Origin of the sequence: Nocardia sp. NPDC051570 (assembly GCF_044454005.1) — a bacterium.
Classification (GTDB): Bacteria; Actinomycetota; Actinomycetes; order Mycobacteriales; family Mycobacteriaceae; genus Nocardia.
This window is the reverse complement of sequence record NZ_JBITDI010000014.1, coordinates 110970-168640: the sequence shown is the minus strand read 5'-3', so window position 1 is coordinate 168640 and position 57671 is coordinate 110970. Positions and strand designations below refer to the sequence as shown.

52 protein-coding genes (1 of these 52 only partly in view) are annotated in these 57671 nt (G+C 69.0%); 40 read left to right on the top strand and 12 right to left on the bottom strand.

The window, feature by feature from the left end:
• The 10 genes from ACIA76_RS31055 to ACIA76_RS31010 form a co-directional block, all read left to right on the top strand.
• Positions 1-307, top strand: partial view of a C40 family peptidase gene (locus ACIA76_RS31055; RefSeq protein ID WP_397156912.1) — the 3' portion only. 299 nt of this gene lie to the left of the window's left edge; 307 of the gene's 606 nt are visible here — the last part of the coding sequence; the start codon falls outside the window, past its left edge; it ends in the stop codon at positions 305-307.
• A 191-nt stretch (positions 308-498) separates the two neighbouring features.
• Entirely contained in the window at positions 499-1518 is a 1020-nt protein-coding gene (locus ACIA76_RS31050) for an NlpC/P60 family protein (protein WP_397157012.1), read from the top strand.
• Between the two features lie 16 nt (positions 1519-1534).
• Positions 1535-2542 carry a peptidase MA family metallohydrolase gene (locus ACIA76_RS31045; RefSeq protein WP_397156910.1) on the top strand — a complete coding sequence of 336 codons (1008 nt, stop codon included), beginning with the start codon at positions 1535-1537 and terminating at the stop codon, positions 2540-2542.
• Positions 2543-2794: 252 nt separating this feature from the next.
• Positions 2795-3958 carry a glycosyltransferase family 4 protein gene (locus tag ACIA76_RS31040; RefSeq protein ID WP_397156908.1) on the top strand — a complete coding sequence of 388 codons (1164 nt, stop codon included), beginning with the start codon at positions 2795-2797 and terminating at the stop codon, positions 3956-3958.
• Positions 3959-4225: 267 nt separating this feature from the next.
• A complete protein-coding gene (locus tag ACIA76_RS31035) occupies positions 4226-4615 on the top strand; it encodes a polyketide cyclase / dehydrase and lipid transport (protein WP_397156906.1) in 390 nt (129 codons plus the stop codon).
• A 47-nt stretch (positions 4616-4662) separates the two neighbouring features.
• Positions 4663-5100, top strand: coding sequence for an SRPBCC family protein (locus ACIA76_RS31030; RefSeq protein ID WP_397156904.1), 438 nt, complete (start codon positions 4663-4665; stop codon positions 5098-5100).
• 32 nt (positions 5101-5132) lie between these two features.
• A complete protein-coding gene (locus ACIA76_RS31025) occupies positions 5133-6359 on the top strand; it encodes an ArsA family ATPase (RefSeq protein WP_397156903.1) in 1227 nt (408 codons plus the stop codon).
• Positions 6356-7102 (top strand): hypothetical protein, encoded by a 747-nt coding sequence (locus tag ACIA76_RS31020; protein ID WP_397156901.1) that lies wholly within the window; start codon positions 6356-6358, stop codon positions 7100-7102. The genes ACIA76_RS31025 and ACIA76_RS31020 overlap by 4 nt, the downstream gene beginning before the upstream one ends.
• Positions 7099-8190, top strand: a complete 1092-nt coding sequence (locus ACIA76_RS31015) for an ROK family protein (protein WP_397156899.1) — start codon at positions 7099-7101, stop codon at positions 8188-8190. Before ACIA76_RS31020 ends, ACIA76_RS31015 begins: the two co-directional genes overlap by 4 nt.
• 136 nt (positions 8191-8326) lie before the next feature.
• Positions 8327-9052 (top strand): lysophospholipid acyltransferase family protein, encoded by a 726-nt coding sequence (locus ACIA76_RS31010; protein ID WP_397156897.1) that lies wholly within the window; start codon positions 8327-8329, stop codon positions 9050-9052.
• Positions 9053-9111: 59 nt separating this feature from the next.
• Here the strand turns inward: ACIA76_RS31010 and ACIA76_RS31005 are convergent, their stop codons facing one another.
• A complete protein-coding gene (locus tag ACIA76_RS31005) occupies positions 9112-9645 on the bottom strand; it encodes a polyadenylate-specific 3'-exoribonuclease AS (protein WP_397157010.1) in 534 nt (177 codons plus the stop codon).
• Positions 9646-9810: 165 nt separating this feature from the next.
• On the opposite strand from ACIA76_RS31005, the gene ACIA76_RS31000 reads away from it, so the two are divergent.
• The 3 genes from ACIA76_RS31000 to ACIA76_RS30990 all read left to right on the top strand — a co-directional run bounded on the left by ACIA76_RS31000 (position 9811) and on the right by ACIA76_RS30990 (position 11947).
• Positions 9811-11196 carry a class II 3-deoxy-7-phosphoheptulonate synthase gene (locus ACIA76_RS31000; RefSeq protein ID WP_397156895.1) on the top strand — a complete coding sequence of 462 codons (1386 nt, stop codon included), beginning with the start codon at positions 9811-9813 and terminating at the stop codon, positions 11194-11196.
• Complete coding sequence (locus tag ACIA76_RS30995; RefSeq protein WP_397156893.1) at positions 11193-11507, top strand: hypothetical protein; 315 nt, start codon at positions 11193-11195, stop codon at positions 11505-11507. The genes ACIA76_RS31000 and ACIA76_RS30995 overlap by 4 nt, the downstream gene beginning before the upstream one ends.
• 122 nt (positions 11508-11629) lie before the next feature.
• Positions 11630-11947 (top strand): hypothetical protein, encoded by a 318-nt coding sequence (locus tag ACIA76_RS30990; protein WP_397156891.1) that lies wholly within the window; start codon positions 11630-11632, stop codon positions 11945-11947.
• On the opposite strand, the gene pknB is transcribed toward ACIA76_RS30990, so the two are convergent.
• Complete coding sequence (gene pknB, locus ACIA76_RS30985) at positions 11944-13893, bottom strand: Stk1 family PASTA domain-containing Ser/Thr kinase (protein ID WP_397157008.1); 1950 nt, start codon at positions 13891-13893, stop codon at positions 11944-11946. The genes ACIA76_RS30990 and pknB overlap by 4 nt on opposite strands.
• A gap of 161 nt (positions 13894-14054) precedes the next feature.
• On the opposite strand from pknB, the gene ACIA76_RS30980 reads away from it, so the two are divergent.
• Complete coding sequence (locus ACIA76_RS30980; RefSeq protein ID WP_397156889.1) at positions 14055-14423, top strand: Rv2175c family DNA-binding protein; 369 nt, start codon at positions 14055-14057, stop codon at positions 14421-14423.
• A 70-nt stretch (positions 14424-14493) separates the two neighbouring features.
• On the opposite strand, the gene ACIA76_RS30975 is transcribed toward ACIA76_RS30980, so the two are convergent.
• The 4 genes from ACIA76_RS30975 to ACIA76_RS30960 all read right to left on the bottom strand — a co-directional run bounded on the left by ACIA76_RS30975 (position 14494) and on the right by ACIA76_RS30960 (position 19804).
• Positions 14494-15426 (bottom strand): phytoene/squalene synthase family protein, encoded by a 933-nt coding sequence (locus ACIA76_RS30975; RefSeq protein ID WP_397156887.1) that lies wholly within the window; start codon positions 15424-15426, stop codon positions 14494-14496.
• Positions 15423-17024 carry an alpha-(1->6)-mannopyranosyltransferase A gene (locus tag ACIA76_RS30970; protein ID WP_397156885.1) on the bottom strand — a complete coding sequence of 534 codons (1602 nt, stop codon included), beginning with the start codon at positions 17022-17024 and terminating at the stop codon, positions 15423-15425. Before ACIA76_RS30970 ends, ACIA76_RS30975 begins: the two co-directional genes overlap by 4 nt.
• A 65-nt stretch (positions 17025-17089) precedes the next feature.
• On the bottom strand, positions 17090-18658 hold the full coding sequence (gene crtI / locus ACIA76_RS30965; protein WP_397156883.1) for a phytoene desaturase family protein: 1569 nt from the start codon (positions 18656-18658) through the stop codon (positions 17090-17092).
• A gap of 6 nt (positions 18659-18664) precedes the next feature.
• Complete coding sequence (locus tag ACIA76_RS30960) at positions 18665-19804, bottom strand: polyprenyl synthetase family protein (protein ID WP_397156881.1); 1140 nt, start codon at positions 19802-19804, stop codon at positions 18665-18667.
• A gap of 89 nt (positions 19805-19893) precedes the next feature.
• On the opposite strand from ACIA76_RS30960, the gene ACIA76_RS30955 reads away from it, so the two are divergent.
• Positions 19894-20871, top strand: a complete 978-nt coding sequence (locus ACIA76_RS30955; RefSeq protein WP_397156879.1) for a methylenetetrahydrofolate reductase — start codon at positions 19894-19896, stop codon at positions 20869-20871.
• 40 nt (positions 20872-20911) lie between these two features.
• Here ACIA76_RS30955 and ACIA76_RS30950 read toward each other — a convergent pair whose 3' ends face one another.
• From ACIA76_RS30950 to ACIA76_RS30930, 5 genes are all read right to left on the bottom strand, one after another.
• Positions 20912-22093 carry a glycosyltransferase gene (locus tag ACIA76_RS30950; protein WP_397156877.1) on the bottom strand — a complete coding sequence of 394 codons (1182 nt, stop codon included), beginning with the start codon at positions 22091-22093 and terminating at the stop codon, positions 20912-20914.
• Positions 22094-22206: 113 nt separating this feature from the next.
• Positions 22207-22932, bottom strand: coding sequence for an LppM family (lipo)protein (locus ACIA76_RS30945; RefSeq protein ID WP_397156875.1), 726 nt, complete (start codon positions 22930-22932; stop codon positions 22207-22209).
• A gap of 3 nt (positions 22933-22935) precedes the next feature.
• Positions 22936-23724 (bottom strand): carotenoid biosynthesis protein, encoded by a 789-nt coding sequence (locus ACIA76_RS30940; protein WP_397156873.1) that lies wholly within the window; start codon positions 23722-23724, stop codon positions 22936-22938.
• The gene (locus ACIA76_RS30935) at positions 23721-25292 is read right to left on the bottom strand and encodes a phytoene desaturase family protein (protein WP_397156871.1); all 1572 of its coding nucleotides are present in this window, start codon (positions 25290-25292) and stop codon (positions 23721-23723) included. The genes ACIA76_RS30940 and ACIA76_RS30935 overlap by 4 nt, the downstream gene beginning before the upstream one ends.
• The gene (locus ACIA76_RS30930; protein ID WP_397156869.1) at positions 25289-25915 is read right to left on the bottom strand and encodes a GNAT family N-acetyltransferase; all 627 of its coding nucleotides are present in this window, start codon (positions 25913-25915) and stop codon (positions 25289-25291) included. Before ACIA76_RS30930 ends, ACIA76_RS30935 begins: the two co-directional genes overlap by 4 nt.
• Before the next feature lie 117 nt (positions 25916-26032).
• Here ACIA76_RS30930 and ACIA76_RS30925 point away from each other — a divergent pair, with 117 nt between their 5' ends.
• The 23 genes from ACIA76_RS30925 (at position 26033) to ileS (ending at position 52728) form a co-directional block, all read left to right on the top strand.
• The gene (locus tag ACIA76_RS30925) at positions 26033-26464 is read left to right on the top strand and encodes an SAV_6107 family HEPN domain-containing protein (protein ID WP_397156867.1); all 432 of its coding nucleotides are present in this window, start codon (positions 26033-26035) and stop codon (positions 26462-26464) included.
• Between the two features lie 125 nt (positions 26465-26589).
• The gene (locus tag ACIA76_RS30920) at positions 26590-27012 is read left to right on the top strand and encodes a DUF3040 domain-containing protein (protein WP_397156865.1); all 423 of its coding nucleotides are present in this window, start codon (positions 26590-26592) and stop codon (positions 27010-27012) included.
• A gap of 416 nt (positions 27013-27428) precedes the next feature.
• On the top strand, positions 27429-27860 hold the full coding sequence (gene mraZ / locus ACIA76_RS30915) for a division/cell wall cluster transcriptional repressor MraZ (RefSeq protein WP_397156863.1): 432 nt from the start codon (positions 27429-27431) through the stop codon (positions 27858-27860).
• A 151-nt stretch (positions 27861-28011) separates the two neighbouring features.
• Positions 28012-28983 carry a 16S rRNA (cytosine(1402)-N(4))-methyltransferase RsmH gene (rsmH, locus tag ACIA76_RS30910; RefSeq protein WP_397156861.1) on the top strand — a complete coding sequence of 324 codons (972 nt, stop codon included), beginning with the start codon at positions 28012-28014 and terminating at the stop codon, positions 28981-28983.
• Positions 28984-29023: 40 nt separating this feature from the next.
• Positions 29024-29980 carry a hypothetical protein gene (locus tag ACIA76_RS30905; protein ID WP_397156859.1) on the top strand — a complete coding sequence of 319 codons (957 nt, stop codon included), beginning with the start codon at positions 29024-29026 and terminating at the stop codon, positions 29978-29980.
• Between the two features lie 127 nt (positions 29981-30107).
• Positions 30108-32000, top strand: coding sequence for a peptidoglycan D,D-transpeptidase FtsI family protein (locus ACIA76_RS30900; protein ID WP_397156857.1), 1893 nt, complete (start codon positions 30108-30110; stop codon positions 31998-32000).
• 155 nt (positions 32001-32155) lie between these two features.
• Entirely contained in the window at positions 32156-33745 is a 1590-nt protein-coding gene (locus ACIA76_RS30895; protein WP_397156855.1) for a UDP-N-acetylmuramoyl-L-alanyl-D-glutamate--2,6-diaminopimelate ligase, read from the top strand.
• Positions 33742-35358, top strand: a complete 1617-nt coding sequence (gene murF / locus ACIA76_RS30890; protein ID WP_397156853.1) for a UDP-N-acetylmuramoyl-tripeptide--D-alanyl-D-alanine ligase — start codon at positions 33742-33744, stop codon at positions 35356-35358. Before ACIA76_RS30895 ends, murF begins: the two co-directional genes overlap by 4 nt.
• Complete coding sequence (gene mraY / locus ACIA76_RS30885) at positions 35355-36431, top strand: phospho-N-acetylmuramoyl-pentapeptide-transferase (RefSeq protein ID WP_397156851.1); 1077 nt, start codon at positions 35355-35357, stop codon at positions 36429-36431. The genes murF and mraY overlap by 4 nt, the downstream gene beginning before the upstream one ends.
• A 50-nt stretch (positions 36432-36481) precedes the next feature.
• Positions 36482-37930 carry a UDP-N-acetylmuramoyl-L-alanine--D-glutamate ligase gene (murD, locus tag ACIA76_RS30880; protein ID WP_397156849.1) on the top strand — a complete coding sequence of 483 codons (1449 nt, stop codon included), beginning with the start codon at positions 36482-36484 and terminating at the stop codon, positions 37928-37930.
• Complete coding sequence (ftsW, locus tag ACIA76_RS30875; protein ID WP_397156847.1) at positions 37927-39414, top strand: putative lipid II flippase FtsW; 1488 nt, start codon at positions 37927-37929, stop codon at positions 39412-39414. The genes murD and ftsW overlap by 4 nt, the downstream gene beginning before the upstream one ends.
• Positions 39411-40583 carry an undecaprenyldiphospho-muramoylpentapeptide beta-N-acetylglucosaminyltransferase gene (gene murG, locus ACIA76_RS30870; RefSeq protein WP_397156845.1) on the top strand — a complete coding sequence of 391 codons (1173 nt, stop codon included), beginning with the start codon at positions 39411-39413 and terminating at the stop codon, positions 40581-40583. Before ftsW ends, murG begins: the two co-directional genes overlap by 4 nt.
• Positions 40580-42088 carry a UDP-N-acetylmuramate--L-alanine ligase gene (murC, locus tag ACIA76_RS30865; RefSeq protein WP_397156843.1) on the top strand — a complete coding sequence of 503 codons (1509 nt, stop codon included), beginning with the start codon at positions 40580-40582 and terminating at the stop codon, positions 42086-42088. The genes murG and murC overlap by 4 nt, the downstream gene beginning before the upstream one ends.
• A 28-nt stretch (positions 42089-42116) precedes the next feature.
• A complete protein-coding gene (locus ACIA76_RS30860; protein WP_397156841.1) occupies positions 42117-42938 on the top strand; it encodes a cell division protein FtsQ/DivIB in 822 nt (273 codons plus the stop codon).
• A 341-nt stretch (positions 42939-43279) separates the two neighbouring features.
• Complete coding sequence (ftsZ, locus tag ACIA76_RS30855; protein ID WP_397156839.1) at positions 43280-44503, top strand: cell division protein FtsZ; 1224 nt, start codon at positions 43280-43282, stop codon at positions 44501-44503.
• Positions 44504-44880: 377 nt separating this feature from the next.
• A complete protein-coding gene (gene pgeF / locus ACIA76_RS30850; RefSeq protein ID WP_397156837.1) occupies positions 44881-45615 on the top strand; it encodes a peptidoglycan editing factor PgeF in 735 nt (244 codons plus the stop codon).
• A 94-nt stretch (positions 45616-45709) separates the two neighbouring features.
• A complete protein-coding gene (locus ACIA76_RS30845; RefSeq protein ID WP_397156835.1) occupies positions 45710-46459 on the top strand; it encodes a YggS family pyridoxal phosphate-dependent enzyme in 750 nt (249 codons plus the stop codon).
• Between the two features lie 108 nt (positions 46460-46567).
• Positions 46568-46732 (top strand): hypothetical protein, encoded by a 165-nt coding sequence (locus tag ACIA76_RS30840; protein ID WP_397156833.1) that lies wholly within the window; start codon positions 46568-46570, stop codon positions 46730-46732.
• Positions 46729-47508, top strand: coding sequence for a cell division protein SepF (locus ACIA76_RS30835; RefSeq protein WP_397156832.1), 780 nt, complete (start codon positions 46729-46731; stop codon positions 47506-47508). Before ACIA76_RS30840 ends, ACIA76_RS30835 begins: the two co-directional genes overlap by 4 nt.
• A gap of 127 nt (positions 47509-47635) precedes the next feature.
• Complete coding sequence (locus ACIA76_RS30830) at positions 47636-47938, top strand: YggT family protein (RefSeq protein ID WP_062505179.1); 303 nt, start codon at positions 47636-47638, stop codon at positions 47936-47938.
• Between the two features lie 72 nt (positions 47939-48010).
• On the top strand, positions 48011-48847 hold the full coding sequence (locus tag ACIA76_RS30825; protein WP_397156830.1) for a DivIVA domain-containing protein: 837 nt from the start codon (positions 48011-48013) through the stop codon (positions 48845-48847).
• Between the two features lie 110 nt (positions 48848-48957).
• On the top strand, positions 48958-49317 hold the full coding sequence (locus ACIA76_RS30820; protein ID WP_397156828.1) for a hypothetical protein: 360 nt from the start codon (positions 48958-48960) through the stop codon (positions 49315-49317).
• Between the two features lie 258 nt (positions 49318-49575).
• Positions 49576-52728, top strand: coding sequence for an isoleucine--tRNA ligase (gene ileS / locus ACIA76_RS30815; protein ID WP_397156826.1), 3153 nt, complete (start codon positions 49576-49578; stop codon positions 52726-52728).
• Between the two features lie 142 nt (positions 52729-52870).
• Here ileS and ACIA76_RS30810 read toward each other — a convergent pair whose 3' ends face one another.
• A complete protein-coding gene (locus ACIA76_RS30810; protein WP_397156820.1) occupies positions 52871-54526 on the bottom strand; it encodes a PucR family transcriptional regulator in 1656 nt (551 codons plus the stop codon).
• Positions 54527-54614: 88 nt separating this feature from the next.
• Between ACIA76_RS30810 and pruA the strand changes: the two genes are divergently transcribed.
• Together pruA and ACIA76_RS30800 are read left to right on the top strand one after the other, a co-directional pair.
• Positions 54615-56288: an L-glutamate gamma-semialdehyde dehydrogenase gene (pruA, locus tag ACIA76_RS30805; RefSeq protein ID WP_397156818.1), complete on the top strand. Its 1674-nt coding sequence runs from the start codon at positions 54615-54617 to the stop codon at positions 56286-56288.
• A gap of 2 nt (positions 56289-56290) precedes the next feature.
• Positions 56291-57265, top strand: coding sequence for a proline dehydrogenase family protein (locus ACIA76_RS30800; RefSeq protein WP_397156817.1), 975 nt, complete (start codon positions 56291-56293; stop codon positions 57263-57265).
• Positions 57266-57671 lie beyond the last annotated feature (406 nt).

Genomic DNA, 57671 nt, shown 5'->3' with positions numbered 1-57671 from the left:
CAAGCTCGGCGCGCCCTACGTGTACGGCGCCGCCGGCCCGAACGCCTTCGACTGCTCGGGCCTGGTGCAGTGGTCCTACGAGCAGGCCGGCCTGGAACTGCCGCGCACCAGCTACGCGCAGCTCGACGCGGGCGCCCCGGTCTCGCTGGACGATCTGCGGCCGGGCGATGTGATCTCGTTCTACGGCGGCAGCCACTCGGGTCTGTACGTGGGCGACGGCAACGTCATCCACGCCGCCACCTCCGGTCAGCCGGTCGCCATCGCGGCCATGTCCTCGATGCCCATCGCGGGAGCCCGTCGCTACTGAAACTTTCGGTCATATGGGACGGCGGCCGTGATCATTTTGTGGCCTGCTGGACACGCACGGCCGCCATTCCGTAACCTGATCGAGACCTTCGGCAGGACCAGCTCGGATACCGCGGAAACGGGGCACGGCAGGCAGTGACAGCGCAGCGTCGCAACAACAGAACCAGACGCCTGGTCGGCGGATCGTTGGCCATGGGCGTCCTGATGTTCGGGATGCCCATCCACGGGGCCATCGCCGATCCGGCCGCCGCGCCCAGCAGCGCGAGCGACGCGGTGGGGAAACTCATCGATCTGTCCCATCAGTCCGAGCAGCTCAACGAGCAGGCCCTCGCCGCGCAGCAGGATCTCGACGGCAAACAGGCCGTCTCCCGCGACGCCGATGCGAAACTGGCCGGCGCGACCCAGGTGGTGGACGCGGCGCTGGCCGAGGTCCGCAAGTATCAGCCCGCGGTCGACCGCACCGCGATCGCGGCCTATCAGGGCGCGCGCACCAATCGGTTGTTCTCCGTGCTGGTCAGCGATTCGCCCCAGCAGTTGCTCGATCAGATGTCGACCCTGGACGTGCTGTCCACGCAGACGCAGGATCAACTCGCGCAGTTCAAGAAGGCGAGCGACGCCGCCACCTCCGCGCAGACCACCGCCCGCACCGCCGCCGACGCCGCGCGCGATGCCTCGCAGAAGGCCGATCAGGTGCGCGCGGATCTGGAACGCAAACGCGCCGATCTGCAGGGCGCGATCGCGCAGGTGATCCAGGCGTGGGGCTCGCTGTCCGCGGGCGATAAGTCCTCGCTGGCCGGGGCGCTGTTTCCGGCCGGATTCGACCGTGACACCCTGTTGCGCGGATTGGTGCCCGGCAGCGGGACCAGTGCGCTGGCGGCCGGGCTCACCCGGGTCGGCGACCCCTATGTGTGGGGTGCCACCGGTCCGGATCAGTTCGACTGTTCCGGCTTGGTGCAGTGGGCATTTCACCACGTCGGCATCGATCTGCCGCGCACCAGTCAGGCACAGGCCACGGTCGGTACTCCCGTCGACAAGAACAACTTGCAACCCGGAGATGTGGTCTTCTTCTATTCGGACGCTTCGCATGTGGGAATCTATGCGGGCAACGGCTTGATCCTGCACGCCTCGACCTTCGGTGTTCCGGTCCAGGTGGCGCCGATGGGCTCGACCCCGTTCCACTCGGCGCGTCGCTATTGGATCGGTATGCCGTAACACGACCGAGGTGAGGATGAACGCGCTCGAGCGGGTCCGTACTTGGTTGACGGCACGGCGGCGGTTCGAATTCGTCGCTACCGTCGCCACGGTGATCGCCTTGACGGCCATCACCGGTGCATTGGTGCTCCTACCGAAATCGGCGCTGCCGAAGATGCGGCCCGAGCCGGCGGCGGCGCAGTTCGCCGCGCCCGCGCTGCCGGCCGATCCACAGCTGGCGGAGGTGCGCCGGGTCATGGAGTCCTATGGTCCCGTTGTCGCACAGCAGGTTTCGGGTGAGGACGGGCAGCTGTCGGTGGTGTTCGGCCATCCGTATCAGCGCGGCGATGTGGATACCCTCGCGCATGAGATCGGCCCGGCCGTCGACTCGGTGACCGCGCTGTGGGGGCCGGACTGGTCGCGCGCGGCGGTGGTCGTGGTCGCGTCCTCGTCCGCCGAATTCGCGGCGCTGACGCATGCGACCGGACCGGTGTCCAGCGAGGTGGCCGCGGCCTCGGTCTCGGATCCGTTCCTGCCCGGCCACCGGCCCACGGGTCAGCGGGTGGTGTTCGCCGCCGATGCGGGACGCCGTCTGGGCACCGACGGATTGCGGGATACGTTGCGCCACGAGCTGACTCATGTGGCGGCCCGCGCGCAGACCATCGACGGTTCTCCGCAGTGGATGCTCGAGGGCTTCGCCGAATACTCCGCCCATCGCGGCGAACAGAGCAGCGTCGCCCAGCTCGCCCCGACCCTCACCGCCCGCGCCCGCTCCGGTGTCCTGCCCACCGACCTCCCCGCCGACGCCGACTTCGCCCCCACCGCCCGCAACAACGCCGCCCTCGCCTACGAACAGGCCTGGTCCGCGAATGCCTTCACCGCCACCCAATTCGGCGAACCCAAACTCGTGGACCTCTACCACCGCCTGGCCACCGGCCCCCAGACCCAGCCCACCCTCGACAACGCCCTCCACGACACCCTCGGCATCGGCCACACCACCTTCGTCACCCAGTGGCGCGACTGGATCAAGACCCATACCGCCTGACCCTTGCCCGGACTTCGTCCGGGCAAGGGACTGAGGGGCTTGGTCCAGCAAGGGACCGAGGGGCTTGGTCCAGCAAGGGACCGAGGGGCTTGGCCCAGCAAGGGACCGAGGGGTCCGGCCCAAGCAAAGACGGGGAGAGCTCTCGTCCCTTGTCTCGGCGCGCGGCGCCGGGGCAAGGGTTGGGGTGCACGGGGTTTCGGGGCGGGCTGGGGTGGGAATCGGGGGGCGGTGGGGCGGCAATAGACTTCCCGCATGGCTCGCACCCTGCTGGTTACCAACGACTTTCCGCCGCGGCCCGGGGGGATTCAGTCGTATTTGCATGCGCTGGCGATGCAGTTGCCGGCGGATGAGTTGGTGGTGTATGCGCCGCGGTGGCGGGGGGACAGCCATGTGAAATTCGATGCCGAGCAGCCGTTTCAGGTGGTGCGGCATCCGACGACGCTGATGGTGCCGACGCCGCTGGTGTTGCGGCGGGCGGCGAAGCTCGTGCGCGACGAGCGGTGCGACACCGTATGGTTCGGGGCCGCGGCGCCGCTGGCGCTGCTGTCGCCGCTGCTGCGGCGCGCGGGCGCGGAGCGGATCGTGGCCAGTACGCACGGGCATGAGGTCGGCTGGTCGATGCTGCCCGCGGCCCGGCAGGCGCTGCGGGTGATCGGCGATCACACCGATGCGATCACCTATGTCAGCAAGTACACCCGGCGACGGTTCTCCGCGGCGTTCGGCCCGCGGGCCGGGCTCGAGTATCTGCCGCCCGGCGTCGACACCGAGGTGTTCCGCCCGGATCCGGCGGCGCGGGCAGAACTGCGCGCCCGCTACGGGCTGGGGGACCGGCCGACCGTGCTGTGCCTGTCGCGGCTGGTTCCGCGCAAGGGGCAGGACATGTTGATCATGGCCATGAGCGAGATCAAGAAACGCGTCGACGGCGCGGTCCTGGTCATCGCCGGAAGCGGGCCGTACGAGGACAAGCTGCGCGGGTTGGCCGCGGCACTGGATCTGGCCGACGACGTGATCTTCACCGGCCGCGTGCCCGCCGCCGAACTGGCCGCCCACCACACCATCGCCGATGTCTTCGCGATGCCGTGCCGCACCCGCGGCGCGGGCCTGGACGTCGAGGGCCTGGGCATCGTCTTCCTGGAGGCGTCGGCGACCGGAGTTCCGGTGGTGGCGGGCAATTCCGGTGGCGCACCGGAGACCGTGCGGGAGGGCCGCACCGGCACCGTCGTCGACGGCCGTTCGCAACAGCAGATCACCGACGCCATCGTCACCCTGCTCTCGGATCCCGAGACCGCCGCGGGCCTGGGCGCCGCGGGCCGCGACTGGGTGAGCGAACACTGGCGCTGGGACGTGCTCGGCGCCCGGCTGGGCGAACTGCTCGACGGGACTGTGCGATCGGGCAGCGAGGGGTTCTCGAGATAGGCTCGGCGGCATGAGCGGTCAGGGCCCGGAGGCGGCAGCGAAGCGTAACCACGCAGGGCCCAGAGCTCATGCCGAGATTGGACACAGCATGAGCGGTCAGGGCCCGGAGGCGGCAGCGAAGCGTAACCACGCAGGGCCCAGAGCTCATGCCGAGAATAGGCACAGCATGAGCGGTCAGGGCCCGGAGGCGGCAGCGAAGCGTAACCACGCAGGGCCCAGAGCTCATGCCGGAAATGGGCAGGACATGAGCGGGAACGAGGGCCGGGCATGAGTTCGATTCAGGTCGCCGACCAGACGTTCGTCGCCGCCTCGGGGATCGAGGTCGCGGCGGTGCTGGCCGATCGCGACCGCTGGCGGCGCTGGTGGCCGGAGCTGACGCTCGAGGTCCGAGAAGACCGGGCCGACAAGGGAATTCGCTGGACCATCGGTGGCCCGCTGACCGGGACCATGGAGGTCTGGCTGGAATCCTGCCTGGACGGAGTGATCCTGCACTACTTCCTGCACGCCGAACCGTGGAATGCCGCCCGGATGTCGCCGCGCGCGTTGCTGGCCGCCAATCGGGAGCGGCGGGTGGCGGGCCGGAAGATGTCGTTCGAGGTGAAGGCGCTGCTCGAGGCCGGGCGTCCGGCGGGCGTCACCCCAGTGCCCGTGCCCTGATTGTCGGAAACCGTTGTCCCGCAGCCGGAAAGGAAACGCTGCCAGCCATGGCCGACCGGACCCAGAGGTCGATCATCATCGACGCCGCATCGGATCGGGTGATGGCCGTCATCGCCGACCTCGGGTCGTACCCGGAGTGGGTGGCGGCGGCGCGGTCGGTGGAGGTGCTCGACAAGTTCCCCGACGGCCGGGCCCGGACCGCGCGATTCATCCTCGACGCCGGCGTGGTCAAGGACACCTACGTGCTGTCCTACACCTGGCGGCCCGACGGTAAGGCGGTGACCTGGCAGTTGGTCACCGGTGATCTGCAGAAGGCGCAGGACGGCACCTACGAGCTGATCGACCAGCCCGACGGCACCACCCAGGTGATCTATGAACTGACCGTCGACCTGACGATCCCGATGATCGGCATGTTCAAACGCAAGGCCGAGAAGGTGATCACCGACACGGCGCTCAAGGAACTCAAGAAACGGGTCGAAGGCTGACACGTCTGGAGCTGTTCATCGGCAAGGGCGGGGTGGGTAAGACGACCCTGGCCTGTGCCACGGCCATGTCCTACGCGCACTCCGGACAGCGGGTCCTGATCGCCTCGATGGACCAGGCCCACTCCCTCGGCGACGCACTCGGATTCCGCTTCCCACACGATCCGGGCACGGTCGCCGGAATCACCTCGATCCTGCCCGGATTGGATGTCATCGAGATCGATTCCCTTGCGCTGCTGGAGGATCGCTTCCGTGACGCCGTGCGGGTGCTGGCGGGTGCGGGCCACGAGCACGGCATCGATCTGGCCGCGCTGGATCCGGCCGAGCTGACCGGCCTGCCCGGCGTGCAGGAACTGTTGATGCTCATCGAGATCGCCGACTTCGCCGACGAGGACGATTGGGACGTCATCGTCGTGGACTGCCCGCCCTCGGCCGATATGTTGCGCATCATCACCGCGCCCGACACCCTGCTCGGCTATCTGGATCGCCTCTGGCCCGCGCATGCCCGGGCGCTCAGCGTCGCCGGACCCGATCTGCGCCGGATCGTGCTGGCCACGACGGTCGAGCGCATCGCCGCGGCCGTGCGGTCGGTGCGCGATCTGCTGGCCGATCATGCGCGCACGGGCGCACACCTGATCACCGGGCCCGAACGGGTCGCCGTCGCCGAATCCGCGCGAATGCGCTCGGCCGCGGCGTTGCTCGGGCTGCGACTCGACGATGTCGTGGTGAACAAGGTGCTTCCCGAAGTCCCCGAAACCGGCGCCGAACATCCCGCGGCGCGCTGGTATCTCGATCGCCGCGCCGAACAACTCGACATGATCGCCGACCTGCGCCGCCGACTGTCCGGCGTGCCGGTGATCGTCGCCCCGCACAGCGGTCCGGAGCCGATCGGCCCGACCGCGCTGCAGGCGTTGGCGCGGCTGGTGGATTCGCGCGCTAACCGGGTAGTTCCCGGGGCAGACCCTATGCTTGGCGACGAAGCGAATACCGGGCCCGCCCGGGCCGGCGCGCCGAGCGTACAGCTGGAATCGGGCGCGGGCCTGCACTCGGTGTTCACCCTGCGAATGCGGCTGCCCGTGGTCGACCCGGCGACGCTGCGACTGGGACGAGTGGAGGACGATTTGATCGTGGGAGCGGACGGGGTCCGGCGCCGCCTGCCACTGGCGCCGGTATTGCGGCGATGCACGGTCGACGGCGCCGAACTCGACGGTGAACAACTGGTCGTGCGTTTCCGCCCGGACCCCGAGGTGTGGCCGCGATGACCGCCGCCGACCAGGACCGGCACGAGGATCATCTGGGCGAATTCGCCGAGGAACTGCGGTTGCTGGCCGAGGCTGTACTGGAACGGGTCGAGCCGGTGCTGCGCCGCGCCGCGGCCGAGGGCCGCGCCGACTGGGATGGCTGCAGCTGGTGTCCGATCTGCGCGGCGGCCGCGCTGGTGCGCGGGGAGCATCACGACGTGGTGGCCGCGATCGCCGAGAACGGCACCGCGATCGTGACCGTGCTGCGCGAGGCGCTGGCTGGGGTTCCGGTCGATCCGGTGATGCCCACCGACTTCGATCCCGATGCGCCACAGCGGAATTCGCCGTCGACGGGCGGCGGCGCCGATAGCGGGGGCGATGCGGATGATTCGCCCGCGGGGGACCCTGGCACGATGGGCGGAGTGTCCGACCCCTCCGACAACTCCGCGGCTGCGGACCGCCGCACCGGCGAGCCGAACCGCGCCGGCGGTAAGTCCGCGCTCGCCGCGGCCCTGCTCGGCGCCGTCACCAGCCGCACCGTGACCGCCTCGGTCCGCCGATCCCGGCCACAAGCGGGCCGGGACCCGTCGGGATTCGATGCGCCCGGGCCGCGTGCGGGATTCGATGCGCCCGGGCCGCGTGCGGAATCCGGTGCGTCCGGGTCGCGTGCGGGAACCGGTGCGTCCGGCCCGCGCACGGGAGCCGGTCCGCGCACCGGCGGTCGTCCGGGGTATGTCTCGATTCCGGTGCAGATCAACCGATGACGACGCGGATCGGGCGGGAGGCGCCCCTGACCGTCGGAATCGATGTGGGCGGCACCAACATTCGCGCGTCGGTGGTCGACGGCGCGGGTGAGGTGCTCGATTCGGTGCAGGCGGCCACCCCGCATTCCGAGCAGGCGCTCGAGGACGGCCTCGAACGCGCCGTGCGCGAACTGTGCGGCCGCCACGAGATCGGCGCGGTCGGACTGGCCGTGGCCGGATTCGTCGACGAGACCCGCTCCTCGGTGCGATTCGCTCCGCATCTGCCGTGGGAGGACACCCCGGTCGCGGATCGCCTCAGCGAGCGGCTGGGCCTGCCGGTGATCCTGGAACACGATGCCAACGCCGCGATGTGGGCGGAGTACCGCTTCGGCGCGGCGGCCGGGGCGCATAACGGCGTCCTGGTCGCGATCGGCACCGGCATCGGCGCGGCGCTCCTGGTCGGCGGCGAGCTGTATCGCGGAAGTTACGGCGTGGCACCGGAATTGGGGCATCTGCAGGTGGTCCCGCACGGGCGTGCCTGCCCCTGTGGGAAGCGTGGCTGCTGGGAACGCTATTGCAGCGGAACGGCTCTGGTCGACACCGCGATCGAGATGCTGGCCACCGATCCGGCGCGCTCGACGGTGCTGGCGCGCGAGGTGTTTCGCGATGCGGGTTCGCTGACCGGTCGGCGGGTGGCCGGGGCCGCACAGGACGGCGATCCGGTCGCGCTGCGGGTGCTGGCCGATTTCGCCCGATGGCTCGGACTGGGATTGGCGTTCGTGAGCGATATCTTCGATCCGGATCTGATCGTGATCGCCGGCGGGGTGAGCTCGTCGGCCGCGCTGTTCCTCGATGATGCGCGCGACCATTACGCGGCCGCGATCACCGGGGCGCGGCATCGACCGCTGGCCCGCATCCGCACCACACAACTGGGTGAGGCGGCCGGCATGATCGGCGCGGCGGAGCTGGCGCGAGCGGCGTTGGCGCCGGAGCGATCCGGTGATCGGCGCACCGCCAAGACCCCGGCGAGCCGCCGGACGAAGTCCGCCGCGGGCCGTGCGGCGAAGGCCGCGGCGACCCCGGACGGTAAGGCGGGCGCGCACCGGTGACGGTGTGGCGCGCGACGCCTGTGAAATCCTCATGCGGGCTTGGTCACAACTCGTTACCGGCGGTAGAGTCGGCAGCGGACGGTGGTGCCTGCGCAACGAGGCCGGTCCCGGGAATGCTCACAGGGGAAAGGACGCGATGTTCTACTGGCTGCTGAAGTTCGTGCTGGTCGGGCCATTCATCCATCTGTACAACCGACCCAAGGTCGAAGGGGTGGAGAATATCCCGGCCGGAGGCGCAGCCATCCTCGCCGGTAACCACCTCTCGTTCACCGACTGGTTGTTCACCCCCCTGGCCAGTCCGCGCCGGATCACGTATCTGGCCAAGGCCGAATACTTCACCACCCCGGGCCTCAAGGGCCGCCTGCAGAAGTTCTTCTTCGGCGGCACCGGTCAGTACCCGATCGATCGCAGCGGCGCCTCGGCCGCCGAGGACGCACTCGACACCGCGCGCAAACTCCTGAAGGAGGGCCGCCTCGTCGAGCTGTATCCGGAGGGCACCCGCTCGCCCGACGGGCGGCTGTACAAGGGCAAGACCGGTGTGGCGCGCCTCGCGCTGGAGACCGGCGTCCCGGTGATCCCGGTGGCGCTGATCGGTACCTACGAGGTCTGCCCGCCCGGACCGTTCCGCTGGCGCCGCCAGCGGGTGACCGTGAAATTCGGTAAGCCCATCGACTTCTCGCGCTACGAGGGCATGGGCGGCAACCGTTTCGTCGAGCGCGCCGTCACCGACGAGATCATGTACGAGCTCATGCGGATGTCGGGCCAGGAGTACGTCGACGTCTACGCCGCGAGCCTCAAGAAGGCCATCCCGGCCGGCGCCCGCCCCGAGGCCGAACGCATCCCGGAGACCATCGCCAGCTGAGCCCCTCAGCTCACAATGGTTCCGGGCGTCCTTCAGCTCACAATGGTTCCGGGCGCCCTTCAGCTCACAATGGGCCCCGGCCCGCTTTTGGCCGGGGCCTGCCGCCGCCGGAACGCCTCGATCGCCTCGAACTTCGCCAGATTGTGCCTCGCATCGGCCAGCGCGTCGTGCGCATCGGCCGGAACCGGCGGCAGCTGCGGACGCCCGAACATCTCCCAATGCTGGCGCAGCTCATTGGTATACCGCGGCATCGTCGAGGGCAGATCGACCATCGAACCCCACAGCTGGCACAGCGCCACATGATCGTAGGCGCCTACCCACGCCCACAGCTCCGGTTCCACGGTCGGGCGCGGCAGGAAGAAGCGGTAGAGCTCCTCGCGGATCTGCTCGCGACCGCGCCACAGCGGTGAGGCGGGGGAGGGCAGCTTGGGCAGCACATTGCGCCGCACCCACGGGCCCGCCTTATCCGGATCGAATCCCGTTGAGACCGCGTAGTATTCGCGCCCATCCTCACAGACCACGCCGATCGAGACCAGATCGATGACCACCCCGTCCTCGATGAATTCGCAATCATAAAAGTATCGGAGCGCGATCGGTCTTCTCCTCGTCTGCGGTCGCGCCGATGACCGCGCACCGGCACGACGGATGATGGTTCCGGCGGTCGACCCGAGAGTACGGACGTACCGGACCCGCCTCGTTCACCGGCCCCCATACCTCCGGGTTACCCACCGTGCGCTATGGGTCACTATCCTGAACGGGTGAACTGGACCGTCGACGTACCGATCGACCGCTTGCCGGAACTGCCTCCGTTGCCCGCCGAGCTGCGTCGGCGCCTGGACGATGCCCTGTCCCGTCCGGCCCTGCAGCAGCCCTCCTGGGATCCCGAGCTGGCCGGCAAGATGCGTACCGTACTCGAGAGCGTGCCGCCGATCTGCGTGCCCGCCGAGGTCGAGGAGCTGCGGCAGCGGCTCGCCGAGGTGGCGCGCGGCGAGGCCTTCCTCATCCAGGGCGGCGACTGCGCGGAGACCTTCGCCGACAACACCGAACCGCATATCCGCGGCAATATCCGCACCCTGCTGCAGATGGCGGTCGTGCTCACCTACGGCGCGAGCCTGCCGGTGGTCAAGGTGGCCCGCATCGCCGGCCAGTACGCCAAACCCCGGTCCTCGGACACCGATTCGCTCGGGCTGAAGTCCTACCGCGGCGATATGATCAACTCCCTGGTCGCCGAAGGCGGTCTGCGCGAACACGATCCGTCGCGACTGGTCCGCGCCTACGCCAACGCCAGCGCCGCGATGAATCTGGTGCGCGCCCTGACCGGCGCCGGCATGGCCGATCTGCACAAGGTGCACGACTGGAACCGCGACTTCGTCGCCCAGTCCCCGGCCGGGGCCCGCTACGAGCAGCTGGCCGAGGAGATCGATCGCGGCCTGGCGTTCATGAACGCCTGCCGCGTTCAGGATCCGAGCCTGCAGGCCGCCAAGATCTACGCCAGCCACGAGGCGCTGGTGCTCGACTACGAGCGGGCCATGCTGCGCCTGGGCGAGAACGCCGCGGGCGAGCCGGCGCTCTACGATCTGTCGGCGCACTTCCTGTGGATCGGCGAGCGCACCCGCCAGATCGACGGCGCGCATATCGCCTTGGCCGAACTGCTGGCCAATCCGATCGGCCTGAAGATCGGCCCGTCCACCACCCCGGAGCTCGCGGTCGAATACGTCGAGCGGCTCGATCCCAACAACGAGGCCGGCCGACTCACCCTGGTCGCCCGGATGGGCAACCACAAGGTGCGCGACACGCTGCCCCCGATCATCGAAAAGGTCCAGGCCACCGGACATCAGGTGATCTGGCAGTGCGATCCCATGCACGGCAACACCCACGAATCCTCCACCGGGTACAAGACCCGCCACTTCGACCGCATCGTCGACGAGGTGCAGGGTTTCTTCGAGGTGCATCACGCACTGGGCACCCATCCCGGCGGCCTGCATATCGAGCTGACCGGTGAGAACGTCACCGAATGCCTCGGCGGCGCACAGGACATCTCCGATCTGGACCTCGAGGACCGCTACGAGACGGCCTGCGATCCGCGCCTGAACACCCAGCAGTCGCTGGAGTTGGCGTTCCTCGTCGCCGAGATGCTGCGGTGACGGTCGACGAGTTGAACGTCGTCTTCCGGGCCGAGGACACCCGGCGGGTCGGTCCGGCGGACCGCACCATCCTGCGGCTGCTGCGCGATCGCGACCGCGACGGGGTGCCCTCGGAGGTCGTGCTGCACGACGGCAGCCGGCTGCTGATCTTCAACATCTCCTGGGGCTACGACCCGCACGCGGCGTCGGCTCAGGTCACCACGAATATCAGCCCGGCCATGGGCGGTGCGCCCGTCGACGTGTTCACCACGGCCGCGGTGGTGGCGATCAACGATCCGGAGACGGGTGCGCCATTGCTGGCGATCGCGTGATCCAGATCACCAGGGTCAAATGGTTGCTGAACGGTTGCTGATTTGGAATCCCTGAACTAGTTTCGGTTTATACCCGTTGTTCGCGTGACGGGCTCTAAGCGGGATCTGTTCTGGGAGGCCTGATGAAGAGGGTATCGGTAGCCGGAGAATTGCGAATGGCTCCCGCCCGTGCCGCGACGCCATTGGCGAGCCACGAGTTCACGATGGACGGTGTGCCGGTGACGGTCGTGATCGATCGTCCGGAAGTCGATCTGGCCGGAATCGCCTGGCGCTGCCGGGTTCGGGTGCTGCGTGGCCCCGGCCGAATCGAGCAGTCGCAGGTCGTCGGCGCGAGTTCCCGCGCGGTCCTGCAGCAGGCTCTGGATCTCGTCTCGTCCCGATTGGGGATCAGCGAGGCCGATCTGCTGGGCGATGCGACAGTCGGACTGGCGGCTCGTTAGAACGGCAGCACCGTCAGCGTGACGGTGGCGCCCGGTTCGACCGCGGATCCCCCGAACGGGGTCTGCACGCGGACGGTGCCGCGATCGTTGCTGAAGACGGTGTTGAGCACCACCTTCAGGCCCATGCCCTCCAATTGGGCGCGGGCGGAGGCGGCGGTCATGCCGGTCACATCGGGCACCTGCACGGCATCGGAGACGATCAGCGCGACCGTCTGACCCGACAGGACGCTCTGCCCGGCGGCCGGATCGGTGCCGATCACCTGGCCTGTCTTGATCTTCGGATCGAATTGGGTCCGGGTGTCCGCGATGGTGAGCCCGGCCCTCTGCAGCGACGAGGTCGCCTCCTCGACGGACTTACCGCGCACATCGGGCAGCCGCACCGGTTGAGATCCCTTGCTGCGCACCACCTTCACCGCCGCGCCGGTGGGAAGCACCGTGCCGGGTTTCGGATCAAGCTGCGCCACAGTGCCTTTGGGGGCGGTGTTGGCCGTCTCGCCGCCGTTGACCGGTTGCAGTCCGGCATCGCGGATCAGCTGTTCGACGGCGCTCACGTCCTGGCCCGGCTGGAACTGCGGCACCTGCGGCTTCCCGCTGGAGACCAGGATCGACACCGTCGAACCCTTCAGCACGCGGGTGCCCGCGGAGGGATCGGTGCCGACCACGTCGCCGACCGGGATGATATCGGAGGCGCGGTTGCGCACCGCGGTATCGAATCCGGCGTTCTGCAGGGCCGTGGTCGCATGCGCGGTGTCCAGGCCCGCGATCGGCGGCACCGCCGAATACCGCTCCACGCCCAGATACCAGCCGCCGACACCCAGCAGCAGTGCCAGCGCGACCACGATGCCCAGCCAGACCAGCACTCGGCGGCGCGATCGGCCGCGATCGTGGCGGTCGTCGCGATAGGCCGGATGTTGCGGCGGGGGTGGGGATTCGGCGATCGCGGTGTGCCCGTTGGCCTGTGGGAGATGCTGCGTCGCGGTCATCACCCGGGTCGGTTGCGCCAGCGGCGGGCGCTGTTCGGCCAGCCGGGTCGTGGCCTCGGTCGCCGGACGCGGTGCCGGGATCTCCGGGACGCGATAGCGGGCCGAGATATGTTCGGCCGAATCCTTCGGCGCGGGCACCCGATAGTCGGGTAGTCGCAGTTCGGCGGCGATATGGCGCAGCTCCGCGGCCATCGCGTCGGCGTCGGCGAAGCGGTGCGCGGGCTCGCGCGCGGTGGCGCGGGCGATCAGCGCGTCGAATTCCGGCGGCACCCCGGCGATGAAGCGACTGGGGCTGGGCACATCCTTCTCCACCCGCTGATAGGCGATCGACAGCGAGTTGTCGCCGGTGAACGGGGTTCGGCCGGTGAGCATTTCGAAGATCAGGACGCCGAAGGAGTAGACATCGCTGCGCTCGTCGGCGGTGCCGTCGGTGACCTGTTCGGGCGAGAGATAGTGCGCGGTGCCGAGAATCACGCTGGCCGAGGTCATATTGGATCCGGCGACCGCGCGGACCAGGCCGAAGTCGGCGATCTTCACCTCACCGGAATCGGAGATGAGCACATTCTCCGGTTTGACGTCGCGATGGATCAATCCGGCCCGATGCGCCACCCCGATCGCCTCCAGCGCCGGTTCGGCGACCGCGCGGACCGCGTGCGGGGGCATCGGGCCGCGTTCGCGCAACAGCTCGCGCAGCGTGCCGCCCACGACCAGTTCCATGATCAGGAACGGATACTCCCCGTCGATGCCCTGGTCGTACACCGCGACCAGCGAGGGATGCTTCAGTTTGGCCACCGAGCGGGCCTCGAATTCGAACCGGCTCAGGAATTGCGGGTCGCCGGCGAACTTCGGATCCATCACCTTGATGGCGACCGGTCGGTCCAGGCGGGTGTCCACCCCCCGGAACACCATCGACATGCCACCCCGTGCGATCGGCGCATCGATGCGGTAGCGCCCGTCCAGCATCTGGCCGATCAACTGATGTCCTCCGACTTTCACAAAGCTCTCACCTCTCGCTTCGGCCGCGACAAGCGACGCCGCCCCCATGACGGCTCACCCGATGGTATAGGCGGAACTGATGAGGGTGTCTCACGACGGGCCCGGTGCCACCCACTACCGTTATGGATGTGAGTGCATTTCCATGCAGCGACGATGTTGTTCCGAACGCGGTGACCCTGCTCCCGCTCCCCGACGTGGCCGACCTGCTCGGTATCGCGGTGACCAGGGTCCATCAGATGCTGCGCGATCATCAGCTCCTCGCGGTCCGCCGCGAAGGCATAGCCGGGGTACCCAAGGATTTCTTCGACTCCACCGGAGCCGTGGTCAAATTCCTGCCCGGCCTGATCACTGTGATGCGCGACGCAAAGTACACCGACGAGGAAATCCTGGAGTGGATCTACACCGAGGACGAGACGTTGCCGGGCCGCCCGGTCGACGCCCTCCACGGCCCACTCGCGAGAGAGGTTGTCCGCAGGGCGGCCGCGGACCCGTTCTAGCCCTCGCTTCGCTCGGGGACATAGGGGTGGCCCGGGGGCACCTCGGCCATCCTTTACTTGTTCCCCGCCGTCACGGCCCCAGGCCGGGGCGGCGGGGATCCCGCATGCTCCCCGTGAATTCCCTTGCCGCGACCCATATTCGGCGGCGGGTGGGTACCACCGCCCGGCGGGCGAAGACCTCGTGGCCCGAGCGTTCGATCTCGTCCAGGATCCCCGCGTAGAGGATCCCCGCGGTGCGAATGGCCGGGCGGACTCGGGGGTTCAGCAAGCCGATGCCCGGTGTCGCGGTGCGGTAGAGGTCGCGGTTGACGGCGATCAGGTGCGACAGGGCGCGGCGGAGGCGGGGGTCGGTGTGGCCGGTGCGGCGGCAGTGGGTCAGCAGGGCCTCGTCGACGCCGAAGGCGGTCAGTTCGTCGGTCGGGAGGTAGATCCGGCCGCGGTCGAGGTCCTCGGCGATATCGCGCAGGAAGTTGGTCAGCTGGAAGGCCTCGCCGAGGGCGGCGGCCGCCGGTTCGGCCTCGGCGACCGATGTCACCGTGCCCAGCACCGGAAGCAGCTGCAGGCCGATCGCGGCGGCGGAACCGCGCATGTACTCCCGCAATTCGGTCATCGTGGCATAGCGGTTGCGGAACAGCGGTGCCTCCGCGACGTCCATGCGCATGGCGTCCAGGAAGATCCAGAAGTGTTCCGGCGCAATGTCGTAGCGCAGAATCGTATCGCTCACCGCGAACAGCACCGGCTCGCCCGGATCCCCCGGATCGCGCTCGTCCAATCGCGCGCGCAGCCGCTTCTCGACCCGATCCAGTTGCAGCGCGGCATCTTTCACGGATCCGTCGACGATATCGTCGACGCTGCGGGCGAAGGCGTACAGCGCGTGCACGGCCCGGCGGCGCTCGGGGGAGAGCAGCCGGGCCGCGAGGAAGTAGGTGCGCCCGTGCGTGGCCGAGATCCGTTCGCAGCGCCGGTAGGCCGCTAGCTCGCCACCGTCGTCGGCACGGTTCATGGCTTGGGCTTATCGGCGCGCAGCCGCAGCGGATCCACCGTGCGCAGCGACAGCGCCGCCACCACCGCGGCGAAGGTGGCCGCCGCGACATGTTTGAAGTCGTAGAGCCCGATCGAGCCGTCCGGCTGGAATACCAGCATCAACCACGTACACAGCCCGACCAGCACCATGAGCGTCTGGGTCGACAGCGCGAAGCCCGCCGCCAGCGCCAGCGGCCAGGAGTAGTACCAGGGCAGCGCGGCCGGGGACAGGATCACGATCGCCACGAACGCGATCAGAATGCCCAGCACCGCCTGGCGCTCGGTCTGTTTGAACCGCCACCACGTCCATACCAGGATCGCCACCAGCGCCCCCGCGCACAGCGTCCGCATCATCACCAGCACCGAATCGAACCGCAGCGGCGTCACCCAGCTGACCACATAGGACAGCACGGTCGGCAGCGACAGCCAGTTGATGATCTTCTTCGAACCCGATAGCGCTGTGAGCCAGCCGATTCCGACCCCGGCGGTCGCCGAGGCGACGGCGAATACGGCCGCGAATACCGCGAGACCCAGTCCGCCGATCTTCACGAACGTCCACAGCGGATGCGGTAGCGGCCCTTCGTCCTTCGCCGCTCGGCGCTCGCGTTCGTGAATCATCCAGATCCACACCAGGAATGGCAGCGCCACGCCCGCGGTCGCCTTGATGGCCACCCCGATCGCGATCACCACGATCCCGGCCACATGCCGATGCTCGAGCACCAGCGCGATACCGGCGGCCATCAGGCCGACCATCAGCATCTCGTTGTGTACGCCGCCGATCAGATGGATCAGCACCAGCGGATTGAGCACCGCCAGCCACAGCGCGACCGTCGGTTTACCGCCCAGATGTTTGGTCAGATGTGGGATGGCCCACATCATCAGGGCCAGGCCGGGCAGCATGACCAGCCGCATCGCGATCGTCCCGGCCACGACGTTGTCGCCGGTGACCGTCGTGATCGCCCGGCCCAGTAGCAGGAAGATCGGCCCATAGGGCGCGGTCGTCAGCCGCCACACCGGGCTGACGTTGTCGAGCAGCACGCCCGGATGCAGGCCCTGCGCCGGGCTGAACTTGTAGGGGTCGTAGCCGTCGCGCAGCAGCGTGCCCTGCGCCAGATACGAGTAGACGTCCTGACTGAACATCGGCACCGCGAACAGCAGCGGGAAGATCCAGATGCCCACGATCGCGCGCAGCTCGTTGAGTGTGATGGTGCCGGTATGCCCGCCGGTGCCGATCGTGATGCGCCCCAACCGAACCCACGCCAGGATCATCGCCAGCACGCCTAGCCAGACGACGATCGTCGCCAGCACGAATCCGTGTCCGAAACGCAACCAGGACAGGTGTGTCGCCTCGAGTAGTGGGTCGTTGCGGCGCACGGCGCCCGCGCCGAGGCCGCCGAAGGTGATCATCAACGCGCCCCAGAAGCCGAGCAGTGCGGCATGTCCCTCGGGGCTGCGGAGGAAGTCGCCGGCGCGGGTCCAGCGGCTGAGAGTGTGCGATACCGTCGCGGGGCCGAGAGGCAGGGACTGGGAGGTCACCATCGGGGCCGCGGTGGCGGTATCCGGTTCGGGGGTCGGCATAGGTCGTCGTTTCCCCCCGGGAAATCGGTGCGGTCGAGACCGCGATTGATAGGTCGCCGGACAGTTTAGTAGTCCGCCGGGAACATTAGCGCGCCGGTTCGTCCGGGGACCGTTCCGGTGGGCCGCGGGTCGCCGGTGATGCGCTGGGCGGCCAGCTTTCCCGATAGCAGCGTAGTCGGTACGCCGACCCCCGGTGTCGTGCCGCAGCCCGCCAGTACGACGTTGGCGGCGGTGCGCGCCAGATTGCGGGTGCGGAAGGGGCCGGTCTGGCGGAACAGATGCGCCGCCGAGAACGGGGTCCCCGCGATCATGCCCCGGGACTGCCAGGTCGCGGGGGTGTCGAGGTGGTCGACGCGGAAGTGCTCGCCGATGCCCCGATAGCCGCGGATCTCGAGCACCGACAGCAGCTCGCGCAGATACGCCGGGCCGAGCCGATCCCAATCCAGCGGCGCCGCATCGAGATTCGGGCACGGGGCCAACAGTGACAGAGGTTCGTGACGGCCGCTGGCACGGTCGATGAACATCCCGGGGTCGGTGAGTGCCGGCCGGGTGAGCAGCAGCGACGGATCGCTCATCAGCGTGCCCCGGCGACCGGTGATCTCCGCGAACGTTCCGTCCCAGGCCGCACCGAAGTCGATGGTGTGATGCGCCTGAACCGGCCAGGTCGCGGCCACCTCGGCGGGCACGGTGCCGTGCGCGACGACCGCCGAGGGCGCGGCCCGCAGCGATCGGCGCGCGATGCCGAAGCGGTACAACGAGCCGAGATCGGCGGTGAGGACCACGGCATCGCAGTCGAAGGCCTGCCCATCGGCGCAGCGCACCCGCCGCGCCCGGCCGTCGGCGTAGCCGATGCCGGTCGCCTCGACGCCGAGCTCGAGACGCCCGCCCGCCGCGACGAAGGCGCGCGCGAGCGCCGCGGTGATCGCCCGCATGCCGCCCTCGGGGAAGTACACCCCCAGCGAGGTGTCCATATGCGGGATCGCCCCGTACACCGCCAGCGCCTGCGCCGGGGCCAGCCCGGCGAACAACGCCTGAAAGGAGAACAGCCGAGTCAGCTTGGGGTCCTGCAGAATTCGTCCCACCCGGGAGCCGAGGCGGCCGAATGCGCCCAGCCGCACCAGATTCGCCAGCGCCGCCCGTTTCTCGGGCGCGGCGACCAGATCCAGCGGCGAGTCGAAGTTGGCGTCCATGAAATGGTCGTAGGCCCCGTCGTAGATGTGCCCCAACCAGTTTCGCAGCTCTCGGTAGCGGTGCGCCGCCGCGGGCCCGCAGGCCCGCTCGACCTCCGCGGCCATCCGCACCGGATCGGAGAACACCGCGATCGTGGACTCGTCGGCGAAGCGGGCGCGATAGGCCGGGGCCAGCTGATGGATGCGCAGCCCCTGATCCCGCGGATCGGCGCCGACCGCGGCGAGTGCCTCGTCGATCAGGTGTGGCAGCGTGAGAATCGTTGCCCCGGAGTCGATCTCGTAGTCCGCTCCGCGATACAGCCCGACCCGGCCGCCTGGATGGTCCGCGCGCTCGAGCAATGTGACCGCGCGTCCCGCGCCGGTCAGATACAGCGCCGCCGACAGTCCGGCCAGACCCGCGCCGACCACCACGACCCGATCGGTCGCTCCCGCAACGGTTTTCATATCGTGTTATGCCACGCGCTTGGTCGCCGCGACGGCCATCGCATGCAGGCGGCGCTTGGCCTCGGTCGTGGCCGAACAGCCCGCCAGGGCGGTCAGGCCGCGGTCGGTCAGATCCGCGATCCGGCGTTCGACCTCCCCGACCGCGCCCAGATCGGTGATGACCGCGCGCAGCCCGGTCACCTCGTCGGCGGTCAGATCTGTGCCGAGGCAGCCGCGCAGCAGGCGGGCGGCGGTCGGATCGGTGGCGTCGGCACGGCGCAGTGCCTCGGCGATGAGCACCGTGCGCTTGCCCTCGCGCAGATCGTCGCCGGACGGTTTTCCGGTCACCGCCGGATCGCCGAAGACGCCGAGCAGATCGTCGCGCAGCTGGAAGGCGATGCCGATATCGGTGCCGAATTCGCGATAGGCCGCGATCAGCTCGGGATCGGCGCCGGCCAGCGCCGCGCCCAGATGCAGCGGCCGCTCGATGGTGTAGGCGGCGGTCTTGTAGCGATTGATCCGCAGCGCGGCCTCCACCGAATCGTCGGCGCCCGCCTCGCCGTGGACATCGAGCAGCTGCCCGCCCATCACCTCGGTGCGCATGGCGGCCCAGACCGGCGCGAATCGGATATATGCCGCCGGATCCAGGCGCGCGGCCGCGACCATATCGTCGGCCCAGGCGAGCGCGAGATCGCCGATCAGGATCGCGACGCTCTTCCCGAAATGCCCGGCGTCGCCGCTCCAGCCGCGGTCGCGATGCCGATGCTCGAAATCGACGTGCACCGTGGGGAATCCGCGCCGGGTGCGGGAGGAGTCGATGATGTCGTCGTGCACCAGCGCGCACGCTTGCACCAGCTCGAGGGCGGCGCAGGCCTGCAGTACGGCCGCGGCCTCGGGTCCGTTCGGATCGCCGCCCGCGCCCAGCCAGCCGGTCCAGGCGAAGGCGGGCCGGGTGCGCTTGCCGCCGCGCAGCACGAATTCCTGCAGCGCCGCGACGGAGGTGACGAATACCGGCCCCAGCTCGTCGACGAGTTCGCGGCGTGTGGCGAAGAACTCACCCAACGCGGACTCCACCGCCGTGACCAGTGCCGTCGTATCCGTCGAGGCCGGACGTGTCGGAGTACCCGGGCCAGCGGACAACACAACCTCCCAAGGTGACTCGCGCATCGGACGCTCGCATGCGCCCGCAGAAACGATACTGCGTGCGCAGATACCGAGGTCGCGGGGGCGTCGCGGCCGCCAATTACACTGAGTCGGTGAGTTCTGACAACGTCCATGCGCCCCGGACGCCACGGGTTTCCGGAACTCCGTCGGTCGTGGGCGCCCTGCGCAGACGCCCCGACGGGAACATCCCGTTCTCCGTGGAATTCAATCCGCCGCGCGACGCCGCGGCCGAGGCCCGATTGTGGCGCGCCGCGCGCGAATTCGAGCGCATGCATCCGGCCTTCGTATCCATGACCTACGGCGCCGGTGGCACGACCCGCGACCGGACGGCGCGGGTGACGGGTCAGCTGGCCCGCGAGACCACCCTGCTGACTGTGGCCCATCTCACCGCGGTCGGCCACAGCGTGGCCGAATTGCGCTCGATCATGGGCACCTACGCCGATTCGGGCATCCGTAATCTGCTCGTGCTGCGCGGCGATCCGCCCGGCGATCCGCTGGGGGAGTGGCGCAAACATCCGGAGGGCCTGGAGTACGCCGATGAGCTGGTGCGGATGGTGCGCGAACTCGGCGACTTCCATGTCGGGGTCGCCTCGTTCCCGCAGGGGCATCACCGTTCCCCGGATCTCGACCACGACACCCGCTTCCTGTGCGCGAAACTGCGTGCGGGCGCGGAGTATTCGATCACCCAGATGTTCTTCGACGTGGACGACTATCTGCGGCTGCGCGATCGGGTGATCGACTGCGATCCGGTCGAGGGCGCCAAGCCGATCATTCCGGAGCTGATGCCGATCACCTCGCTGCGCACCGTGGCGCGGGCCGAGGAGCTGTCGGGCCGCCCGGTGCCCGCGTCGATGATGCGGCGGCTGGAGAAGGCGGCGGGCAACGATCCCGAGCGCAATCGCGATGCGGTGCGCGCGGTCGGCATCGAGATCGCCACCGAGATCGGCCGGCGGCTGATCGAGGAGGGCGCGCCCTGCCTGCACTTCATCACCCTCAACTTCGCCAAGGCCACCAGTGAGGTGCTGACCAACCTCGGCTATACCGTGACCACCGCGCCCGTCAGCGCCTGACTTCGGCGTTTCGCACGGCGGCCGCGGCGTGGCGTGACCGTCAGCCCGCGCGGGCGATGAGCGAGCGGCCCTTCCAGGTCAGCTGGCCCGCCCGGTGCAGCCGGTGGGAGCGGACGGACAGTCGCAGATAGGCGCCGATCGACAGCGGATGGGCAAGGGCCGCAACGATATCCGCGGGCCCCGGGATATCGCCGGATTCCAGGGAGCGGGCGAGCAGGCGGGCGGTGACGGCGGCACCGTAGCCGAGTACGCCCGTCCGGCGCAGGGCGCCGCGTCCGAGGATCGCGGCCAGCGGCGGGGCCCAGTAGGCGAGGGCGACGGCCGCGCCCACCGCGGCGCTGCCCGTGGCCGATCCGTAGGCCGACCACAGCCAGCGGGTGTATCCGGTGTCGAGATCGTTTGCGCCCCAGTACATTCGGGTGCTCGCCACGCGTCCGGCGGCGACCAGCACGGTGCGCTGTCCGGCGCGGCGCAGCGCGCGTGCCAGCGCCAGATCCTCGGTGATATCCGCGGCCACCGCGGCATGTCCGCCGATCGCGCGATAGGCCGCCGCGTCGAAGACCAGGAACTGCCCGCACGACACCGCCATCGAGGGCCGCAGGCTGTGATTGGCCGCGCGCACCGGCAGGGTCGTGGCCCACGACCAGCACAGCAGCGGCTGTACCAGCGCCTCGGCGACCGATTCGGCCCGCTGATACGGCCACGGCGTCACCAGGGCCGCCCCCGAGCGGCGCAGCTCGTCCACCGCGGCGGCGATCGCGCCCGGACCCAGTCGCACATCGGCGTCGAGGAACAGCAGCACTCCGGCGGGCGCACCCTCGGAACCCGTTGTGACCCCGGCGATCCCGGCCAGGCGCGCGCAGGCCGCGGTCTTGCCGGTCCAGCCGGGCGCGGGTTCGGCCTCGGCGGAGATGACGGTGAAGCGCTCGTCGCCCTCGACCGCGGCGACCGCGGCCTGATAGGTGCCGTCCCCGGAACGGTCGTCGAGAATCAGCACCCGCATCCGCGGAACCCCGCGCTGCGCCCGCAGATCGGCGATCAGCGCGGGCAACCGGTCGGCCTCGTCGCGCGCCGGTACACAGACGGTCACCGGTTCGATCACCGTGGTGGCCACGGCCGTCAGCTGCCGGATGGTCGCTCGATTGACCGCCGCCATGACGCATCCCGCCCCGGACAACACCGTGGCGGCGGCTACCACACCCCGAGCCGTGACCGTATTCATGTGAAGTCCAGCCTCCCACACCCGGTTACCGCTGTCGCCCTCGACGCTACCGCGCGGGAGCGACAGGAAAGGGCCTGCGTGGCTGTGAAGAAGCGGGGAATGCGCGTTGGCGCTCAGGAATGTTCGCGTGTCCAGGGGACCATCGGGTTGCGGCTCATATAGGCCAGTACGGCGACGAGGGCGGCCACGGCCAGGGTCACCCCGCCCATGATTCCGGCCCAGCCGGCGAATGAGCGGGTGTTGGGGTCGGCGTAGCTGACCTCGGCGCGCAGCGTGCTCACATCGCCGGGCGGCAGCTTCCAGGAGACGATCGAATCGCCCTCGCGGGTGCCGTTGGTGGTTGCCACCCGGGCCGGGAAGGCAACGGTGAACTGCACGTCCGACCCTTGCGGCGGAACGGTTTTCAGGTCGACCCTCCCGTTGAGTGTGACCAGATCACCGGACCGGGTGAACTGCAGATTGAACATGCCCTGCGTCTGATCCGACAGCCCACCCAACTGCTGCACCTCGCCGAAGGTGAGGTCGTCGAAGTACACCTGGCTGCCCACATAGCCGTCCTGCGAATACGGTTCGATCCGCACCTTGGCCGCCAGGGTGTCCGGCGCCTTCAGCTGCGGACCCTTGTCCTTGTCGTTGGCCGGCACCGCCGCGGCCACGATCCGTCCCGAAACCCGATCGTTGGACGACACACCCATCGATACCTGCACCCGCAGGCATCCGGCCAGCAGCGGCATGAGTAACGCCGCCAGAAAGACGATGGACCAGGCACGATGGCGGCGCCGACGCGGCGCCCGCGCGCTGATCGGGTCGGCTGTCGATGGTGTCGGACTCGGCTGCACGGCTCACATCGTGCCATGACACGCCGGGTCGGGCCGCACGTGACGGGCCCGGCGGCTCATCCGGGCCACCACGGGGATACCCAGGACGCCGAGACCGGCGAATCCGTAGCCCGCGGAGGCGGGCAGTCCCAGGAGCACCGCATGCGCGAGGGTCGAGCCGAGCCAGGTCCACAGCAATACAGCGACCGGCACGATCGGTGACGCGGCGCGCGCGGGAATACCGCGCTCGAGCAACTCCAACAGCACAGCCATGATCGAGGCCACCGCGAACCAGCCGAGGTAGTTGGTCCAGGGGATCTGCGAAAGCCCCGGCAGCCCCGGCAGATTCGAACACCAGCGCCACTGCCCGTCGGCGACCATCTGCGGATCCAGGAACAGATCCCAGCCCACCGCGCCCGCGGCCGCCATCGGAATCCGCAGGCGCGCACGGCGATACAGCAGCCCCGTGACCACCCACACCGGATACAGCCCGCCCGTCCAGGCGAGCGGTACCAGCAGGGGTACGCCCGCCACGGCCGGGCCGAGCCGATCGAGCGCGTAGTCGTAGCGACCGAACGGAAAACCCGTTGCGGTGCCGATGATCTCGGCGATCAGCCCGAGCCCGGAGACGATCAGCAGGAATCCGAGCGCATAGCGCGGGCCCCGGGCCGGCATCGCATGCAGTAGCGCGGTCGCCGCCGACAGCAGCACCACCGCGATCGTCACCCGATCCCGCGCGCCGCCCGCGGTGAGCGGATAGCAGATCTGCGCGGCGATCAACAGCAGCGCCGCGACGATCGGCGACCGCGTCATCGGCGGCCGAACGGCGGCATCCGGATCCGGCGCGAATTCCGCAGCGCCAGCCGGGCCGCCGTGCGCCCGCTGGCTCCGGACACGCCGCCGCCGGGATGGGTGGACGCGCCGGTCAGATACAACCCGGGCGCGCCCGGCACCCGCTGCCCGGACAGCTCCGGTAGTGGCCGCCAGAAGAACATCTGATCCAGCGACATCTCCACATGCATCACATTGCCGCCCAGCAGCCCCAGTTCGCGCTCCAGATCGGCCGGGGTCTGCACCAGGCGCCGGCGCACCGATCCCGCGAAACCCGGTGCGAGGGCGTCGAGTTCGGCGATGATCCGATCGCCCTCCCGCTCGGCGTGTCCGGCCCAGTCGCTGCCGTCGGCGAGCCGATAGGGATGCCACTGCGCCCACAGCGACAGCTGATGCTCCCCGGCCGGGGCGATCGAGGGGTCCAGTGCGCTGAAGCTCATCGCCAGCACCACCGGCCGCGGCGGCAGTTCCCCGGCCAGCGCCGCGCCGTGCGCCGCACGCAACTGCCGCCGATCCGATACCAGCAGCTGCAATCCGCGCGCCGAATCCTCCTGGGCGGCACCGGAATAGGCGGGCAGTGCGGTCGTGGCCGCGCGCACCACCATGCCGATGCCGGGCCCGACCCGGATGCGCCGCCGCCAGTCGTCGAGCACCGACGCGTCGAATCCGCCGTGCCGCAACAACTCCAGCGTGGTCAGGATATGCGTCCCCGCGATCACCGTGTGCGCGAACAGCTCTCGCCCCGATGCGGTGCGCACCCGCCAGCCCGCGCCGTCGCGGCGCAATTCGGTGACCGCGTCACCGGCCGCGATCACGCCGCCGTCGGCGCGCAGCCGAGCTACCAGGGCTGCGGTCAGCGCGCCGCTGCCGCCGACCGCGCGGCCCGGTGGCAGGGTGTGCATGAGCGCGGCGAATCCGACCATCGGCGCGGTGCCGGGTTCGGACATCGGGGGGCCGGACTGCGCGCCGAACCAGGCCAGCGCCGCCTTGAGCCGCTCATCGTCGAACCAGCCGTCGAGCAGGGCATCCCCGGATTGCAGGAATTCGCGCGAGAGCGCGCTGCCGCCGCCGCGGGCGTCCAGCCCCCAGAACGAGCGCACCAGCCGATCGGGCCGCGACGGCCCCGCGAACGCCCGCATGACCCGCTGCGAGCGCGGTCCCCACATCAGCACGAATTGCCGGTAGGCGTCCGCGTCGCGGGCGCCGCACGCCGCGGCGATCGAGGCGCAGGTGCGCTCGAGATCGCGGTGGAATACGATCGGCGCGGCGTCGGTTCCCGCCGGTGCGGGCGCGAAAGCCCAAGGGTCGCAGTCGATATACCGCAGGCCGAAGCGTTCCAGCTCCAGCTCCTCGATGATGCCGGTGTGCCGGATCATGATGTGCGCCGAGGATCCGCGATCGACCAGATGTCCCGGGAAGCGTTCGACCGTCGACACCGCGCCGCCGAGCACCTCATCGCGCTCGAGCACCTCCACCCGCTCGCCCGCCCGCGCCAGATAACAGGCGGCGACCAGCGCGTTGTGGCCGGATCCGACGACCACCACCGTCACGATCGCGGCGCTTCCAGCGGCAGCCGCCGGCCCAGTACGGCGAAGCGGCGGGTATCGCCGGAGAAGACGAAATGCCGGACCACATCGGTGAATCCCTGTCGCCGATACAGCCGCCAGGCCCGGTTGTCCTCGCGGTCCACCTCCGGGGTGGACAGCAGCGCGGCCTGTTCGGGACGGTTGCGCAGCAGCCGCACCAGCAGCGTCTCGCCGATGCCGCGGCCCTGCGCGCTGGGGTGCACATGCAATTCGGTCAGTTCGAAGTAGTCCGTCAGCAGATCCCGCGTCGCGTGGTCGGGCCAGCCGGAGCGCCGCATACCGCTGTGCACCTGCTGATGCCACCACTGATGCGTGGCGCCGTGATAGCCGTAGGCGATCGCGACCAGCGGTGCGGTGCGCAGATCGAATCGCCCGCTGTCGTCGGGCAATACGGCCCCGACGGCCTGCCAGCCGGGGCGGGTGGTGTGCTCGGTCCACATCGGGGCGCGATGATGTTCGGTGCCGCGCGGATAGCCCATGGCCGCGACGTACACCGCCAGGGCGTCGTGCAGGCGGGCGCGCAGCGTGGCGGCCGAGAGGTCGACGACGACGGGGGCGGGAGTGTGGTGGGGTCTGACGGCGGTCATGTCTCGGCGGCGCGGCTCTCGTTCGACGCGAAAAGTTGTCGGTGGTCCTCTCTATATTCACACCTGAACGACATTCGAATACCTGTTCGGTATGCGAGGGGTGTGGAGGTAACCGCCATGACCGATCGGATGAACCATCCGGGGCGGGCCGGGAATCTGCTCGATCGTGCGGACGGCCTGCTGCTGCAGTCCGCCGCCGAGCCCGATCCGCGGGAACGGTTCCGGACCGCCTATCTGGCGGCGTTGCGCGGTGCGGGAGCGGTGCTCGCGCTGACGGGCGCCGACCGGGCGCCACGGGCGCGTTCGCGCAACGCGTGGGTACTGATGCAGCAGGCCGCACCGGAATTCGTCATGTGGTCGGACTACTTCAGCTCGCACTCCGAGACGCGCGCGGCGCTGGAGGCCGGACTCGACCGGCCCGTCGATGCGGCCAGGGCCGACGAGTTCGCTTCCCGCGTAGGAGCATTCCTGCATGACGTGGAGGATGTGGTCAGCACGGCGGCCCGGCTGCGCCCGATCTCGGGGTGGCTCGACGACGGCACGGCCTGAACATCGTGGAGTAGGTGGTAGCACGCTCATCGAACTCGTATCATTGGTGGCAGGTAGCCGCAAAGGTCGGCTACTAGTCGCCTACCCGGAGGCGACCACCACGACCTAGTGCCGGGGGAGGTACCGTGCCACTCTCCGAGCACGAGCAGCGCATGCTCGAACAAATCGAGAGCGCTCTCTATGCTGAGGACCCCAAGTTCGCCTCTACCGTTCGTGGCGGACGGCTACGTTCGGCCACGGGCAGACGCAGACTGCAGTCGGCGGCTTTGTTCGTCCTCGGCCTGGTTCTACTCATCGCGGGTATCGCCCTGCCGGTGAAGCCGGGCGGATTCCCGATCATCAGCCTGTTCGGTTTCATCGTGATGTTCGGAGCCGGCGTGCTCCTGCTGTGGGGTGGTCCGGCCATGCCGGGCACGGCCCGTCGCGGCGAGGCTGCGCCGAGCCCCGGCGGCGCGAGCGCCGGACGCGGTAAGCAGCGCAAGGCGGGCGGCGGCTTCTCCGCCCGTATGGAGGACCGGTTCAGACGCCGGTTCGAGGGCGACAACTAGCGCCACCCGCCGTCCCCGAGGGGTTCGGCGGCGCGCCACAAGTTCATAGGCCAAAACGACACGCCGTGCGATGCACGGCGTGTCGTTTTGTTTCGCGAGCCCTTCTTCGACCCTCTCCAGAACGCCCCACCGTCCCCCACACGATCCCCCCACCCGTCCCCACGGCGCCGGGCGACCGGTGGCGATCTGCGGGTTTGCTGGGCGTTTTCGGGTCGCCCGCCGTGTCGGCTGCGCGTGTCGGGGAACTCGGGGAAATCTCCCCACCCTGGTGATAGCTGGTATGACCTGCGAAATCCGCCACGCGGGGATCGAGATCACCGCGGCTTTCGATTGAAAGTGGGGGAAAGTGGGGTAATGTGGAGCGCGCACTGAAGGAGGCCGACCAGACGGGGTGATCAACGGGAGGTGTCGAGACGGTGTTTCTCGGTACCTACACACCTCGGTTGGACGACAAGGGGCGACTGACGTTGCCTGCGAAGTTTCGCGACGAGTTGGCGGGAGGGTTGATGGTCACGAAGGGTCAAGACCACAGTCTTTCCGTCTATCCCAAGGAGGAGTTCGCCGCCCTGGCGCGGCGAGCCGCTGCGGCGTCGCGAAGTAACCCGCAGGCAAGGGCTTTCGTCCGTGCCTTGGCCGCCTCGACCGACGAGCAGCGTCCGGATGCCCAGGGCCGGATCGTGTTGTCGGCCGAACACCGCCGCTACGCGAACCTGTCCAAGGATTGCGTGGTGATCGGCTCGGTCGACTTCCTCGAGATATGGGACAAGCAGGCGTGGGATTCCTACCTCGCCGAACATGAGGAGGATTACTCGCTGGCCAGAGACGAGTCGCTGGGCGGAATCTTCTAGCCCCCGAACGAGGCGAATGCCCTGCGGCCTCTGCCCGACGACGGACCCTGACGTACTTCCCCAACGCCAGGTGCCGTCGCTCGGTCAGAGACCACGGGGCATTCCCCTACCTACGTGAGAGTCCATCAGCCCAGGATCCGGGAGGTCGAGGTTGAATCATGAAGACCCCGGTCCGCGCCATGTTCCGGTTCTGCTGCGGCGAGCCGACGAGATCCTCGGTCCCGCACTGACTTCCGGCGGCGTCCTGATCGATGCGACGCTGGGCCTCGGCGGCCATGCCGAACACTTCTTACGCACCTATCCGACGATCAGGCTGGTCGGCCTGGACCGCGACACCGAGGCGCTGAAGCTGGCGGGTGTGCGGCTGGCGCCGTTCGCCGATCGAATCACCCTGGTGCACACCCGCTATGACGGCATCGCCGAGGCGCTGGGCGAGGCCGGGCTGCCGGCGGTGAATTCCGTGCGGGCCATCCTGATGGATCTCGGGGTGTCCTCGATGCAGCTGGACGAGGCCGATCGCGGGTTCGCGTATTCGGTCGACGCGCCGCTGGATATGCGCATGGACCCGACGAGCGGGCCGACCGCGGCCGATGTGCTCAATACCTATAGCCACGGCGATCTGGCCCGAATCCTGAAGACCTACGGCGAGGAGCGGTTCGCCGGGCGCATCGCGAGCGAGATCCTGCGCCGCCGCGACCGTAAGCCGTTCACCACCAGTGGCGAATTGGTGGAGCTGCTCTACGACGCCATCCCGGCCGCCACCCGGCGCACCGGCGGCCATCCGGCCAAGCGCACGTTCCAGGCGTTGCGCATCGAGGTCAATCGCGAGCTGGAATCGCTCGAGGCCGCGCTGCCCGCCGCGCTCGACGCGCTCGAGGTCGGCGGCCGGATCGTGGTCATGTCCTATCAGTCACTGGAGGACAAGCTGGTCAAACAGCTGTTCGCGCCGCGGTCGACCTCGCGGAGTCCGGTCGATCTGCCGGTCGAACTGCCCGGCATGGGACCGGAATTCAAGATGCTGACCCGCGGCGCGGAGAAGGCGACCGAACAGGAGATCGCCGAGAATCCGCGCGCCACACCGGTGCGGATGCGTGCGGCGGAACGGATCGAGGCGGCCGGATGAGCGGATCGGCGGGGTCGGAAACGGTAGGGGAGGCGAGAACATGAGCGTGCGCACCCGGGTGGACGCACCGGACCGGGGGTCGCGGCGATCCGCGCAACCGGCAGAGCGGCAGTCGGCGCCGCGGCGGGCCGAATCCGCCGAGCGGGTGAAATCCGGTGCGGCCCAACGGGCCTACGCGCGCCGCCGCAGTCGCACCCAAGGGCGCGACGATCTCGCACCGCTGCCCGGGCGGACCGCGTCGGCCATGACCGGCCGGCTCCCCTTCGTCGTGGGCATCATCGCCCTGCTCGGATGCGGCCTGGCCCTGACCCTGCTGCTCACCACCCGTGCCGCCGAGGACAGCTATCAGCTCGGCGACTCCCGCCGCCTCAATCGGCAGCTGGGTGATGAGCGCGATGCCCTGCAGCGCGAGGTCGCGGCCGCGGATTCGGCGCCCGAATTGGCCAACCGTGCCCGCGAACTCGGCATGATCCCTGCCAAGGATCCGGTCCGGCTGATCGTCGCCCCGGACGGTTCGGTGACGGTCATCGGCAAGGAGACCCCGGCCGACGGCCCCCCGGTCCCACCGCTGAACCCCGCGCCCTCGGCCGTGCCCCCGCCCGCCCCGAACCTGAACCAGGCCAAGGGCGAACACGTGGTCCCGGTGGTCACACAGCCGAAGCCCGCACAGAACGCGCCCGCAGGTCAGCCGAATCCGAACGCCGCGGCCCAGGCCCCGGCGCCCCCGACCCCCGGCCAGATCCCCGCTGCGGCAGGCCCGCAACCCGCGACCGCCCCGGGACAACCGCAGCCCGCCGCGGCCCAAGGCCCGGCCACACCCGTGCCTCCGGCCGCACCGCAGCCCCCGGCACCCGCGCCCCCCGCCGATCCGGCCCCACCGGCCCCCGGGCCCCAAACTCCCGCCGCCGCGACCGCCCCACTCGACACCGTGGCCCCCGCCGCCCCATCACAGGCGGCCCCGACCAGGTCCGACCCCCAGGACGGCGGCGGCCAATGACGGCAAGCCGAATCCGAGCGTCGCAACACGATCGACCGATGGCCTTCGAGCCCGCCGTGCTCGAATCATTCGGTGCCGCAGCCGATCTCGCGCACCATGCGGCTCGGGCCCCGGATGGGAGTGGCGGATGAGGGCGAGTCGGAGCAGCGCGCCGCAGCGGCGGCGGGCGGCCAAATCGGCGCGGCCGCCGGCTCGGCCCAAGGCTCGGGCGAAGGCTGGGGGTGGTTTTCGGCTGCGGTTCGGGGTAGGGCGGATCGTGATGTTGATCGCGCTGCTGGTGGTGGCGGCTCAATTGTTGTGGATCCAGACCATTTCCGCGCCGACGCTGTCGGCGGAGGCCGCCACTCAGCGGACCGTGCGGCAGGCCGATCATGCGCTGCGCGGGCCGCTCACCGATCGCTACGGTAAGCCGTTCGCGTTCAGCATCGCGACCAAATCGCTGCATTTCCAGCCCGTTATCGTGCGCAAACAGCTCGCCGCGGCCCGTGCCAAGAGTAATAAGGCGCCCGATCCCGATGAGCGACTCAAGGCGATCGCCAAGACCATTCACGACAAGCTCGGGCAGGACGCGCCGCCCGAGGCCGATCTGTTGACCAAGCTGCGCGGCGATGACACCTTCGTCTATCTGGCCCGCAATGTCGACGCCCGGGTGGCGAGCGATATCCGCGAGCAGTTCCCGGAGGTCGGCGCCGACGACGAGCCGTCGCGTGTGCATCCGGGCGGATCGCTGGCCGCCAACGTCATCGGCGCCACCGGCTGGGACAGCCACGGCGTGCGTGGCCTGGAGTCATCGCTGGATTCGGTGCTGGCCGGCACCGACGGCTCGCACACCTACGACAAGGGTTCCGACGGCGCGGTCATCCCGGGCAGCGAACGCGACCGCCAGACCGCCGTGGACGGTTCCACGATCGAGCTGACCCTCGACTCCGATCTGCAGTACTACGTGCAGCAGCAGGTGCAGCAGGCCAAGGAGGCTTCGGGCGCGGAGGACGTGTCGGCGGTCGTGCTCGACGCGAAAACCGCCCAGGTGCTGGCCATGGCCAACGACAACACCTTCAATCCGGATCTCGGACCCGCGCGGTGGGATCCGAATCAAATGGGCAACCGTTCGGTCACCGACGCCTTCGAACCCGGTTCGGTCAACAAGATCGTGACCGCCTCCGCGGCCATCGAATACGGTCTGACCAATCCGAACGAGGTGCTGCAGGTGCCCGGCAGCATCCATATGGGTGGTGTGGACGTCAGCGACGCGTGGACGCACGGCACGGTGCCGTTCACCGCGACCGGCATCTTCGGCCACTCCTCGAACGTCGGCACACTCATGCTCGCCCAGCGCGTCGGCGAGGACCGCTATGCCGATATGCTGCGGCGCTTCGGACTCGGCCAGCGCACCGGCGTCGGCCTGCCGGGCGAGAGCGCGGGCATCGTGCCGCCGCGGGATCAGTGGTCCGGCTCGACCTTCGCCAATCTGCCTATCGGACAGGGTCTTTCGATGACCCTGTTGCAGATGACCGGGATGTATCAGGCCATCGCCAACGACGGCGTGCGAGTCCCCCCGCGGATCGTCAAGGATACGATCGGCCCGAAGGGTCATCGCACCGAGGAACCGCAGCCGGACGGCGTGCGGGTGGTCAGTCCGCAAACGGCCCGCACACTGCGGTCGATGTTCGAATCCGTCGTGCAGCGCGATCCGATGAACTCCGGCCAGACCGGCACCGGCACCCCGGCCGCCGTCGACGGCTATCAGATCGCCGGCAAGACCGGCACGGCCCAGCAGATCGACAGGTCATGCCGCTGCTACTCCAACGATCGCTACTGGATCACCTTCGCCGGCATCGCGCCCGCCGACAATCCGCGCTACGTCGTCGGGATCATGATGGACGCCCCGCTGCGCAGCTCCGACGGCAGCGGCGGACAGTCCGCGGCCCCGCTGTTCCACAACATCGCGTCGTGGGCCCTGCAGCGCGATCGGATTCCGCCGTCGCCGCCCGCGCCGCGCCTGGTGTTGCAGGCCGATTGAACGGGTGCGACCATCAGGCCCGATCGGTGCCGACGGCGATTCTCCGAGCCGCGTTGCCCGGCCGTGATCGGTCGTCGGTAACCTGACACGTCGATCCGAATTCGATTTTGCCGGAACCGTTGAACCCGGAACCGTCGTCCACCGAAAGGAGCTTCGTGCCCGTGCAGCCCAGCCCGCAGGTGCTGCGTCCGGCCGTACCGCCGACCACAGCGCTGCGGACCCTCGTCGAGCGCACGGGTATTCACCCGAGCGCAGGCGAAATCGGCGATGTCACCATCACCGGCGTCGAGCAGCGTTCCACCGCCGTACAACCCGGGGACCTGTTCGCCGGATTGGCGGGTGTGCATGCGCACGGCGCGCGATTCGCCAGCGACGCCGTCGAGCGGGGTGCGGTGGCCGTGCTCACCGACCAGGCCGGGGTGGAGCTGATCGGCGATCTGGACGTTCCCGTACTGGTGCACGACGATCCGCGCGGGGTGCTGGGCGAGATCTCGGCGATCGCCTACGGCAATCCGTCGGAGCGGCTGCGGGTGATCGGCATCACCGGCACCTCCGGCAAGACCACCACCTCGTATCTGATCGAGGCCGGTCTGGCCGCGGGCGGCGAGTCGACCGCCCTGATCGGGACCATCGAGACCCGTATCGGCGGGCGACGGGTGCCCAGCGCGCTGACCACTCCCGAGGCGCCGCAGCTGCACGCGATGTTCGCGCTGATGGTCGAGCAGGGCGTGCGGGCGGTGGTGATGGAGGTGTCCAGCCATGCGCTCGCGCTGGGCCGGGTGGACGGCGTGCGTTTCGCGGTGGGTGCGTTCACGAATCTGTCGCAGGATCATCTGGACTTCCACGCCGACTTCGAGGACTACTTCGCGGCCAAGCGGCGGCTGTTCGAACCGGAGTCGCCGGTCGCGGCGCGCACCAGCGTCGTCTGCGTCGACGATGCCTGGGGTCGGCGGCTGGTCCGTGAGATCGGCGGCCGCACCACGGTGGTCACCGTCGCGACCGAGCCGAGCCCGACCGGGGAGGCCGAGCCGGACTGGTCGGTCGGCCAGGTCGCCTCGCTGCCGGGCGGCGGACAGGAGTTCAGCGCGATCGGGCCGGAGACGAAAGTCGATGTGCGCCTGCGGCTTCCGGGTGGCTACAACATCGCCAACGGCCTGCTGGCGGTGGCCGTCTGCGCGGTGGCGGGCGTGCCCGCCTCGACCGCGGCCGCGGCGCTGGCCGAGGTCGACGTGCCGGGCCGGATGCAGCGGGTCGATCGCGGCCAGGACTTCCTGGCCGTCGTCGATTACGCGCATAAGCCCGCGGCCGTCGAATCGGTGATCGCCACGCTGCGGGAGCTGCTGAAGGAGACGGGCGGACGGCTGGCGGTGGTGGTCGGCGCGGGCGGTGACCGTGACTCCGGTAAGCGCCCGCTGATGGGCGCGACCGCCGCGCGCGGCGCCGACCTGGTGATCATCACCGATGACAATCCGCGCAGCGAGGATCCGGCGGCCATTCGGTCGGCGGTCAGCGCGGGCGCGCTGGGCATCGCGGAGGCCGAACGCGGCGAGGTCGCCGAGATCGGTGATCGCGCGGATGCCATCGCCGCCGCCGTCGACTGGGCCCAGCCCGGCGATGTGGTGCTGGTGGCCGGCAAGGGACACGAGACGGGGCAGGAGATTGCGGGTGTGAAGTATCCGTTCGACGACCGCGAGGTGCTGGCGGAGGCCCTCTCTCGAAAGACGAAGGACCTGACGGTTTCATGATCGAGATGACCCTGCGGGAGATCGCGGACCTCGTCGGCGGGACGCTGCACGATGTGTCCGACCCCGCGGTGACGGTGACCGGCGCGGTCGAATTCGATTCGCGCCGAATCGAATCCGGCGGCCTGTTCCTGGCCCTGCCGGGCGAACACGTCGACGGCCACGACTACGCCGCGGCCGCGGTAGCGGCCGGTGCGGTGGCCGTCCTGGCGGCCCGGCCGGTGGGTGTCCCCGCGATCGTGGTGGAGCCCTTCCCCGGCGAAAAGCGTGCCGGGGAACTGGAGGGTTCGGAGCGTGCCGGGGAACTGGAGGGTTCGGAGCGTGCCGGGGAACTGGAGGGTTCGGAGCGTGCCGGGGAACAAGGAGAGGGCTCGGAGCGTGCCGGGAGACCAGGGGGCTCCGGGCAGAGTTACGCCCTGGCGCACGATACCGACGGTTCGGGTGCGGCGGTCCTGGCCGCGCTCGCGAAACTGGCTCGGGCCGTGGTGGATCGGCTGGTCGCCGCGAACGGGCTGACCGTCGTCGGGATCACCGGATCCTCCGGGAAGACCTCGACCAAGGATCTGCTGGCGTCGGTGCTGGCGCCGCTGGGACCGGTCGTCGCCCCGCCCGGCTCGTTCAACAACGAGATCGGACATCCCTGGACCGCGCTGCGCGCGACCGCCGAGACCCGCTTCCTGGTGCTCGAGCTGTCGGCCCGCGGACACGGACATATCAAGGCGCTCACCGAGATCGCGCCGCCGAGCGTCGGCGTGGTGCTCAATGTCGGCACCGCGCATCTGGGCGAGTTCGGCAGTCGCGAGGCCATCGCGCAGGCCAAAGGTGAACTGGTGGAGGCGCTTCCGGTCGACGGCGTCGCGGTGCTCAATGCCGACGATTCGAATGTCGCGGCGATGGCCTCGCGTACCGCCGCCCGCGTGGTGACGGTCGGCCAGGCCGCCTCCGCCGATGTGCGCGCCACCGATATCACTCTCGACGAGGCCGCCCGCGCGCGATTCACGTTGTCGGCCAAGGGTTCCCACGCCGAGGTCCGCCTCGCCGTACACGGCGAGCATCAGGTGGGCAACGCACTCGCCGCCGCCGCGGTGGCACTGGAATGCGGCGCGGATCTCGAGACCGTGGCGCGTACCCTGTCCAGCGCGACCGTGGCCTCGGCCCACCGCATGGACGTGCGCACCCGCGCCGACGGAGTCACCGTCATCAACGACTCCTACAACGCCAATCCGGATTCCATGCGCGCCGCCCTCAAGGCCCTGGTGACCATGTCCAGGGCGGGCGAACACCCCCGGCGCAGCTGGGCGGTGCTCGGCGAGATGGCCGAACTGGGCGAGGAATCGGTGATCGAACACGACCGCATCGGTCGCCTGGCCGTGCGGCTGGATGTGGACCGGCTGATCGTGATCGGCACCGGCCGCCCGTCGCACGGTATGCATCAGGGTGCGGTCATGGAGGGATCGTGGGGCGAGGAATCGGTGCTCGTCCCCGATATCGACGCGGCGATCGCCTTGCTGGACAACGAGATCGCGGCGGGTGATGTGGTGTTGGTCAAGGCATCGAACTCCATCGGTCTGTGGGCGGTCGCCCAGCACCTGACCGGAACGGAGGCCGCACGATGAGACAGATCCTGTTCGCGGCGGGTATCGCACTGGCGGTGTCGATCCTGTTGACGCCGTTGCTGATTCGCATGTTCGCCCGGCGCGGCTTCGGCCAGGAGATCCGCATCGACGGACCCGAGAGCCATAAGGCCAAGCGCGGCACCCCGACCATGGGCGGTGTGGCCATCCTGATCGGCATGTGGGCCGGATATCTGGGCTCGCATCTGATCGGCATCGGCTATCGCGCCGAGGGACCCTCGGTCTCGGCGCTGCTGGTGCTGGGCCTGGCCACCTCGCTGGGCGCGGTCGGCTTCGTCGACGACTTCATCAAGATCCGCAAGCAGCGCAACCTCGGCCTGACGGCCGCGGGTAAGTACATCGGCCAGCTGACCTCGGCGATCGTCTTCGGCGTGCTGGCACTGCAGTTCCCGGGCGCGGGCGCGCGGACCCCGGCCAGCCGGCATCTGTCCTATGTGCGGGATATCAACACCGTGTCGATGAGCGTGATCATCTTCCTGGCCTTCGTCTGCCTGGTCGTGGTCGCGTGGTCGAATGCGGTGAATCTGACCGATGGGCTGGACGGCCTGGCCGCCGGCTCGATGAGCCTGGTGCTGGGCGCCTACGTGATCATCACGTTCTGGCAGTACTACCACGCCTGCGAGGTCAAGGCCGAGGCCGGCTGCTACAACGTGCGCGATCCGCTGGATCTCGCACTGGTATGCGCGGCGGGCGCTGCGGCGTGTGTCGGATTCCTGTGGTGGAACGCGGCTCCGGCGAAGATCTTCATGGGTGACACCGGCTCGCTGGCCCTGGGCGGCCTGATCGCCGGGCTGTCGATCACCACCCGCACCGAACTGCTGATGATCGTGATCGGCGCGCTGTTCGTCGCCGAGACCGTGTCGGTGGTGTTGCAGGTGGCGGTCTTCCGGACCACGCGCAATCGGTTGTTCAAGATGGCGCCGTTCCACCACCACTTCGAACTCAGTAAATGGGCCGAGACTACGGTGATCATCAGGTTCTGGTTGCTGGCCGGCATCGCTTCGGCGGTCGGACTGGGCTTGTTCTACAGCGAATACCTCTCTCAGGTCGGGTAACAGCAGCGATGGTCGAACATAATCCGCGGGCCTTGCGTTCTCCAGGGCCCATGCTCGAATTTCTGCGTGGCCGTGACGTTCTCGTCGCGGGATGGGGGGTGTCCGGACGCTCGCTGATCGAGCCGCTCCGCGATATCGGCGCCCGTCCGGTGGTCACCGACGCCGGTGAGAAGGCGATGGCCGAGGCCGCCGAACTGGGCCTGGTCACCGCGACCGGCGACGAACTGCTCGAGCCCGGCGCACTGGACCGGTTCGCGCTGGTGATCACCAGCCCGGGCTGGCGGCCGGACTCGCCGGTACTGGTCTCGGCGGTCACCGAGGGCGTTCCGGTCTGGGGCGACGTCGAATTCGCCTGGTGGGTGGATCAGGCGCGCCTGTACGGCCCGGTCCGCAAGTGGCTGGTGATCACCGGAACCAACGGCAAGACCACCACCACCCAGATGACGCACGCCATCCTGCGCGCGGCCGGCATCCCCAGCGTCGCCTGCGGCAATATCGGACTGCCGATCCTGGATGCGCTGCGGCGCAATCCGGGTCCGCAGATCCTGGCCGTGGAGCTGTCGTCGTTCCAGCTGCACTGGGCGCCTTCGGTGCGCCCGGAGGCGGGTGTGGTGCTGAATGTGGCCGAGGATCATCTGGATTGGCACGGTGGCCTGGACGCCTACGCCGCCGCGAAGGCGCGCGCGCTGACCGGTCGGGTCGGCGTGGTCGGCCTGGACGATCCGGTGGCCGCGGCGCTGGCGCGAAAGTCCAAGGCGCGCCGCACGGTCGGCTTCCGCATCGGCGTGCCTGCCGACGGTGAACTCGGCGTGGTCGACGGCAAACTGCTCGACCGCGCCTTCACCAAGGCCGCGATCCTGGCCGAGGTGGGCGATATCAGCCCGCCCGGCCCGGCCGGTGTCGCCGACGCCCTCGCCGCGGCGGCGCTGACCCGATCCATCGACGTGGCACCGCAATTCGTCAAGGAGGGCCTACAGGAGCACAAGGTGGGCCCGCATCGCGCGGCCTTCGTGCGCGAACTGTCGGGCGTGGAATTCGTCGACGATTCCAAGGCCACCAATCCGCACGCCACCCGCACCTCGATCCTGGCCCATCAGCAGGTGGTCTGGATCGCGGGCGGTCAGCTCAAGGGCGCGCATATCGACGATCTGGTCGAGGAGATCGCCGACCGGCTCGTGGCGGTCGTGCTGTTGGGCCAGGACGCATCGGTATTCGCCGCGACAGTGGCGCGACACGCGCCCGATGTCCCCGTCGTCGAGCTCGGTTCGGGTGACGATGCTGGGATGGGTGCGGAGTTCTCGTCCGAGATCGATAGCGCGGACGCGGTGATGGCTCGCGCGGTCCGCATCGCCGCCGGATATGCGCGCCGCGGTGACACGGTGCTGCTGGCCCCGTCTGCGGCGTCGCTGGACATGTTCGCCGACTACACCCACCGGGGACGCAGTTTCGTCGCGGCGGTGCAGGCGCTCGACGAGGGAGATATCGGGAGCCAGCAGTGACATCGGCGCGCAAGCCCTCCGGCACCTGGTTCGGTGCCTGGCTCGCGCGCCCGTTCGCGGACTTCCACCTGGTGGTCACCATCGCCACCCTGCTCACCACGCTCGGGCTGGTGATGGTGCTGTCGGCGTCGAGCGTCGAGGCGTATTCGGCCGACGGATCCGCGTATGTGCTGTTCATCCAGCAGGCGGCGTTCGCGGCGCTGGGTGTGGTGCTGTTCTATGTGGCGCTGCGGATTCCGCTGCGCATGCTGCGGCGGCTCTCGTTTCCGGTATTCGCGATCTCGGTGCTGGCGCTGATGCTGGTGCTGATCCCCGGCATCGGATCGCGGGTGCAGGGCTCGCGGCGGTGGTTCGATCTGGGCTTCGTCTCGATCCAGCCGTCGGAGATCGTGAAGGTCACCCTGATCGTGTGGGGCGCGCATCTGCTGGCGGCGCGGCGGACCGAGAAGTCTTCCTACCGGGAGATTCTCATGCCGCTGGTGCCTGCCGGGCTGCTGGTGTGTCTGCTGATCGTGCTGGAGCCCAACCTGTCCACCACGATCGCGGTCGGCCTGGTGCTGGCGGCGCTGCTGTGGTTCGGCGGGCTGCCGGTGCGGCTGTTCGTGACGATCGGTGTGTCCGGTGCGGTGGCCGCGGGCATTCTGGCGTTGACCGCCGGATATCGCTCCGATCGCATGCGCGCGTTCTTCGATTCCAGTCAGGATCCGCAGGGTATCGGTTATCAGGCGCGCCAGGCGCTGTTCTCGCTGGCCGACGGCGGTATCTGGGGGCGCGGGCTGGGACAGAGCCGGGCCAAATGGAGCTATCTGCCCAACGCGCACAACGACTTCATCTTCGCCATCATCGGCGAGGAGCTGGGCTTCCTCGGATGTGCCCTGGTGCTCGGGCTTTTCGCGCTGTTCGTCTATACCGGGCTGCGGATCGCCAGCCGGTCGGTGGATCCGTTCCTGCGCCTGATGACCGCGACCGCGACGGTCTGGGTGACCGGACAGGCGCTGATCAACATGGGCTATGTGGTCGGCCTGCTGCCGGTGACCGGTCTGCAGCTGCCGCTGGTGTCGGCGGGCGGTTCGTCGCTGGCGATCACGCTGTTCATGTTCGGGCTCATCGCGAGCGCCGCGCGGCACGAACCGGAGGCCGTGGCCGCGCTGCATGCCGGACAGGACGGTCGCTTCAGCAGGCTGCTGCGGCTGCCCAAGCCCGAGGTGTATTCGCCGAGTAAGGCCCAGGCCGCGCGGGCGCGCGGCGGCCTGCGCGCGGCACCCCCGCGCCGGGAGCTGCCCCCGGTCCGACGGCGGGGTGGTGGCGACGCGCCGTCGCGGCGGTCGATAGATTCGGATTCGGCGCGCCGACGCGCCGGTACGGCCGGGCGCGGCGATCCGAGTCGCGGCGAGAGCCGTAGCACGATGTCGTGGCGCACCACGCGGGCGTGGGAGCCGACGTATCCGATCAATCATGCGAGAGAACGGGGTAATCCGAGGTGACGAGCGGCGGAAGCGACAGCTCCGGAGGCACGAAACAGGCCGGGGGACGGGCGCTTTCGGTGATCGTCGCCGGCGGCGGCACGGCCGGACATATCGAACCGGCCATGGCAGTCGCCGATGCGCTGCGCCGGCTCGATCCATCGATCCGGATCACCGCACTGGGCACCGGGCGCGGCCTGGAGACCACGCTGGTCCCCGAGCGGGGGTATCCGCTGGAACTGATTCCGCCGGTGCCCTTGCCGCGCAAGCCGTCCGCGGATCTGCTGCGGTTGCCCGGCCGGGTGCGGGCGTCGATGACGCGGGCGCGCGAGGTGATCGATACGGTTCAGGCCGATGTGATCGTCGGCTTCGGCGGCTATGTGGCGCTGCCCGCCTATCTGGCCGCGGGTCGTGGCTTGCGGGGGCGGCGCGCGGTGCCGGTGGTGGTGCACGAGGCGAATGCGAAGGCCGGTATCGCCAACAAGGTCGGCGCGCGGCGCGCCGCGCGGGTGCTGGCGGCCGTGCCGGATTCGGGCGTGCACGCGCGCGGCCGTGCCGAGGCGGAACTGGTGGGAATTCCGGTGCGCGAGGCGATTTCGACGCTGGACCGGGCGGGCCTGCGGGCCCAGGCGCGGAAGCATTTCGGCCTGCCCGCCGACGGTCCGGTCCTGCTGGTGTTCGGCGGTTCGCAGGGCGCGCGGCGGCTCAACGAGGCGGTCTCCGCGGCTGCGGCGCAGCTGACGGCGGCCGGTGTGTCGGTACTGCACGCGCACGGACCGAAGAACACCGTTGAGACCTCCGGGGTGGATCCCGACGGCGCGGCGAGATATGTGGCGGTGCCGTATCTCTCGCGGATGGATCTGGCCTACGCCGCGGCCGATGCGGCCGTATGCCGCTCGGGCGCGATGACCGTGGCCGAGGTGTCCGCGGTCGGGCTGCCCGCCTTCTATGTGCCGCTGCCGCACGGTAACGGCGAACAGGAGCTCAACGCCCGCCCGATCGTGGCCAAGGGTGGCGGCACGATCGTGCCGGATGCGGAACTGACTCCGAAGTATGTGATCGATAAGGTGATTCCGCTGCTCACCGACCCATCGCGACTGTCGGCCATGGGGACGGCCGCGGCGGGTGCGGGGCATCGGGACGCCGCCGACGAGGTGGCGCGGATCGTGGTGGAGGTGGCTGGCCGATGACGGGAACGAACGAGCCGCGCGGGCATTCGGAGCTGCCACCGCTGTTGCGGCGGGTGCATATGATCGGCATCGGCGGGGCCGGGATGTCGGGCATCGCGCGCATTCTGCTCTCGCGCGGCGGCGCGGTATCGGGTTCCGATGCCAAGGAGAGCCGCGGGGTGCTGGCACTGCGCGCCCGGGGCGCCCAGGTCCGCATCGGGCACGACGCCTCTGCGCTGGATCTGCTGCCCGGTGGGCCCACCGCCGTGGTCACGACCTATGCCGCGATCCCGAAGACCAATCCCGAACTGGTGGAGGCGAATCGGCGCGGTGTGCCGGTGCTGCTGCGCCCGGCGGTGCTGGCCGAACTCATGCGCGGCCATCGCACACTGCTGGTGTCGGGCACACACGGCAAGACCTCGACCACCTCGATGCTGGTGGTCTCGCTGCAGCATTGCGGATTCGATCCGTCCTTCGCCGTCGGCGGTGAACTCAACGAGGCGGGCACCAACGCCCATCACGGCACCGGCGACTACTTCGTCGCCGAGGCGGACGAATCCGATGGTTCGCTGCTGCAATACGATCCGGATGTCGCGGTCGTCACCAATATCGAATCCGATCATCTGGACTTCTACGGTTCGGTCGAGGCCTATGTCCAGGTCTTCGACGATTTCGCGGCGCGGCTGACGCCGGGCGGACTGCTGGTGGTATGCCTGGACGATCCGGGTTCACGGGCGCTCGCGCAGCGGGTGGCGGACCGAATCGCGGCTGGGGAACTGGATATTCGCGTACTGGGCTACGGCTCGGGCGAACTGGCCGACGCGCCGGTCCCGGTCGGGGTTCGGTTGCTGGCCTGGACCCCGCGCGATGTCGGCGGGGTGGTCACGCTGCAGCTGACCGACGAGTCCGGGCCGCGCACGCTGCGGCTGTCGGTGCCCGGGCGGCATATGGCGCTCAACGCGCTCGGCGCGCTGCTGGCCGCGCGCGACGCCGGGGCGGATCTGGACGAGATCCTGCAGGGCCTGGAGGGTTTCGGCGGCGTACATCGCCGGTTCCAGTTCGTCGGCCGCGAGAACGGCGTGCGGGTGTTCGACGATTACGCCCACCACCCGACCGAGGTGACGGCCGTGCTCGGGGCCGCCGCCGAACTGGTCCGCCAGGAGGCGGCCGACGGGGCGCGCTCGCGCCAGGGCCGGGTGATCGTGGTGTTCCAGCCCCACTTGTACAGCCGCACAGCCGCTTTCGCCACCGAGTTCGGCACCGCACTGTCGCTGGCCGATGAGGTCGTCGTGCTCGATGTCTACGGCGCCCGCGAGAAGCCGCTGCCCGGCGTCAACGGCGCCCTGGTCGCCCAGTCCGTCACCAAACCCGTGCACTACCAACCGGATATGTCCCGGGTGGGCCGCCAGGTCGCGGGCCTGGCCCGCCCGGGCGATGTGGTGATCATCATGGGCGCGGGCGACGTCACCATGCTCGGCGGCCAGATCCTGGACGGTCTGCGGGTCCGCCCGCCGGTCGGGAGGTGAGTGTGCTGCACCGGAGTGAGCGGTCGGTATGAGAATCCGTGGGGGACAGGGGCATCGCGCCGACGAGTCGGTCGACGTCGAGGTCGACGATTCCGACGTTCGCTCCGCACAGGGTCGCGGCGCGGCCCGGAAGTCCCACGGGCGGGGGCGATTCCGGCGTACCCGTCGGGATGAGACGCATCCCCCGGCGCTGCGGCGGCGAATCGCGCTGTGGTCGTTGATCGTTGTGGTGGTGCTGGTGCTGGTGGCGGGCGTGGCATGGTTCACTCCGGTGTTGTCGGTGCGCACGGTCGAGATCCGGGGGCTGCGTGCGGTGCCCGAGGAGCAGGTGCGCGAGGTGCTGCGGATTCCGGAGGGCATCTCCATGCTGCGCATCGACACCGATGCGGTCGCCCAGCGCGTGGCCGGGTTGCCGAAGGTGCGCTCGGCGCGGGTGCAGCGGGTGTTTCCGGCGACGGTCCGGGTGACCGTCGACGAGCGGACACCGGTGCTGTTCTTCGACGGTCCGGAGGGCGCGCATCTGCTCGACGGCGATAGCGTCGAATTCGCCATCGAGCCGCCGCCCCCGGGGGTGCCGAAACTCACCACCGATCATCCGGGCAGTAACGATCCGGTCACCCGCGCGGCCGTCGCGGTCCTGGCCTCCGTGCCCGCGGCCCTGCGACCGCAGGTGGGAGAGGTTGTGGCGCGGACGGTTTCGGATATCGCTCTGACCCTGACCGACGGACGCACAGTAGTGTGGGGTGGTCCGGGTGATTCCGGGCGCAAGGCGGCGGTCGTGCTACCCGTGCTGACCCGTCCCGGAACGGTATTCGACGTTTCGAGTCCGGATCTGGTGACGGTAAGGTAAGTGACACCCGTTGTGCCCACGGCGTTTTCGGTGCTCACCGAATCGGCCGAGGGTGCAGAGGAACGATTCCCCGCACCGGGGACGGCCGTTCGCGATACGATTCGGGGCGGGCTCGGACGAGACGGATCACACAAGATTCTGTCGCTCGTTTCGGCGCGCCTGCGCGCCTATTGCGGCCGGTGCGAATAGCGTTCCGCAACAGTCGGATACTTGACATAACGCTAACCCTATGGTTGAGGTTCAGGGTTTGTCCGGGCGAAAGCCCGGGTTTACTCACCCCACCAGGCGCTCTGCCGAGAATCCGAAACGACAGACTTTAGATCTAAGGAAGGCGAGAGCCCATGACGCCCCCGCATAACTACCTTGCCGTGATCAAGGTCGTCGGTATCGGCGGCGGCGGCGTGAATGCCGTCAACCGGATGATCGAACAGGGACTCAAGGGAGTCGAGTTCATCGCGGTCAATACCGACGCACAGGCACTGCTGATGAGTGATGCGGACGTCAAACTCGATGTCGGCCGCGAACTCACCCGGGGCCTCGGCGCCGGCGCGGACCCCGAAGTGGGCCGCAAGGCCGCCGAGGACCACAAGGACGAGATCGAAGAGGTGCTCAAGGGCGCCGATATGGTCTTCGTGACCGCCGGCGAGGGCGGTGGCACCGGAACCGGTGGTGCGCCCGTGGTCGCCAGTATCGCCCGCAAACTGGGCGCGCTGACCATAGGTGTGGTGACGCGGCCGTTCTCCTTCGAGGGCAAGCGCCGCAGCAACCAGGCCGAGGCGGGCATCCAGGGCCTGCGCGAGTCCTGCGACACGCTGATCGTGATCCCGAACGATCGGCTGCTGCAGCTCGGCGATGCGGCCGTGAGCCTGATGGACGCCTTCCGTTCGGCGGATGAGGTGCTGCTCAACGGTGTTCAGGGCATCACCGATCTGATCACCACGCCGGGTCTGATCAACGTCGACTTCGCCGACGTCAAGAGCGTGATGTCCGGCGCCGGATCGGCGCTGATGGGTATCGGCTCGGCGCGCGGTGAGGGCCGTTCGGTGAAAGCGGCCGAGTCGGCGATCAATTCGCCGCTGCTCGAGGCGTCCATGGACGGCGCCCACGGCGTGCTGCTGTCGATCGCGGGCGGTTCGGACCTCGGCCTGTTCGAGATCAACGAGGCCGCCTCGCTGGTGCAGGAGGCCGCGCATATCGAGGCCAACATCATCTTCGGCACGGTCATCGACGATTCGCTCGGCGACGAGGTGCGCGTCACGGTCATCGCCGCCGGATTCGACGGCGGCACCCCCGCCCGCCGCATCGAACGGGCGAATCCCGGTCTCGGTACATCCCGCACCGGCGAACTGGGCCGCACCACCACAACTCCGGCCCCCGAACCCCGCCCCACCGAATCGGCCCAGCCCGCCCCGGCGACTGCGGTCGAACGCGGCCCGGCCCCGAACTACGGCCAGCCCCGCACCCCCACCGAGCCCACGATCAACACCAACAGCCGCTCCCACATCCAGCCCCCCGACGAGGACTCCGACGACGACGTCGACGTGCCGTCCTTCATGCGCCGCTGACCCACCCACCCCCCAAGCACCCGCTCCCCCGGAGCGGGTGCTTCCGTATGCCCCTGAACTTCGCACCCTCTCCCGCACTTCGCACCCACTGTGGGCGGCCATAGCGGGTGCGAAGCGCGAGAAGGGGTGCGAAGTGCGAGTAGCCCCAACGCCGCACCCTTTCGGGGCCTTCGCACCCCTTGTGGGCGGCTATAGCGGGTGCGAAGCGCGAGAGAGGGTGCGGCGAGTAGACCCCAACGCCGCACCCTTTCGGGGCCTTCGCACCCCTTGTGGGCGGTTACAGCGGGTGCGAAGCGCGGGAAAGGGTGCGGCGTTCGGGGGTGGTCGCGAGGTGAGAGTGGTGGGGGTGCCTCCGGGAGGCTATTAACCTCGGGGGTATGACGGTTACTTCGGTTCGCGTGCGGCGAGTCACTACTACTAGGGCGGGTGGGTCTTCTAAAGCGCCTTATGACTCGTTCAATCTCGGGGACCATGTCGGCGATGATCCGGAGGCGGTGCGGCGCAATCGGTTACGGCTGGCCGAGGGGATCGGGTTGGCGGCCGGGCGGCTGGTGTGGATGGAGCAGGTGCACGGGCGGTCGGTGGCCATCGTGGACGGGCCGCGTGAGGAGCCGGTGCCGGTGACCGATGCGCTCGTCACCACCGTGCCGAATCTGGCTCTGGTGGTGCTGACCGCGGACTGCGTGCCGATTCTGCTGTCCGACGACGAGGCGGGTGTGATCGCGGCGGTGCACGCCGGGCGGGTGGGCGCGCGCATCGGGATCGTGCCCCGGGTGCTCGAGGCGATGATCTCCGTCGGTGCCCGGCCCGAACGCATCGGCGCCTTCCTGGGTCCGGCCGCGGGCGGGCGGAGCTATGAGGTGCCCGCCGCCATGCGCGACGATGTGGAGGCCCATCTGCCGGGCAGCGCGACCACCACGGCCAAGGGCACGCCCGCCCTGGACCTGCGCGCGGGTATCCGCCGCCAGCTCGAGGCGGCCGGGGTGAGCGGGGTGGCCGTCGACCCGCGCTGCACCATCGAGGACAAGACGTTGTTCAGTCATCGCCGCGGCGCGCCGACCGGTCGACTCGCCAGTGTCATCTGGATGGATTCCGAAGGTTCGGCCGCGTGATCTTCCCGAGATTCGCGTTCGGGCACCGGCAATTCGCCGATTTCGCGCATTCTGGCGTATTCGTGATGAGTTTCGCATTTCAGGGAGTTCTCCTATGACCGCCGAATCCGGCACCGCCGCAGCGGAATCAATCCGCACCGCGGAACTGTCCAGTGCGCTGACCGGTCTGTTGTCCCGGATCGAGGCCGCCTGCCGGGCCGCGGGCCGGGATCCGGCCGCCGTACAGTTGCTTCCGGTCACGAAGTTCTTTCCGGCCTCGGATATCGAGATCCTCTATGGGCTGGGCCGCCGGGAATTCGGCGAATCGCGCGAGCAGGAGGCCGCCGGGAAAGTGGCCACTTTGGGACACCTGTCCCAGATACGCTGGCATATGATCGGGCGGCTGCAGCGAAACAAGGCCAAGTCCGTGGCCCGCTGGGCGAACACCGTTCACTCGGTCGACAGCGAACGTCTAGCAAATGCTTTGGACGCGGGTGTGGCCGCGGCGCGCGAGGCCGGTGAGCGCGACACGCCGGTGCGGGTATTGCTCCAGGTCAGCCTGGATCGCGACCCGGGTCGCGGCGGTGTCGCCCCGGCGGATCTACCACAGCTCGCCGACCGAATCGCCGAATCGGAGAATCTGCGGCTGGCAGGCCTGATGGCAATCCCCCCGCTGGACACCGATCCGGAGCCGGAATTCGCCCGCCTGGCACAGCTGCACGCCCGGCTACTGGCCGATCATCCCGGGGCAGGGGAGCTTTCGGCCGGTATGTCGGGAGATTTGGAGACGGCCATTCGACACGGTTCCACCTGCGTGCGTGTCGGTACTGCCTTGATGGGCGCTCGACCGATAACCTCGGGATAGCAAACAAACCTCATCAGTCACATTCGAAACATATGCTTGTGGCGGACGAGGACTGAGCAGGACTTCAACACCCCAGGCCAGCCGGGTGCCGTAGGAAGGTCGACCAGGATGAGCGAGCGCAGCGAGCGGGGAAAGAGCGCAGCCACGAGCGTGCTCGTGCTGGAGCCGAGCGTCAGCGAGGTGGAGGCGATGAGCGAGCGCAGCGAGCGGGGAGAAAGCGCAGCCACGAGCGTGCTCGTGCTGGAGCCGAGCGTCAGCGAGGTGGAAGCATGAGCACGCTGCACAGGTTCAAGGCGTACTTCGGCATGGTTCCGCTCGAGGAATACGAAGACGATTACGTCGACGACCGCGGACCCCGGGGTGTGGAGGAGCGTTCGCGCCGAACCAGGGACTATGCCGAGCCGCGATACGAGCCCACCGGTCGGTCCCGTTTCACCGACGAGCGCTACGACGACGAGCCCGGCTATCCCGAGCCCACCTACAAGGCTCCCTACCAGCCCGGATACACCGTCGCCCGCCGCGAGGACTACGGCGACGACTCCTATGCCGACGACCGGTACGAGCCGCCGCGCCGCCCCACCCGCATCGACTCGGCCCCCTCGGGCCGCTCCCGCGGACTGGGTACACCCCCGATGGTCCGCGGTACCACGCACGGCGCGCTGGCGGTGGACCCCGAGGTCGAGCGCAGATTGGAAGAGCGGCGGGTGGAAGAGCGGACCCGCTTCGAGCCGGCGCCGCGGCGCGCGCCGGTCTTCGAGGACGGAGGGCCCTTGTCCAAGATCACCACGCTGCGTCCGCGCACCTATGCCGAGGCCGCCATCATCGGCGAGCGCTTCCGCGACGGCACCCCGGTGATCATGGACCTGGTCGAGATGAGCAACGCCGACGCGCGCAGGCTCGTCGACTTCGCCGCGGGCCTGGCGTTCGCGCTGCGCGGCTCGTTCGACAAGGTCGCGACGAAGGTGTTCCTGCTCTCACCGGCCGATGTCGACGTATCGGCGGAGGAACGTCGACGGATCGCCGAAAACGGTTTCTACAACCAGAAATAGGACGTTTCACCGGGGGTGACGGATGTGGTCGGCCGACCGGGTCGACACGCCATGAGCGGGGGGAGTACCGCTGTGCTGGACGGCGCGGGGAGTTTGCAGGACACCGAATCTGAGGCAGAGTAGAGACGTGGCCTTGTTCAAGGTGCTGTACGTACTCCTGTTCCTCTTCTGGCTGTTGCTGATCAGCCGAGTCATCGTCGAGTTCATCCGCAGCTTCGCCCGGGACTGGCATCCCCGGGGTGTCGTCGTGGTGATCCTCGAGGTGATCTTCACGATCACCGATCCTCCGGTGAAACTCCTGAGGCGATTGATACCTCCCGTGAACTTGGGTGGAATTCGCCTCGATCTGTCGATTATGGTGCTTCTTTTCATCGTCTTCATCTTGATGACGATCACGAGCAGGCTCGGGCAGCCGGTAGGCCCGGTGTGACAGAATGGGCGTGAAGAATAGCTTGCTAGATCTGATGCTAGATCTCCGTACGAAGCGTGAAGGGATCCTTCCATGCCGCTGACCCCAGCCGATGTGCACAACGTCGCGTTCAGCAAACCGCCGATCGGGAAGCGCGGCTACAACGAGGATGAAGTCGACGCCTTCCTCGACCTGGTCGAGCAGGAACTCTCACGCCTCATCGAAGAGAATGCCGACCTTCGCCAGCGGGTTGCCGAGCTGGATGCCGAACTGGCAGAGGCGAAGAAGGTCCGCCCGGCGCCGCAGGCCGTGAAACCGGCTCCGCCGCAGCCCGAGCCGCCCAAGCCCATCCCCGTGGCGCCCCCGGCCCCGATGCCCGCCGCCCCGATCCCGCCGAAGGATTCGGCCGGAGCGGACGCGAATCTGCAGGCCGCCAAGGTGCTCAGCCTGGCCCAGGAGATGGCCGACCGGCTCACCAGCGATGCCAAGACCGAGGCCGAGCAACTGCTGGCCAACGCCCGCGCCAACTCCGAGCGTCTGGTCAGCGATGCCCGCACCCGTTCCGAGGGCATGGTCGGCGAGGCCCGGCAGAAGGCCGAGGCCCTGCTGTCGGACGCGCAGAACCGCTCGGACAACCAGCTGCGCCAGGCCAAGGAGAAGGCCGACGCCCTGCAGGCCGACGCCGAGCGCAAGCACACCGAGATCATGGCGACCATCACCCAGCAGCGCAGCGTGCTGGAGAGCCGGATCGAGCAGCTCAAGACCTTCGAACGCGAGTACCGGGTGCGGCTGAAGTCCTACCTGGAATCGCAGCTCGAGGAGCTGGAGAACCGCGGTTCCGCGGTACCGGTCGACGGCGGCGACGCATTCGAGGGCGCCGTGGCCAACCACAACCATGCCCCCGCCTCGTTCGCCAAGGGCGGCAAGTAGTCTCGAAGGCACGTAGTCTCGAGTATCGCCGCGGCCGTCACCTTCGTGCGGCAGCGCAGTTGTGTGGTCGGAAGTCTTGTCGAGCCACCTGGCCCGTCTAGGGGGTGACCATGCTCGTTCTGACGCTTGTCTTGGCCGCGATCGGCTTTGCCCTACTGGTGACCGCATTGACCACCGGATCGGTGGTGTGGGCCTGGGGCTGCATCGTCGTCTGTGTCGCCGGCGCGGTTCTGCTGCTGGTGAGTGCGCTCTCGATGCGCGATGCGACCGACGATACGCAGTCACGCCCCGGTCGGCATGCCAAGCGCGCGACCCCCACTCGCCATCCCGGTGACACCACCAGACATTCGGGCGGTCCCACGCGTCGCCCCGGCGAATCCGGGCGGGCCGTGGGCGATGTCCCGCGGTATTCCGCCGGGTACCCGGGCGAATCCACTCGTTACCCCGGCGAACACCGGGGCCGACAATAGGTTTGCCCGCCGCGGCTACAATCAAACCTGAAGCAACGGCACTGATCCGGCCATCACCGGGGAGCCTTCGGAAGAACGGCGTCGCAGCGGCGCTCAGTAGAACCGAACGGGTGAGCCCGTCACAGCTCGCAACGAAGTGGTCCGAGATTCGGACAAGCGGGGTGGTACCGCGGTTTCGGCGCACCGGCGCCGAGGTCGTCCCCGTGCCCACGGGATGCGCCGAGCGCGGCGCACAGGCACGAGGAGACCACGGCCGACATGGCGGACGAAGCAGCCACCCGCAGCGCCTACCCACGCGTGGATCTGGGTGAAGGCGGCCAGGTGTCGTTCCCCCGGCTCGAGCGGCGCGTCCTGGACTACTGGGCCGCCGACGACACCTTCCGAGCCAGCATCGAGAACCGTTCCGGCGCCGAGGAGTTCGTCTTCTACGACGGACCGCCCTTCGCCAACGGATTGCCGCATTACGGGCATCTGCTCACTGGATACGTCAAGGATTTGATCCCACGATTCCAGACGATGCGGGGCAAGAAGGTCGAACGGCGATTCGGCTGGGACACTCACGGCCTGCCCGCGGAAATCGAAGCCGAGAAGCAGCTCGGTATCACGGACAAATCACAGATCGATGCGATGGGCCTCGCGGAATTCAATGCCGCGTGCAAATCCTCGGTGCTGCGCTACACCAATGAGTGGCGCGCGTATGTCACGCGGCAGGCCCGCTGGGTGGACTTCGACAACGACTACAAGACCCTCGACCCGAACTTCATGGAGTCGGTGATGTGGGCCTTCAAGTCGCTCTACGACAAGGGGCTCATCTACCAGGGCTTCCGGGTGCTGCCCTACAGCTGGTACGAGCAGACGCCGCTGTCCAACCAGGAGGCGCGCCTCGACGACGCCTACCGGATGCGTCAGGATCCGGCGGTCACCGTCGATATGACCCTGGCGGTGCCCGCGGATCATCCGCTGCACGCGCTCGACGGTGCGAACGCGCTGATCTGGACCACCACGCCCTGGACGGTGCCGTCCAACCTCGCGATCGCCGTGCATCCCGACATCACCTACGTGCATCTCGAGGGTAAGGACGGTAAACGCTATCTGCTCGCCGCGGAACGGGTTTCGCACTACGCGCGCGAACTCGGCGACGAGCCCCGGATCCTGTCCGAGCATGCGGGCGCGGCGCTGGTCGGCCTGCACTACCGCCCGCCGTTCGACTTCTTCCTCGGCCACCCGAACTCCCATCGGGTGCTCGAGGCCGACTATGTGACCACCGACTCCGGCACCGGCGTCGTGCACCTCGCACCGGCGTTCGGTGAGGAGGATATGGATGTGGCCACCGCCAACGGCATCGAGGTCGTGCAGCCGCTCGACGCGGGCGGCAAGTTCACCTCGATGGTGCCGCCGTACGAGGGTCTGATGATCTTCGACGCCAATCCGGTCATCAGCAAGGATCTCAAGGCCGCCGGAAAGCTGGTGCGGCACGAGACCATCGAGCACTCCTATCCGCACAGCTGGCGGTCGGGTCAGCCGCTGATCTACATGGCGGTGCCGTCCTGGTTCGTCGCGGTCACCAAGTTCCGCGATCGGGCGGTGGAGCTGAATCGGCAGATCACCTGGGTGCCGGAGCATATCCGCGACGGCCAGTTCGGTAAGTGGCTGGAGAACGCGCGCGACTGGAACATCAGCCGAAACCGCTACTGGGGCGCGCCGATCCCGGTGTGGGTATCCGACGATCCGGCGTATCCGCGCGTGGACGTGTACGGCTCGCTGGATCAGCTCGAGCACGATTTCGGTGTGCGGCCCAGCGATCTGCACCGTCCGGTGATCGATGAGCTGGTGCGGCCCAATCCCGATGATCCGACCGGCAAGTCGATGATGCGCCGCGTGCCCGAGGTGCTGGACTGCTGGTTCGAATCCGGGTCGATGCCCTATGCCCAGGTGCACTACCCGTTCGAGAACAAGGAGTGGTTCGAGGGCACCGGCGATCAGGTGGCGCACAGCCCGGGCGATTTCATCGTCGAGTACAACGGTCAGACCAAGGGCTGGTTCTACAACCTGCACGTGCTCTCGACCGCGCTGTTCGACCGCCCGGCGTTCAAATCGGCTGTCGCGCACGGCATCGTGCTCGGCGACGACGGACTGAAGATGTCCAAGTCCAAGGGCAACTATCCCGATGTCAACGAGGTGTTCGACCGCGATGGTTCCGATGCCATGCGGTGGTTCCTGATGGCGTCGCCGATCCTGCGCGGGGGCAACCTCATCGTCACCGAGCGCGGCATCCGCGAGGGTGTCAGCCATGCGCTGCGGCCGCTGTGGAACGCGTGGACGTTCCTGCAGCTGTACGCGTCGAAACCCGGTGTGTGGCGCACGGATTCGCCGCATGTGCTGGACCGCTACATCCTGGCCAAGCTGCGCGAGACCCGCGATGTGATCACCGAGGCGCTCGAGGTCTACGACATCGCCACGGCCTGTGACCAGCTGCGCACCTTCGCCGACGCGCTCACCAATTGGTATGTGCGCCGGTCGCGTTCGCGCTTCTGGGACGAGGATCGCGACGCCATCGACACCCTGCATACGGTGCTCGAGGTGACGACCCGCCTGTCGGCCCCACTGCTCCCGCTGATCAGCGAGGTGATCTGGCGCGGGCTGACCGGCGGCCGCTCGGTGCATCTGGCCGACTGGCCGGGCGCGGCCGAGCTGCCGCAGGATCCGGAGCTGGTCTCGGCGATGGACGAGGTCCGCACGGTCTGCTCGACGGTCCTGAGCCTGCGCAAGGCCCAGAACCTGCGGGTGCGGCTGCCGCTGTCGGAGGTGACCATCGCCGCCCCCGCCGCGGAACGCCTGTCGCCCTTCGTGGATCTGGTCGCCGACGAGGTCAACGTCAAGCGGGTCGACCTGACCGCCGACGTCGCCGCGCACGGCCGCTTCGAACTGGTCGTCAACGCCCGCGCCGCGGGCCCGCGCCTGGGCAAGGCCGTGCAGACGGTGATCAAGGCGGTCAAGGCCGGCGAGTGGACCGAAACCCCCGAGGGCGTGGTCAGCGCCGCCGGGATCGATCTGCTCCCCGAGGAGTACACCCAGCGTCTGGTCGCCGCGGAACCGGAGTCGACGGCCGCCCTGCCCGGCAACGCCGGCCTGGTGGTCCTCAATTCGGTCGTCACCGAGGAACTCGAGGCCGAGGGCTGGGCCCGAGACCTCATCCGCGACCTCCAGGAAACCCGAAAGTCCCTGGGCCTGGACGTCTCCGACCGCATCACCCTCACCCTGCAGGTCCCCGCCGACAAACTCGCCTGGGCCGAAACCCACCGCGACCTGATCGCGGGCGAGGTCCTCGCCACCACCCTCACCTTCGGCGAAGCGGGCCCGTCGGCCGCCGACGTCGTAGGCGGCGTGCGAGCCTCGGTCACCAAGGCGTGAGCTCACCCCTGTTGCCCGGCCCGGCGGCCGGGCAACAGGGCGGATACGTTCGTCCGGACCGTTGGGAAGGAGGAACTCTGAGATGGCGCACAGTCGTTGGGTCACCGCCCACGATGCTGCCTGACCGGTTGGATTCGCAGGGTCAAACAGTCCGGGGCACAGGGGATTCGGATTGACTGAACACCGCCAGCTGGACCTCCAGGAGGAGGCGGTCGGCGGGGGAGTCGAGGTCCAGGCCCATGAGTTGGGTGGCGCGGCGGATTCGGTAGCGCAGGGTGTTGGGGTGGATGCGTAGGTGGGTGGCGGCGGTGCGGACGTCGCCTCGGTGGATGAGGTAGGACTCGAGGCTCAGGCGTAGTTCGGCGGAGTACTTCTCGTCGTAGTCGATGAGGGTGTTCAGGCGGGGGTCGCGCAGTTCGGGATGGTCGCCGACGAGGGTGAGGATCTCGGCGAGCAGTACCGTCGTGCGCGAACTGGCCAGTGTGGTGACCCGTTCGCCGTCGGCGAGCGTGGCGGTGCGGTCGAGCACTCGGTCGACCTCGGCGCGGGCGCGGGCCACATCGGCCAGTCCGTCCACCGGCGCGGCGATGGCGGCGCGCAGATCCAGGCCGGAGCGGTCGGACAGCTGGCCGATCACCTGCCGGGTCCACGAGGCCACCCGGTCCACCGAATGATGTTCGGGGAACAGCACATACAGGCGATCGCCGATCCGGGTCGTCACGCAGTCCTGGCGAAAGGCGCTGGCGTGCAGGCGAAGTGTGACCGTGCCGCGGTGCAGCGTCTCCTCGTCCGGTGCGCCCGCGGCGTGCGGGGCGAAGCCGACCACCGCCGCGCGGCCGGCGGCGGCCATGGCGAAGGTTTCGGCGAAGATCGGGATGTCGACCTCGCCGCCGTGCGCCCCGAACAGTCGCTGGATCAGCAGTGCGTCCGTGGTGGGGGCATTGCGGGCACGCCAGATCACCCGTGCCGCAATGGAAGCCGCGCCGCGCAGCACCCGGGCGCTGTCACCGTCGAGCGGTTCGGTGCCCTCCTGCACCCAGATGGTCCCCAGCCAGGTGCGCCCGCCTCCGCCGCGTCGGCCCGGCTCCCGGATGCCGATCGCGATGCGCCGCCGCGTCTCCCACTCCGGATTCGCCGGAACCTCCACCACGTCAACGGTATTGCGCAGCCGATCGAATACCCCCTCGCGCTGCAGCCAGTGCAGATATCCGGCCGGGCCCTGCCGCCCGAGCACCGACGCCCGCCGCACCACATCGGCCGAGGCCGTGCTGTCGGCCGAATAGGCCAGCAGCCGGGACTGATCGTCCTCGATGCTCACCAGCCCGCGCGTGGACTCCGCCACCGACTGCGCCAATCCGAACAGATCGGTATCCACCGCGGGCATCGACTCCACCGTGCGCGGCCCGGCGCCGTCGTCGATGATCCGCCCGGTCAGCGAATGCACCATCTCCCACCGCGCATGCGGATGCACCGCGACCACCGCGATCCCGGCGTCGCGCGCCGCGGCACGCAGCCGCGTGGAGGCGCCCTTGGAGAACACCACCCTCGGCCGATGTTCGGGCGGGCAGCGCTCGCCCAGATCGCGCAGCCAGCGCGTCGCATCCTCGTCGTCGACGCCGACCTGCAGATACACCTCCGGCAGCGCCCGCCCCGGCGGCATATCCATGGCCAGATCGTCCACATCCATGAACGCGACGGAATCGACGATCACTTCCTCGCTCGCGGGCGCGTCGAGCAGCGTGACAACGGCGCTGGTCAGCGCCGATAGCAGCTCCGAAAGCGGTATGAAGCGGTTCACACTCTTCATTCAATCGGACGAAATCCACCCACGCAATTCGTCCGCTCGGACAACGGCCCGGAATGTCCGATACGGTTTATTGCTCCTTATGGACGCGATCACCACGGTTCCCGCACCGTCCAACGAACCCGTCAACTCGTATGCGCCCGGCACCCCGGAGCGCGCCCGGCTGCAGGCCGCGCTGCGCGAGCTGGCGGACAATCCCATCGAGCTGTCCCACGTCATCGACGGTGAGCACCGCGCCGGCACCGGCGCCCGCGTCGATGTGGTCCAGCCGCATAAGCACGCGGCCGTGCTCGGCACCTTCAGCGTCGCCGAGGCCGGCGATGTGCAGGACGCGGTCGATACCGCGGTGAAGGCCGGAGCCGCTTGGCGCGCACTGCCTTTCGACGAGCGCGCCGCGGTCTTCCTGCGCGCCGCCGATCTGCTGGCCGGACCCTGGCGCGAAACCATCGCCGCCGCGACGATGCTGGGCCAGTCCAAGTCGGCGCAGCAGGCCGAGATCGACGCGCCCTGCGAACTGGTCGACTTCTGGCGCTTCAACGTGCATTTCGCCCGCGAACTGCTGGCGGGGCAGCCGATCTCCAGCCCCGGGGTGTGGAATCGCACCGACTACCGCCCGCTCGAGGGTTTCGTCTACGCGATCACCCCGTTCAACTTCACCGCGATCGCCGGAAATCTGCCCACCGCACCGGCTTTGATGGGCAATACGGTGGTCTGGAAGCCCTCGCCCACCCAGGCCGTCGCCGCGTATCACACCATGCGCCTGCTCGAGGCCGCCGGACTGCCGCCGGGCGTGATCAACCTCGTGCACGGCCACGGCCCCGAGGTCTCCGATGTCCTGCTGGCCGATCCGCGCCTGGCGGGCATCCACTTCACCGGCTCCACCCGCACCTTCCAGCACCTGTGGCGCGAGGTCGGCAACCGCATCGATCGCTACCGCACCTATCCGCGGCTGGTCGGTGAGACCGGCGGCAAGGACTTCGTGCTGGCCCATCCGTCGGCCGATCCGGAGGTGCTGGTCACCGCGCTGGTCCGCGGCGCCTACGAGTATCAGGGCCAGAAGTGCTCGGCCGCCTCGCGGGCGTTCGTGCCGAAATCGCTGTGGTCGCGCATCGGCGATGAGCTGATCGACCGCATCGGCTCGCTGACCTACGGCGATGTCACCGATTTCGCGAATTTCGGTGGGGCCGTGATCGATCGGCGCGCCTTCGATCGCAATGTCGACGCGATCGAGCGGGCCAAGGCCACCGGCAGCCTGACCGTGGCGACCGGCGGGACCTACGACGACAGCGTCGGCTACTTCGTCGCCCCGACCCTGCTGGTCGGCGACGATCCGACCGATGAGGCGTTCCGCACCGAATACTTCGGCCCACTGCTGTCGCTGCACGTCTACGACGACGCCCGTCCGCACGCCTTCGAGGATGTGCTCAAGCTGGTCGATTCCGGTTCCACCTACGGACTGACCGGCGCGGTACTGGCGAACGATCGCACCGCCGTCGACAAGGCAAGTACCGCACTGCGTTTCGCCGCGGGCAACTTCTACGTCAACGACAAGCCCACCGGCGCGGTGGTCGGGCAGCAGCCGTTCGGCGGCTCGCGCGCCTCGGGCACCAACGACAAGGCGGGCTCGCCGCTGAATCTGCTGCGCTGGACCTCGCCCCGGTCGATCAAGGAAACCTTCGTCGCCCCCACGACCCACGAATATCCGCATCAGGCCCCCGCCGAGAGCGTGCCGGGGCCCGAGGGAGAGGGGCAGTAGCGATGAGCATGATGGTCCTGACCAATCCGCTGCGCCCGGCACTGTTGGCCGCCGCGCGCTCCCCGCGCGCCGAGCGCAGCCTCACCCGCATGCCGGTGACCAAGCGCATCGTCGAACGGTTCGTGGCCGGGGAGAACCGAGCGACCGCTCTGGATGCGATTCGAGAGCTCTTGGCGCACAATAGATTCGTCACCATCGACTATCTGGGCGAGGACACCGTCGATCCGGCGCAGGCCCAGCGGGTGGTGGACGAGTATCTGGAACTGATCGATGCACTGGCCCAGTTGCCGGTCGGCTCCGAGGCGGAGCGAGCGCGATCGGTGGAGGTGTCGGTGAAGCTGTCGGCGTTCGGGCAGGCGCTGCCCGGCGACGGCCACGCGGTGGCGCTGAACAACGCGCGCAAGGTCGTCGAGGCGGCCGAAAACGCCGGTGTCTGGGTCACTTTCGACGCCGAGGATCACACCACCACCGACTCCAGCCTGTCGATCGTGCGCGAACTGCGCCGCGATCACCCCGAGACGGTCGGCACCGTGCTGCAGGCGTATCTGCGTCGCACCGAGGACGACTGCCGGGCCTTCGCGCAGGAGGGCGCGCGGATCCGGTTGTGCAAGGGCGCCTACAACGAACCGGAGACGGTGGCGTTCCGCCGCAAGCGCGAGGTGGACGCCTCCTATCTGCGCTGCCTGCGAATCCTCATGCAGGGCAAGGGATATCCGATGGTGGCCACGCACGATCCGGCCATGATCGAGGCGGCCGCGCTGCTGGCGACGTCGGTGCCGCGCGGGCGCGAGGACTTCGAATTCCAGATGCTCTACGGCATCCGGCCCGCCGAACAGGATCGGCTGGTGGGTATGGGCCAGCATCTGCGGGTCTATGTGCCCTTCGGCGATCAGTGGTACGGCTACTTCGTCAGGCGACTCGCCGAGCGCCCGGCCAACCTCATGTTCTTCCTCCGGTCGGCTGTACCGGGGAAGTGAGCCGCGGCTCGGCGGGCGTGCCCCCCTTGTGACGCCACCTGGGCGTTCTCGCCGAGCGCGGCAAAACATCGGACCGTTGTTCATCGTGCCGTTGTCCAACGGCAGATTAGTGGTACTGTTATCTCCATGACAGTGACAGGGCCCACTGCGCGGGCCGGCTCCCGCGAGGGGGGAGCCGGGTCACTGTCTCGAACTTCCCGCGGTCGCTGACCGCGGGAATGCGAAACCGATGCTCGGCGGGCGCGACGCCCAATAGTGACGCCACCTAGTCGCGCCCGCCGAGCACGGCGAGCCCGTTTCGCCGGGCCGGGGGTCTGCGATTTTCGCCACACTCTGCTCGATGCGGAGTTATGCTCAAAAACTATCACTGTCTAGTTGAGCTTTGTGTTGTACGGATCGACCCAGC

Coding starts and splice junctions, on each gene's coding strand:
- pruA (WP_397156818.1), top strand. CDS start 54,615: ATGGACGCGATCACCACGGTTCCCGCACCGTCCAACGAACCCGTCAAC.
- ACIA76_RS30930 (WP_397156869.1), bottom strand. CDS start 25,915: ATGACCGCCGTCAGACCCCACCACACTCCCGCCCCCGTCGTCGTCGAC.
- ACIA76_RS30960 (WP_397156881.1), bottom strand. CDS start 19,804: ATGCGCGAGTCACCTTGGGAGGTTGTGTTGTCCGCTGGCCCGGGTACT.
- murC (WP_397156843.1), top strand. CDS start 40,580: ATGACGGGAACGAACGAGCCGCGCGGGCATTCGGAGCTGCCACCGCTG.
- ACIA76_RS30925 (WP_397156867.1), top strand. CDS start 26,033: ATGACCGATCGGATGAACCATCCGGGGCGGGCCGGGAATCTGCTCGAT.
- ACIA76_RS30825 (WP_397156830.1), top strand. CDS start 48,011: ATGCCGCTGACCCCAGCCGATGTGCACAACGTCGCGTTCAGCAAACCG.
- ftsZ (WP_397156839.1), top strand. CDS start 43,280: ATGACGCCCCCGCATAACTACCTTGCCGTGATCAAGGTCGTCGGTATC.
- ACIA76_RS31010 (WP_397156897.1), top strand. CDS start 8,327: ATGTTCTACTGGCTGCTGAAGTTCGTGCTGGTCGGGCCATTCATCCAT.
- ACIA76_RS30970 (WP_397156885.1), bottom strand. CDS start 17,024: ATGCCGACCCCCGAACCGGATACCGCCACCGCGGCCCCGATGGTGACC.
- mraY (WP_397156851.1), top strand. CDS start 35,355: ATGAGACAGATCCTGTTCGCGGCGGGTATCGCACTGGCGGTGTCGATC.
- ACIA76_RS31050 (WP_397157012.1), top strand. CDS start 499: ATGGGCGTCCTGATGTTCGGGATGCCCATCCACGGGGCCATCGCCGAT.
- ACIA76_RS31045 (WP_397156910.1), top strand. CDS start 1,535: ATGAACGCGCTCGAGCGGGTCCGTACTTGGTTGACGGCACGGCGGCGG.
- ACIA76_RS30860 (WP_397156841.1), top strand. CDS start 42,117: ATGAGAATCCGTGGGGGACAGGGGCATCGCGCCGACGAGTCGGTCGAC.
- ACIA76_RS31035 (WP_397156906.1), top strand. CDS start 4,226: ATGAGTTCGATTCAGGTCGCCGACCAGACGTTCGTCGCCGCCTCGGGG.
- murF (WP_397156853.1), top strand. CDS start 33,742: ATGATCGAGATGACCCTGCGGGAGATCGCGGACCTCGTCGGCGGGACG.
- ACIA76_RS30845 (WP_397156835.1), top strand. CDS start 45,710: ATGACCGCCGAATCCGGCACCGCCGCAGCGGAATCAATCCGCACCGCG.
- ACIA76_RS30820 (WP_397156828.1), top strand. CDS start 48,958: ATGCTCGTTCTGACGCTTGTCTTGGCCGCGATCGGCTTTGCCCTACTG.
- ACIA76_RS30800 (WP_397156817.1), top strand. CDS start 56,291: ATGAGCATGATGGTCCTGACCAATCCGCTGCGCCCGGCACTGTTGGCC.
- ACIA76_RS31015 (WP_397156899.1), top strand. CDS start 7,099: ATGACGACGCGGATCGGGCGGGAGGCGCCCCTGACCGTCGGAATCGAT.
- murD (WP_397156849.1), top strand. CDS start 36,482: ATGCTCGAATTTCTGCGTGGCCGTGACGTTCTCGTCGCGGGATGGGGG.
- ACIA76_RS30990 (WP_397156891.1), top strand. CDS start 11,630: ATGAAGAGGGTATCGGTAGCCGGAGAATTGCGAATGGCTCCCGCCCGT.
- ACIA76_RS30940 (WP_397156873.1), bottom strand. CDS start 23,724: ATGACGCGGTCGCCGATCGTCGCGGCGCTGCTGTTGATCGCCGCGCAG.
- ileS (WP_397156826.1), top strand. CDS start 49,576: ATGGCGGACGAAGCAGCCACCCGCAGCGCCTACCCACGCGTGGATCTG.
- crtI (WP_397156883.1), bottom strand. CDS start 18,658: ATGAAAACCGTTGCGGGAGCGACCGATCGGGTCGTGGTGGTCGGCGCG.
- ACIA76_RS31030 (WP_397156904.1), top strand. CDS start 4,663: ATGGCCGACCGGACCCAGAGGTCGATCATCATCGACGCCGCATCGGAT.
- ACIA76_RS30835 (WP_397156832.1), top strand. CDS start 46,729: ATGAGCACGCTGCACAGGTTCAAGGCGTACTTCGGCATGGTTCCGCTC.
- ACIA76_RS31040 (WP_397156908.1), top strand. CDS start 2,795: ATGGCTCGCACCCTGCTGGTTACCAACGACTTTCCGCCGCGGCCCGGG.
- pgeF (WP_397156837.1), top strand. CDS start 44,881: ATGACGGTTACTTCGGTTCGCGTGCGGCGAGTCACTACTACTAGGGCG.
- ACIA76_RS30975 (WP_397156887.1), bottom strand. CDS start 15,426: ATGAACCGTGCCGACGACGGTGGCGAGCTAGCGGCCTACCGGCGCTGC.
- ACIA76_RS30950 (WP_397156877.1), bottom strand. CDS start 22,093: ATGAATACGGTCACGGCTCGGGGTGTGGTAGCCGCCGCCACGGTGTTG.
- ACIA76_RS30900 (WP_397156857.1), top strand. CDS start 30,108: ATGAGGGCGAGTCGGAGCAGCGCGCCGCAGCGGCGGCGGGCGGCCAAA.
- ACIA76_RS31020 (WP_397156901.1), top strand. CDS start 6,356: ATGACCGCCGCCGACCAGGACCGGCACGAGGATCATCTGGGCGAATTC.
- ACIA76_RS30840 (WP_397156833.1), top strand. CDS start 46,568: ATGAGCGAGCGCAGCGAGCGGGGAAAGAGCGCAGCCACGAGCGTGCTC.
- ACIA76_RS30905 (WP_397156859.1), top strand. CDS start 29,024: ATGAGCGTGCGCACCCGGGTGGACGCACCGGACCGGGGGTCGCGGCGA.
- pknB (WP_397157008.1), bottom strand. CDS start 13,893: ATGCTGGACGGGCGCTACCGCATCGATGCGCCGATCGCACGGGGTGGC.